This window comes from Bacillus tianshenii, assembly GCA_020524525.2.
Lineage (GTDB): Bacteria > Bacillota > Bacilli > Bacillales > Bacillaceae_N > Bacillus_AV.
Genome location: CP129018.1, coordinates 1,556,430 through 1,614,100 on the forward strand (window position 1 = coordinate 1,556,430; position 57,671 = coordinate 1,614,100).

Sequence of the window (57,671 nt, forward strand, 5' to 3'; positions counted from 1 at the left end):
GATTTAAATCGCCGATATAGGTTTTAATTGTTTTCCCTGTTAGTTCATTCCATTTTTGTGTACGTTCCTCGAGTGTTGCAATAGGTGTTAAAGAATTTGAACGTAATTCGTCGTCCCATTTACGTCGGATAATACTGTCAATGATTGCTACGTCATGTCCTTGATTGGATAGATAAAGTGCGGTCGGCCATCCACAGAAGCCGTCTCCGCCGGCAACGATAATCTTCATTTTCTCTCCTCCTATATAACTGCTTTTTTCACTCACACAGCATTAATTGTAACATGAAACATTCGTTTATCGAGGTGCTTTTTTAAAAACAAGATAATACCAGCCTCCCTCACGAATAATTGGACAGATCTTCTCTACTTTTAATCCATTATTCTGTGCAAATTCTTCAAGTGTCTTCAAGCTTGGCAAAGGATACAGATTATCATATGCTGTAAAGAAGCTATTAAATGCATTCGAAAATTTTTTTCCGTGCTTTGATTGATAGATTGGCGTGATCATAAAAATTCGCCCATTTGAAGTGAGCCAGCCTTCTAAACGTGAAAAAAAAGCTTCTCTTTCTGTTGGTTCAATATAATGCAACACATTATTCGCTAAGACTAAGTCAATCTTGTCAGTTGGTGTGAACGTCTGCAAATCTGCACACATAAACTTGATCTTCATCTCGTCATGTGTTCGAGCTCGAGCCGTTTCAATTACTTCTTCATTCAAGTCAACTCCTAGCATTGCCAGCTCAGGAAAAGCTACAGCCAAACGCTGTAAATACCCTCCCGTTCCACATCCGACATCAAGTACAGATGATAGGTTATGTTCTTTAACAAGTTTCTTCAATTTAAAAAAGACAAACTGTTCTAGTAATGCTGATGTTTCTGCTACCGTTGCACCATGCTTTTCATGATCAAAGGTAGCGCGGCTTCTATTTTTCATATATTCGGGATATTCTAGCAGGGTTGGAATGTGAAGCTCCATCATTTCTTTCAATAAAACTCCGACTGTTTTCGGATTATCTTGGCGCAATGTTTTCACTTTATGACTTGATGTCTTATACTTATTGTTACCTTTTTCTTTTAAATGCTTTAATGAAACCCCTACCTCAGCCCACCTTCTCAGTAAATCGCGTTGTATGCCATGACTGTGTGCCACTTCTTCGATCGTCGCGCCTTTCTTAAACGCAGCAAATAGATCAAGCTCATAACCTACATAAGCATGCCACGAATATAGAAAAGGACTGTTCTTTTTCATCCAATTACGGGCTTTGGATACTCTGATCAGCTCTTTAATCATCAAGTTCATCTCCTTCTAGTTTGAGCCATGGGTAATCGTCATCAGTTGAAAAGATATATGGTCGTTCGCTTACTTCTAATTCCCGGGCTGGCAGTAAACCTACTTGGATGAAGCGGTCATGAAGATGGTTTGGCCATAAGCCAAGCCCTGATATATTTAACATTTGTTTTAAATGAAGCTTCTTATCTTCTTCTGTTTTCTTAATACCTCGCAGGCGGACTCTTTGAAAAACACGAGATGGGAAGGAATACATAAGCGCAGATTGATGGCTAAGCTTACTTACATATTCAGCTCGAGGCTTACGGACATCTTCAAACCACTGTAAATAATGCTCATCTAGCTTGTTATTTTCATACATCCAGCAGAAAAGCTCCCCAAGCACATCAGCATCTTGGATCGCAAGGTTCATACCTTCACCTGCCATTGGATGGACTGTGTGAGCAGCATCTCCAATTAATACACAATTTCTTCTTACATAACGGTCAACATGGTAAGCAAATGGAATCATTCGCTGAATGTCCCGCCACTGTCTAATTTGCTGTACATAGCCATCTAATTCTGGCATAAGGTCAATGTATCGTTCATAAAACTCTTGCAGCATTTCTCTCTTATCTCGCCCTTTAAATTCTTGAGGTCTAATAAGGTAGACCGTACGCACCTCATTATTTTTAAGTGGAAACATGCCAAGAAACCGATCCTTTGTTGTAATCATTTCTCCTTCTTGCAAGTGCTCTGGACGAGGAAACGTAACAGTTAAAAAGTGATGGTTATATTTTGTATGGTGCATGGATACATTCATCGCATTTCGCATCGGTGATTGCCTTCCCTCTGCGCCAACATAGAAGCGGGCATCGATTTGCTGGACTTCATTTCCGATTCTCACTTTTGCCTTTGTTCCATCAAAACCTTGAAATCTGCCTGGACTGATATATTCAAATGTTTCATAGGTTTTTAGTTCATCAAAAATCATTTCTTTCAATCGTTCATGCGGAATCATAAGGGCATAGTTATAATTTGATGAAAGAATTTGATAGTTAAGTGATGATGTCCCAATTGTCCGCCAATGGCCCTCATGCTTTCGAAGCTCTTTCACGTTTACTTTGTAAAAAGACATCCCGTCTTCTTTAATTTGTTCAAGCAATCCAAGTAAATCAAAAATACTAAGACTTTTTGGTTGCAGAAGCTCTCCTTTGTACATCTTTGATGGTTTATCTTGTTGTTCAATGACAGTTACAGGAATATCACATTTTACAAGCTTTAAAGCAAGTGTCAGCCCAGCGATACCCCCACCTGAAATCAATACTTCTCTTTTCACCTTCATCACCTGCCTGTAACAAGGAGATTCCACAGAATAGTATAATTGAAACAAATGAATGTGCTCTAAAATAATTATGGTAAATGAAATTTTAACGAAATATATAAAAAAACCTTGGGCTCTGCCACAAGGTTTATAAATCTCGAATATGGTAAACTACGCCATTGTCACTAGCATTACTCATTAGCCATTTTAATGACTTTTCAGCTACCGCCTCTGGCTTTAATAGTTGATCGTTTTCCTTTAAACTACGAAAGTTCTCCACATCCTTAAAATCATCCTTATTTGTAGCGCGGATTTGTGACTGCATATTTGTATCAACCACACCGGGTGCAATAGCAATAATCTTTGTCGGATTCTCCTTTTCTCGTTCTTCTAATGCTGCAGATTCTGTAAAACGGTCCAGCGCTGCTTTTGTAGCACTATACACACTCCATCCATATACGCTTCGGTTTGCGGCACCTGAAGAAATGTTTAAAATGTATTTTTTCCCTTTGAATTCTTCTGTATGCTGCAAAAATTCACTTGTCAACGCCATTGGGGCTACTGTATTCACTTGAAAGCTTCTTTCAATTTCTGCGCTGTTGCATCGTTCAATCGGCTTCATCGGTTCCACAATTCCAGCATTATTAATTAACGTTATCGTATCTGCTTTCTCTAATGGGATTCTTCCAAACAACGAATTCATAAAAGCTGATAGACCTGAAATGTCGGATAAGTCATAGGAAAGCTGTTCAAGTATTCCGTTGCCTTGCGTATGTATCGTAGCCAGCTTTTCACTTTTAGAACGAGCAATGGCATATACGATGTTACCTTCTTTAAGTACTGTTTTCACAAATGCTTCTCCAAGACCTTTCGAACTGCCAGTAATGAGATAAATGTTCATCGTTTGCCTCCTACATGTTTCTCTTCAAATAATTGACACTGCTTCCCTGAAGCATGAAAAACGTAATCTGACGGCATTTGTTTCGTCTTAAACCCATATGCCTTGCAAGCTCTCGGAAATTGAGGATTCCATGTGGTTTGAAAATATTTGCATTTAAAGCAATTAATACGCTTGTTTTGATGATTAGTTCGTTTCATAACCTTATTTTACCGACTTCTTGCAATTTACTCAAATCATTGAATAAGAAAAAGCCCCCAAAGTGGGAGGCCTCTGAATATATGTTAAAGCCGCCGCAGTTGAATGACACTTCGCTTTCCGCACTTGCACAGGATGTGCTGGCGTCTGCGTTGCCACAGGACGTGGCGACTTTAGCAGAGGTTCCTTGTTCCTTATAGACCTCCTCGGGCACGCCTGTGGGGTCTCACTTAGTCACGGTTCCCGCAGGAGTCTACGTGTCATTCAACTGCTGGTATTGTTCTTTTTCTAATATGTTATAAATAATCCATTCATCACCTATATGAGGATGATTAAATCACTCTTATTTCATTTGTCCGATAAAGTTACCGAAGTCATACAGGTGTGATAGGCGATTAACCAATTATAGTCAGTAAACTTAATTGCATTTACAGACCTCTATTAAACCGTAGTTTTACCACTAATCGTTATTCTTCTTTGTTCGGTTTATTGTTTTTTGTTTCTTTGTTTGGTTTTTTTCCTGAAAATTGATTGCCAAAATCCGTGTTCGTTTTTTGAGGTCGGTTTGGTTTATTCGTCATATTATTACCCCCTTCATATTTACAGTTAGTTTATACAACATTTAATGAAATAAACCGCCATCAATGGACGGTTCATTCTCACACTTGAAATTTATGAATTTGTACATTTAACTGTTCACTCGAACGGTTTAGGTTCTCTGCTGAATCAACAATTGAATACAAGGCTTTCACTTGCTCATCAGCTGAGGCACTTACCTCTTCACATGATGCTGCTGTTTGCTGCAGCATTGCGGATATACTTTGAATAGCAGCGACAACTTCATTTTTATTCAAATTAATTTGGCCCATCTCAGATGAGATATGCTCGGTTGCATGAATCATTTTATGAATCATTTCTGCAATTCCTTTAAAGCCTTTTTCCGTTTCATGAACAACTTTTAATTGTTCAGAAGAGATCGCTTTCGTATGCTCCATTTCTGAAACAGCAAGATTCGCTTCTTCTTGTATGCCTGTAATGATATCTCGGACTGAATCAGTGGCCATTGCAGATTGTTCAGCTAGTTTGCGCACTTCCTCAGCAACAACTGCAAATCCTTTACCGTGTTCCCCAGCACGAGCCGCTTCAATTGAAGCATTCAATGCCAGCAAATTTGTTTGGGCAGAAATATCATTAATGGAGTTGATCACTTGACCAATCTCTTTAATCTTATCAGCCAGATGATGAATAACCTTTTCAACATTTGCCGTTACTTCGTCTGACTCATTCGATTTATCACGCAGTACATCCATTTGCCTAATACCTTCGTTTGTAATTCCCTCAGCGTTGTGTGAAAGCTTGTCCATTTCTGTTGTAAAATTATTCACATTCTCAATTTGTTCAGACAATTTCATCATAAGCTGATTGGTACTTTCAACATCTGCACTTGCTTCCTGTGTGCCATCTGCGATCTCGGCAACTGCTTTCGTTACTTCACTTGCAGATGTACTGGATTGTTCCGTAACTGTGCTAAAGCTTTCTGCAGAGGTACGCACTTGGTCGACTGACTGCTCAACTGTCATAATCAAGCTTCTCATCTGCTTGACCATTTCATTGAAATGCATTGTTAATTTCCCTATTTCATCTCGAGAATTCACATCAGCATGTGCAGTTAAATCCCCATTAGCGACACGGTTTACTTGCTCTTTCAAATGTACAAGTGGCTTAACTAAATATTTCGCAGCAAAATAAACAATAAAACAAGCAACAATAACCGAAATTGCTGAGATAATGAAAATTGTAAATTGAGCATTATTAGCTGTTTGATTTAAAACTTTCTTCGCAAAAACAGTTCCAACAATCCAATTCGTATGCTCAACTTGATCATAGACGAGAATGCGTTCTTCTCCATCCACTGTATATTCAGTACTTCCTTCTTTTGTATTAGATGCGTAAATCTCCTTAATAAATGAATAATCCGTTAAATTTTCTCCTACCTTATCTGGATGTATAAGTGCTGTACCTTCTTGGTCTAAAAGAATTGAATAACCATCGTAGCCTGTTTGCGAGTTATTAATAATGTTCGCCACGTTATCCAAATTCAAATCTAACCCAATCACACCAATAACCTTTCCATTTTCAATAATCGCTTTTGATCCTGTAATTGTTATTTCATTTGTCGCATCATCAATATAAGGCTTTGTCCAAATAACTTCACTCGGAGCACTTTTGGCTGATTGATACCACGGACGGGTAGTTGGATCGAAATCAGCGGAGAGTTGTTCCGAAATATCCGGCTCGAGCATAATCGTTTTGGCAGGTGTACCGATATAAATTAAATTTACGTTTTGATTTACCTCAATATAATTCTTCAAGCTATTTCTCATCATTGTATTTGTCATATTTGATTGTTCTGAAACGTTTGCGATATACTGCTTAACCGTTTCATCTGTTTCATAACGTAGCAGTGCTGTCGAATATTTCTCCAAGTACAAATCGATTGTCTTTCCCATATTACGAATATTTCCTTCAGCTTGCCGCAAAGCATCAGAGCCAATTTCTTTTTTTAGCTGGGTAGATGTGATTACTGAAACAGCAGTTAACGTAACAAAAATAAGTGCTGCGAACATAATGATTAATTTTGTATGTAAATGCTTCATTCGAAAGTATTAGCCCCTTTCCTCCTAAGTTTTAAACAAGTTAAGGTATTTTTTTAACTTTTTGTTACTTGATGAAAATGATGTAAAAATTATATCACAATAAACAACATAGCCATGTTATAAAAATTTTCAGAATTGTTTTCTTTAAATTGGGAATAAAATTTTGTCGCTTCTTGCGCTTTCCCGAGAAATAATTTCCTACTATGATTTATGGAATACATGCCAAACTAAAGATTAGGAGGGATAGATAATGGATAAAAAAGAACAACAATCTGTGCAACCTGAAATCCAGCATCCAACGATTCGCGAAATTGACCATCAAACACCACATCCTACTGTTGCAGACTCCACCTCACAAGAAACGAAACGTAGCAGCTTCTACCCAACCGCCTAGGTTCTTGCGATAAAAAAATGCTTGGTGTTTTTCACCAGGCATTTTTATTTGCTAGCCTTTTCGTATGCTTTGCTTAAATAATTGATGTGTCGTAATAGCCGCTCCTGCTGCGATAATTCCATTCGAAATTCCATTTACATCAAAACCAAGACGAAGTCCACTTGCAGCAACCCCACAGCCAAGTAGAATCCAAATAATCATCCAGTCTTTCACAAATGGTGTCATTTTTAACGCATAACCGATAATCATAAGCGCTGGTACGACAATCACAAGCTGCGGATGAATGGTTATTTCCTGAAACATCTGCTCTAGCATCCCTTTTTCACCTCCCTCTACGATAACTTATGTCAGAATTTGACGAATGGTAACGGTATTTATGCTTGTCGAACTGTTTATTTCGTAAATAAACACGAAATGGATGATTTTCCATCCTACAGTTGTTAGAATAGATGTAAGCGTTTTTATATTGAATATTCTAAAAACATAAGGGGGAGTCACATTTGCGTTGGGAACCAACTACTGAAGCAATGGAGCAAACACGTTTAGCTCAATGGATGAAAAAATTAGGTTATGACAATTATGAAGCCTTTCTTGAGTATTCAACTCGCGATACCGAACATTTCTGGGAGCAGGCTGAAAAGGAATTAGCAATTGAATGGTTTCAGCCTTATACAAATGTCCTTAATACAGAAAATGGTGTTAAGTGGCCAAAATGGTATGAAAATGGGCAATTAAACGCAGCACATGAATGTGTAGAAAAATGGGCTCAAAAAGAAGAAATGAAAGATGAAACGGCAATTATTTGGGAAAGCGATGATGGAGAAAAACGTATCTTCACGTTTACAGAGCTTAATGAAGCTGTAGCAAGAACAGCCAATGGCTTTAAGCAACATGGGTTAAAAAAGGGTGATGTGGCCACTATCTATATGCCGATGATTCCTGAAACCGTTATCTCAATGTTAGCTATTGCAAAGATCGGTGCCATCTCTGCCCCTGCATTTTCAGGCTATGGAGCTGATGCGCTGTCTGTTAGAATGAATGCTGCTGAAGCAACATTTTTAATTACTGCTGACGGCTTTAAACGTCGCGGAAAAACAGTCCACATGAAAGAAGAAGCTGATAAAGCTGCTGAAGTAACGGCTTCCTTAAAGCATATGGTCGTCGTCCGTCGTTTAGGTTCAGATATTCCATGGACAGATGAACGAGATATTGATTATAGTAAGCTTGCTAATGCAGAGCCTCTTCAACATACAGAAGCAATGAAATCAGATGACCCAGTGATGCTTATCTATACGTCTGGGACAACTGGCAAACCAAAAGGTGCAGTACATACACATGCAGGCTTTCCGATAAAATCAGCCTTTGATGCAGGGATTGCGATGGACGTGAAGCAAAAGGATTGTCTGTTCTGGTATACAGACATGGGCTGGATGATGGGACCTTTCTTAATGTTTGGAGGACTTGTCAATGGCGCTTCCATTCTTTTATTTGAAGGGACACCAGATTATCCTAACCCTGACCGTATATGGAAAATCGTTGAGGACCATCGTGTTACCCACCTTGGAATCTCGCCAACCCTTATTCGTTCCTTGATGCATTTGGGTGAAGAATGGATTGAACCGTATAGCTTAGAAAACTTACGTGTAATCGGCTCAACAGGAGAGCCTTGGAATGTGGAGCCATGGGAATGGTTATTTGATGTTGTCGGGAAGCAGCGTATTCCAATTTTCAACTACTCTGGCGGAACAGAAATTTCCGGCGGAATACTTGGCAACGTACTTCTTCGTCCGATTGAGCCGATCAGCTTTAATTCTCCGATTCCCGGCATGGCAGCTGATGTGTTCAACGACCAAGGTGAATCGGTATCAAACAGTGTTGGTGAATTGGTAATAACAAAACCATGGGTCGGGATGACAAATGGATTTTGGAAAGAACCAGAGCGCTATGAGAAAGCATATTGGGACCGTTGGGAAGATACATGGGTTCATGGAGATTGGGTTATTAAAGACGACCGCGGATTTTGGACAATCACAGGACGTTCTGACGATATTCTAAATGTAGCTGGAAAACGTCTTGGTCCAGCAGAAATGGAAACAGTTCTCGTTGACCATGAAGAAGTTGTAGAGGCAGGTACGATCGGTGTTCCCGATGATATTAAAGGGGAAAGTGCTGTATGTTTTGTTGTCCTGCGCAAATCAGCACAACCAAGTGATCAGCTTGCAGCAGAATTAATTACACTTGTAGGAGACCGTATGGGAAAAGCATTGAAGCCAAAAGCCATTCACTTTGTATCGGATTTACCGAAAACACGCAATGCAAAAGTAATGCGCAGAATCATGAAAGCTGCTTTCCTAGGAAAAGATACTGGTGACTTATCAGCGCTTGTAAACCCTGAAGTACTTGAAGAAATTCGTTCATTATCACCAACAACTGAAAAAGCATAAGCATGCGATGCAAACAAAACGGCGTTCTAATAGAACGCCGTTTTAATTATGCATAATCTCTACCTTTACCAGAATCACTAATTGCAATTAACTCTTTCGGATAGGGTTGAAAGAAGCTTTGCTGCATTAAATAATCATCATCAAAACGAATAATCCAAGACTTCAATACACCTGTTAAACTGCTTAAAGGAAGCTTCTTATTTCGATACTGTTCTAACATTTCAAGAAAATATGCCTTCTCTTCAATCCTTAAGCTCTTTGAGAAGTACCCCATAATATGCTCGCAAACATTAATATTTGATGTATATCGAGCCGCTCGCTTGAATAATTGATACAAACCTTCTTCATACGCCTTGGCGACTTCTTCAATTTGAAACTGCTTATGATTGGCTGTAATTCTCCCAAGCTCTTTCAGTTTCGTTTGGTTATATGCCATAAATAAATATTTATGTTTTGAATGAAAGGCAATGATCTTTTGGATAGTCGGTGCTTCTTTAATCTCTCGAAACTCAGCCAACGTAAACAATTTAATAAAGAAATGCTCCCGTATTGTAAAATTCCGCAAACGACCTTCTTCTTCAATTGCTTTTTCCGGGAAATAATTAGCAACTCGTCTAGCAAAGTGTCCGCTCGTTTTCCCATCCTTCATTGAACCTTTTTTTGTACTTTTATAAAGGGGAACATCCCTTACACCACAGCTCGGTGAACGACTTTTTAAAATAAACCCATCTATTTCTCCAAGATTTGAAAGGAAATTTCGAGAAAAACGTTCCATCCTTTCTGTTAAATCAATTTCATTTGATGGCTGCATTAAGCGCGGTTCTTCATTTCCACTTACAAGGCGAATTGTTTCCCGCGGGACCCCGAGCCCTATTTCCACTTCAGGACATACAGGAATAAATTCTACAAACGGCTCTAAGCTTTTTACCGTTTGGTCTGTTATAAGATCTCCACTGTAGCGGCATGCCTCAAATTCAAGACATTTACTGACCACCACACGTGGCTTTGAAAACTTATTCATCAGTTGAAACCTCCACAAGGCCAATTTACTGATAGTTTACCACTATTAAACATTTTTTAAAAAGATGTATGTTCCATATACCGCCACAACTTAACAACAGAGATGAAAATATGACTTTTTTACTCCTTAAAAAGTACTTTAGACTATAATTTTTGTCATTATGTGGTATAATATGAAGAGATGAGGGGGTAATTTGTATGAAGAACTTTGTACCGTTCCTTTTCGAAAAAATAGAAAAATGGTTTGATGAAAACAATATGAAAGTTATCTTTTTTCTTGGAGTTCTAACAATGTTACGTATGACGTTTGGATAAAATGCAGGAGGCCCTAACGCCTCTTGCATTATTTTTTTATAATAAAAATACCTCTCTGCTTCCAGAGAGGCATTTTGCTCTATTCAAGAACTTTTACTTTTACTTGCTTTCTACCATATTGAAGCGCTTCTTCTCTACTTGGGATAAAGACATCTATTTTGTTTCCTTGAATCGCTGAACCAATATCTCCAGCGACAGCAGTTCCATAGCCTTCAACCCATACCTTGGAACCTAAAGGAATAACGTCTGGATCAACTGCAACTACTTTTTTGTCAGGATTTTCTTTCAAGTTGATTCCCGTACGTGTAATGCCGCTGCATCCTTCACAATTTGCAGTATAAGCTGTACTTGTCATTGTATATTCTGCCTGCACTTTACTATCAGCGGCATCTAATGTTTGTGGAATAAAGATATTGACTGAGCGCTCATCACTATTCCACTGCACTTGCGCCCCAAATGTTTCGCTTACAAAGCGAAGTGGTACAAATACGCGTCCATTTTTAATTTTCGGATTATGCTTAATTTCAAATGGCTTGTCATTAATGAAGGCATCATTTACATCCACAAATAATTTTAGTTTCTTTCCATTTTCTTTAGCGAGTACATATCTTTCCTCACTATCCCAATGAACATCAGCATCCAATGTTTCAAACATATCACGAAGAGGTATGTATGTTACATCATTTGATATGTATGGCTGTGGTTGAATATTAACCGGATCACCGCCTACTTTCACGCTTACATCATTGCTTGCCTCTGCCGATTGCCCCATCACAGGTGAGAACGCAAGCATTAACCCTAATGCTGCTGATAAACGACGTTTCATCGTTCATCCTCCTTTCAAATTGAAAATTGCTATCTATTCGTATTCTTTTTTTCGCACATTTCAATTTTTCGTTTTGAACAACTGCATTTAGGGTATAATAAAAAACTCCGCAATAAAATGCGGAGTTTTACTCAAATATTTTCTTAAATTCTCCATATCCTTCTTTATCCAATTCTTCAACCGGGATAAACCTCAACGCTGCTGAATTGATACAATAACGGAGTCCTGCCGGGGCTGGTCCGTCTGGAAACACATGACCTAAATGAGAGTCTGCTGTTTTACTGCGTACTTCTGTGCGGCGCATTCCATGACTTAAGTCTAGTATTTCAGATACTTCTTTCTGCTCAATCGGTTTTGTAAAGCTCGGCCATCCACATCCAGCATCATATTGGTCCTTTGAAGAGAAAAGTGGTTTTCCTGACACGATATCAACATAGATGCCTTCTTGTTTGTTATTATAATATTCATTTTGAAATGGCGGTTCTGTACCGTTTTCTTGTGTCACTTTATATTGCATTTCCGTTAGCTTTTTTTTCAATTCTTCTTTCTTCATTTATGCATCTTCCCCCCATTTTGAATGAATGAAAGCTTCGCGTCCTGACCCTTTGCGGAAAGCTTTGTAATGAGCTGGATTTTTCTTATAGTAATTTTGATGATAGTCCTCTGCCGGATAGAATGTCTTTGCTGGTAGGATTTCCGTTACAACCGGGTCTTTAAACTTCCCACTCTGCGCAAGCTCTTGCTTTGACTTTTCAGCAAGCTGTTTTTGCTTCTCGTTATGATAGAAAATCGCTGTTTTATACGATTCACCTCTGTCTCCAAACTGTCCACCAGCGTCGGTCGGATCAATTTGCTGCCAGAAAACTTGAAGCAGTTTCTTATACGGAAAAACAGCAGGGTTGAAAGTAATTTCCACTGCCTCATAATGGCCTGTTGTATGTGTACACACTTGTTTATATGTTGGATTTTCAACATGTCCTCCTGTATAGCCTGACACGACTTCTTCAATCCCGTCATACTGATCGAACGGCTTGACCATACACCAGAAACAGCCCCCCGCAAATGTTGCCTTTTCAAATTGATTTTGTTCCCCAGTCATCTTCAGAACACACCTTTCCAGGAAAGAATATTTTGCTATTTTGTTTGCACGTATTATATCACGTATGCTTTTCAATTGGCTAAAATTATGCAATAACCTCTCTATCTCCCAAGTATTATTTCACTTCAATTCTTTATCGAAAGAAAGCTAAAATGTGTTAAACTATTCTTTATACATACTTACTTAATTTATTGTAAAGGGGTCGAAACAAATGAAAGCTATTTTCTTTGATTTAGATGATACGCTATTGTGGGATGCAAAAAGTGTAAAAACTGCTTTCGAAAAAACATGTAAAGTTGCGCAAGAAAAAAGCAATGTTGATGCTGAAAAGCTTGAAGAGGCTGTTCGGGAAGCAGCACGAGAGTTATATGCTTCTTATGAAACTTATGACTTTACTCAAATGATTGGGATTAATCCATTTGAGGGTTTATGGGGTAACTTCTTAGATGAAGATGAATACTTTAAGAAGTTAAGTGCCATTGTGCCTATCTATCGAAAAGATGCATGGACAAACGGGCTGAATAAGCTTGGAATTAATGACCCATCTCTTGGTGAGGAATTGGCCGAGACATTTCCAAAAATGCGACGTGAAAGCCCCTTTGTATATAAAGAAACGTTTGAAGTGCTTGATCAATTAAAAGGTAAAATACAGCTTCTCTTACTTACAAACGGTTCACCCGATTTGCAAAATGAAAAATTAAAAATCACGCCTGAAATTCCGCCTTATTTTGATCACATTATTATTTCTGGAGCATTTGGGCGCGGCAAACCTGACCCATCTATTTTCAAGCATGCACTTGAGCGCTTTAACATTGAACCAGAGGAAGCATTGATGGTTGGTGATAATTTAAATACAGATATTAAAGGTGCCAACGCTGCAGGCATTCCATCCGTATGGGTGAACCGTCATCATAAAACAAATGATACAGATGTAAAACCAAATTATGAGATTACAAGCTTACATGAATTATTACAGCTTGTATCACTCTAAGCAAACAACCCTGTTCCTTAAGGAACAGGGTTTATTTATGTTTCACATAAGCGAATGATTTGACATAGATATATAGAAAATAGCGAAATTAGGAGATTTACCATGCCTTTTTACGTAAATATTCACCAATTTAAAGTGAATAGTATGAGCAGCAATGCATCCATTAATATCGGGCCTGTTAACCACAATAGTCATTCTGCCCATACGAAATGGCTTGGTTCTAATATGTCTGCAGGTGACCACGCGCCTGTAGACGGGTTTATTATTAATCAATATGTGGATCCAGACACAGCAGACCAAAGCAGCATCGGAAATACAGAAAACCCGTATACAAACCAAGGATAAGGAGGTCCTCTCTATGCCATTTGGAATCAACATCCTTAATTTTAAAGTAAACGGCGTCACTCAAAATGCGAATGTTGATATCGGTCCAACCGTACAAAACTCACATACATCGAATTTAAAATCAAACGGCGCCTGCTTTACACAAGGCGATTTTTCATTTGCAAATTCAGTTATGTATAACGGCTTTATCGACCCTGATATTAGTGATCAAGACCAAATCGCAAACCCGTCTGCACCTGTAGCGGGCCAATTTTAATTCAATAACGCGAGATTACGCTGAACCACGTACAGTCGGTTCAGCGTTTTTGATAGCCTTGGACAAAATAAATAAGCTCTTCAAGCTCCTCTGTCGAAATCTCTCTGTTAAGTTTTCCTTCAAATGCTTTTATCATTTTTCTGCGGTCACCTTGATGTTCTTCACAAAGCTCAGCAAACATTTGCAACCGATTCATTTCCAAGACGAATTCTTCTCTAGCCTGTGCCTTCCAATGTCCATATACAAACCATTTGGCATCATACTGCAAAAGTTTCTTTGCAATGCGACTAGCTTCACCAACCGTGTAGTGCCATTTTTCTGCATACATTTTTTGCGCCGTACAATCCGCGATAAACAAAACTTTTTCTTCTGGAATATAAACAACGGAATGATCCTCAGCGTGATCACCACCGATATGCTCAATTACACAATGGATGCCGCCAAGGTCGATATCAAGCTTTTTTTCGAACGTCAGCGTTGGGAGCTTAATCGTAATGTCCCGGTTATGACCGAATTCTTTTCTTATATGTTCTGCACAAATTTCAATTTCTTCCCCGCTTTTTACCCGCTTATCAATGGCTTCATCTGTCCATGCTAGCTCTTTCATCCATTCTAGCTTCTTTTTCGTCTTAACATGAGCAATCGAAATTGTGTTAAAAGCATTTAGCCCAAATACATGGTCCCAATGCCAATGCGTCAGCACAGTCCAACGAATTGGGGCAACCTTCTTTCTTTCCAGCTCCCGTAACAACATGTTCGCATGAGCTTCTGAATTACCAGCATCAATAATTAATGTTGCTCTCTTGCCAGAAACAGCACCTAAGATGGGGCGGTCTGTTTCATGGTCTGGTGGTAAATAGAAAATACGCTCTGTTAGCTGCTGTAAACCTTCTTTCATCATTTGTGTCCCTCCTTCCTCATTCTGATCTTTTTATTATACCAAACAAAAAACATTGAATCAGACTTAGGCTTTGAGCGTTTTTTTCGTAGAGGGAGGTCGACTATATTTATTGATAAACCAAATTAATAACGGAACAAGAATCATTGTCGGCAAAAACCATAGCCATACATTTGTTGAGTCAATCTGAAGCAGTCGCGGTCCACCGAACACAGTAAATGCAGTTATCGTAGAAATCGAACAGCTCATCATCCCTGTTATATGTTCAACGATCCATTGACGATGATTTTTTATTGGGCGAAGCCAATAAGCCAATTGACCTATTCCTAAGAAAATACCGATAAGTGGGAAATATTGAATAAGTGGATCTTTCTCTACCCATCCGAACAATATGGCTCCAAGTGCACTTAATAAAAGAAGCAAACGCAAATAATAAATCTCCGATATTCCAATGAACGTTTTGTTTCTTCTTAAAGCGAAGAACCCGAATACCGTAATAAGCAGTTGAAGAACTTAGCACGCTAATAAAAATCAAAAAAATTGAAAAGGATATTCGCTCTACTGAAGCGTCTCCATCCAAAAAAACTCGATGCAACGCCATGTAAAACGCCGAGATTGAAACAATTCCCATCGCCCAAACATATATCCAGCCTATACGGTTGTGCCATTTTCCACCTTTCTTTGTGACAAGCGGAAGCCAAAATAATAATAACGCCGAAAAGCCAGCAGCAATATGGAGGACCAAAAATAATTCAAACACATTCCCCACTCCTTTTGTTATTTGTTTCATTATATGATACCGACCGTCGGTTTGTAAAGCATTTTACAAACCGTCGCGCGGTATTTTATAATGATAAAGAAAGGAGCATCTATCATGTCACATATTTATCAAAATGAGAGCTTTCAACGCATCCTAACAATTACCGAAAACCTTATCCAGGAAAAGGGCTGCCATAAAACAACGTTAAAAGATATTATTGAAAGCAGCGGGATGTCAAAAGGAGCAATCTATCATTACGTAAAAAGTAAAAATGAACTGCTTGGTCATGTGTTAAAAGCCCAGCTTGAAGCCGTTAACCAACAATTCCAGCAAAAAGTGCAACAACAAACATCACAAGAGCTTGGCGCCCCGCTTGAAGCTTCTGTTGACAGCTTTATCCTTGATAAAGACAGTGTTTCAAATAAGATTTTTATTTACTTATTAGGTTATCGAGATGATCCAAAGATTGCTCAGCTTCTTCAAGAATTACATGACACATTTTTAAATCAATCGATTGAATGGATTCAAACAGGAATTGATTATGGTGTTATCCCAAGCAACTTAGACGCAAAAGCGGTTTCTGAAAAATTTCTCACGCTCGGATATGGCTTACGCATCTACTCCTCAGCAAGTGGGGAACAACCACCTTTTTCAAAGGAAGATATCTATCAATTTATGTTTCAAATGCTGAAAAAATGACGAAAAAACCTCACCACAACGATGGTGAGGGATTATTATTTAATCTTCTCGTTTTGATTGAATTTGTGTTGGTTGATTGTTTTTATTCATCATTTCGAGGGCAGTGCCCAGATTACCGAGCATACCGTTCGATTCGTAAGGAACAAACACTTTATTATCGCCTTTCGCCATTTCAACTAGTGCTTCAATATGTTTAAGTGTCAGTACTCTCTCGTCTACTTCTGCTTCTTTTAATGCTTGCAGTACATATTTCAGTCGCTTCGCTTCTGCTTGAGCACGCATTTCAATTGCAGCAGCTTCCCCTTCAGCTGTGCGAATATGATATTCTTTTTCTGCTTCACCTTTAAGAATGCTGGACTCTTTTTCCGCTTCAGCATTCAAAATTGCTGAACGCTTCCGTCCTTCTGCTTCTGTAATAGAAGCTTCCTTTGCTCCTTGTGAACGTAAAATCTGCTCACGACGCTCGCGCTCTGCTTTCATTTGCTTTTCCATCGCCTCTCGAATATCATCCGGAGGAGTCATATCTTTTATTTCAACACGCTCAACTTTTACGCCCCACTCATCGGTTGATTCGTCAAGTGACACACTTAAATGTTTGTTAATTTCTTCCTTATTAGATAGAGCTTCTTCCATTTCCATTCTCGCAATCTGATTACGCAAAGTCGTTTGGATTAAATACGTCATTGCTTTTAAATAATCATTTACTTTGTATGTGGCCCGATGAGCATCTGTGACGTGAAAATAAACGACAGCATCAATCGTCATCGTGACGTTATCCTTTGTAATGACACTTTGCTTATCTGTATCAAGCGTTTGGGTTCGCATATCGATTTTATTAACAATCCGCTCTGTGAACTTAATCCAATTTAACCCTGCTGTTATTAAACGATCAAATTTCCCTAGCTTTTCAATCACATACACATGTGTAGACGGCACAATACGTAACATATAAGTCTCCTTTCTCCTGCTTGCTTTATCCTTTTCTTACTATTATTTACGGTTTAATAGATAAAAAAGTTTCAAAGGTTTCGTTAATTATTTGGTAAGTGAAAATTCATAACAGCAACAAAAAAACCGCCGTTCACTCAAATCGTTGTTCTGATTAAAGTGAGCGACGCAACTGACAAACAGCTGATTTTGCTTCTGCTGCAAAAGAGAAAGGTTCATCTATTTGAAGCAAACGGCGCAGCACAGCTACCGCTTCCTGTGGAAGCTTTAACTCTTCTTCCCACGGCTTTTCTTTTTTTGTCGTTGGCTTATAAGAAGAATACAGTAAAAACAAGGTTGTATGACCTAGAGCATATAAATCACTTTGCGGAACCCGCTTCCTCATATAATACTTTTCAAGTGGAATATGTTTCGACAATTCGCCTTCTTCATCTGTTTCATTTAGTTCACTCGCTAAACCAAAATCAATCACTTTTAGTCCTCGTTCGGTTACTATGATATTCGGAAGCCGCAAATCCCGATGAACAATCTGATGTTCATGTATCTGCTCGACGACGGTTAATAATTCTGAAAGCACGGCAAAAGCTTCCGCATTACTGTATTTCTTACCTTCTTCAAAGACAAGTGTTTCGAAGGTCTTTCCAACGATATAGTCCTCAGCAAGAAAAAAGTGGCCACTCTCGACAAAAGATGCTCTTACAATAGGAAAGTATGGTAAAGCTTCTAATCGCGTTAAATATTTCATTTCATCATCAAACGGGTTAGCCTGTCCTTTTTTATAACGGCTCGGTCTTGCCTGCTTTACGACACAGGTGTCTTGTTTCATCAGGTCATTTGCTTCATAAACAAGACCGTAGCCCCCTTTTCCGATAAGTCGTACGAGTTCAAACCGACCGCCAAGCAAAGTACCTGCTGGCAGCTGTCGGTCAAATAGAATCCGTTTGATTGTTTTCAAACCTATCATTCTAAGGGCACCTTAGCTGCTGTAAAAACTTGAAAAGAAGCTGCTTTTTCCTTTGCGCTTATAATGGTGGTGACCATATTTATTAGGATGGGATTTTCTTGGCCGGCGACGGAAATCACTGCTTGAATACGAACGATAGTGACGTTTATGAGATGAACCGAGTAGCTTTTTAATGATCTTTTCAATCATGAGCTCCACTCCTTAAATCGTGTATTTTATTTTTATTTACGAATCTTCTTATAAAAAGGTTTCAAAAAAGAAAACCGCCAAATGATTGACGGCTATGCTTTACTATATGATTCGTTTCAAAAATTATTTTCTAATCGTGAATCGTTTTATAATAATAATAAGACGCAAATGTGATAAGGAGTGTTCCACCGATAATGACCCCTAAGGATGTAGGGTAAATATAGCTTTGTGGAATGAATACCATTCCAATAAGCACGATACCGATGAACATAAATACCTTACCAGCAAACCGATGCGTTCGATACCATACTTTTTCATTAGCCAATGTCCAAGGTGTTTTAACCCCAACAAAATAATTATGTTTTACCTTTGGCATATAGTTTCCTAAAATTAAGAAAAGAATGCCCGTTCCAATCGGAAAAACGGTATTTAAATGAAGATTATAGCCAAGAGCATACATAAGTACAATAACGTGAATCGCTGCTAAAAACCAAATAATCACAGAAACGATGAGGACATATGAGCCTTGAAAACGTGTATAGTTTTCTTTCCGAGGGTCAACTTTCGGCAGGAAAACCATTAACACAAATAATCCAAGTGTTGTTAAAGGGACTAAGAATGGTCCCAACGGTTTCCCCATATAATTGTCTGGCTCTCCATTTGCAGAAAAATGGATTGGAATTTGTTCAGGCAAGCTTCCATACACGACAATTGAAACAAGGAAGGAAACAACAACTGGAATGAATGCTGGTAAATACTTTTTCATCATGACCACCTCACTCTTTTCTCTCCGCAAAATTCATAAACCATGTCATCATATCTTGCACAACCGTAGTATTTAACGAGTAAAGTACATGCTGCCCTTGCTTTTCACTTGATACTAGGTCAGCTTGTTTTAACACATTCAAATGATGAGAAATACTTGGTTTTTTCATGTCAAAATGCTCGGCAATTTCTCCAGCTGTTAACTCTGAGCTTTTCAATAGCTGAATGATTTTTCGTCTTGTCGGGTCAGAAAGTGCCTTAAATGCATCATTCATTGGCATAGACCTCAACTCCATTTGTAATTAGATATTTAGATAAGTTTCTAAATATCTAATTAAAGTATACACCTCTTCCTAAATTTTGTATAGCCTTTTTTAAGAAGAAGGTGCTTTAATAAATTGGACGATTTCATTTGCTGTTTCTTCTGCCCGCTCCTCTGGCACAAGATGACCTGTTTCGGTAAAAATTTTTAAAGCGGCATTTGATAAGTCACTCAACAAACGTTTTCCTGTTTTAAGCGGAATGATTCGATCTTCATTCCCCCAAATAAGCAGCACAGGGTGCGGGATTTCTGCCAACTGTTCTGTTGTTAAATCATCTTCACGATGACGCAGAAACCTTGTCAACGCTTCAAACATCCCTTTTTGATAAAATGGCTGCTCGTATCCGTTAATCATTTCATGGTCGATGCTCCCATGATGATAGACAACATTCCGTAAGTTATGGTGTACACCTTGCTTTTCAAGCTTTCGGCGGAGAAACAAATGAAAGAATGGGATAAATGTTGCGGCAGACACCTTTTTTGGAAACCGTTGCATATAAGCAGAGCATGAAATTAACACAAGCTTATCGACTTTGTTTGGGGCGAGCTTTGCCATTTTCAAAGCAACTTGACCGCCCATAGAATGACCAATAACGGTAACTGACTTTAATTTCATTGCTTCTAACATGGAAAGAATAGCGTTTGCAATATTATCAGTTCGATATACAAACTTACGGGACTTTTCACTAAAACCAAACGGCGGCCAATCAATTGCTAAAATAGAAAATTGTTCTTCTAATAAAGGAATGAGCTTTCGAAAACTAAATAATGAACTTAAAAACCCATGCAACAGCACGAGCACGGGTTTGGAATTATCAGGATGTTGTAAATAATGATAATGAATATTAATATTTTCACAGCTGAAAAATTCACCGTGTTTTAAAAAATTAGTCATACTTCCACCTCTTGCCTCATTCTATCTTTAATATAACGCAAGAAATGGATTTTTACACGAGATAAACATTGAGGATAGTATGGAGGGATTAAATCATCACAGTCTTTTCTTGCCATTTTTTTAATTGAAAGGCACCTCTTCCGCTTTGGAGCTGTTCCTCTGCATAAGCAATTCCGGCTTCAATTGACGGCTCAAGACCAAGCAAATAATAGCGGACACCAGCGTTCCAGATTACTTGTGCACGCCCGTACTCGATATCTGTACTATTCTCACTTTGGAGTATTCTTTGAATCCAGTCGATCTGTTGCTGTAGTGTGATTTTCTTACTGAACGACTCTTCTGACTGTTCTAACCCATAATCTTTCGGGCTCACAATAAAAGAATTAGAGACTCCATTACTTACTTGAAAAATAAAGCTATTACGGTGCACAGGTAAATCTTCAGAGCCTTCAATACCTTGGACGATAAACGCTTTAGAAAAAGAGAGCTGTGAAAGCATCGGTAATATTTTATTAATCGCTGTCCGATGGAACGCACCAAACATGATCGTTTTTGCGCCTGAGATATTTAACAGCTTTTCAATGGTGTTAAAAAAAGTACGGACACCGATTTCTTCCCGAACTTGCCGGATCTGAGCAAGCGGTTTACAGTATTGATCAGTCCATGCATAAGCGAGCCGCTTCTCTTGTAAGCTTTGGCTTAATTCTTCATTTGTACCTTCGGTGGTAATACCTAAGCCGCTTAACACTTCTTTAAGAGATGTACCGTACTTAGGTGGTAGTGATTTGCTGCTATGAAGAAAGGCTGGTACGCCTCGTTCTGCTAGCAAAATACTTACAGGGATCGTCGCAAAAAATGAATGTCGACCGTTGTATGGGCTCGCAAAATCGACTACCTGTTGTTTTAATGCATCGGTTAAGTTGAGTTTTTCCGTGTAGCTTGAAAACACTTCTGCAAAGGCCCGTAGTTCTTCAGGTGTCTCTTCTTTCATCCGGTTCGCAGTAAGAAATGATCCAAGCTGGGCATCCGTTGCATTTCCTTTGGCAATGGTTTGTATCGCTTCTACCGCTTCTTCATAATTTAAATCCTTTGAGCCTCTTCGTCCCCTTGCAATTTCTTTAATCCATTGTTTCATCATTTAACACCCTCTTGTATCGTTTCTTTAATTCGATCGATTAAGACATCCTCTATAAATGGATGACCTCCCAATGTATCGCATAACGGGATCTCCTTTACTGTTCCTTGCAGCTGACGAATTAAGGTGCCTGAAAATAGCAAGTAAGGCATCACGACCTTGTAAGCTTCACTTCTAGCACGTAGTTGCTGCAGCCCTTCTTCAACAGTTGGTCTTGCAGCTGTGATAAAACAAACATCCACACTCTCATATCCAAACCTTTGTTGCAGCAGGGAACCAATTGATTTTATATCAGCCGTTTGGCTCTCATCACTGCTTCCTCTCCCGATGAGAAGAACTGCTGTATCTTGTGGCTTTCTTTTTATGAGCTCTTGAATGCGTTCATGAATGAGTGCAATCATTTTCTCATGCACACCGATTGGTTTACCGTAAGAAATAGTAAGATGGGGATACTTTTGATGGGCAAGTCTCACTGCTTGCGGAATATCAACTTTTGCATGTGCTGCTTCTAACAGTAATAATGGAACAACAGCAACTTTTGTTGCACCGCGCTTAACACAGCTCGTGATTCCTGCTTCTATAAGCGGTTCTCGCAATTCTAAGAAACAAACTTCTTGAATTGGAACATCAACCTTATTTATGACTCGCTCAATTAGCTCAATCGCTTGTTGATTGCTTTTTTCAACTCGACTGCCGTGAGCGACATAAAGAATAGCTTGCATGTAACCCCCTCCTTACTTAAAATGCTTCCTTGGCTAATGGTATGTTTTGTTTTTCAAACCATTGCAATTCACTTCGCAGCTTTACAACGTCACCAATAATCACCATCGAAGGGTTTTTCAATTGTTCTTTCTTTGTGATTTCAGCAATTGTCTCCAACGTGCCTGTCACTGTTTTTTGTTGTGCGGTTGTGCCCCAATGAATCACGGCTGCCGGTGTTTCTCTATCACGTCCATATGTGATTAATTGTTTGCAGATCTGTGCAAGCTTTGAAACACCCATATAAATCGCAATTGTTTCAATATTTGAAGCAAGCGCCCGCCATTCCTTTTCTGTCTGCTCGTCACAACGGTGGCCAGTTATCATTGCAAATGAACCACTTATATTGCGATGTGTAACAGGAATTCCTGCATAAGCTGCGGCGGCCGTGCTCGCTGTTATTCCTGGGACAACTTCAAAATCAATTTTATTTTTCACAAGTGCCAGCGCTTCTTCTCCACCGCGACCAAAGACAAAGGGGTCCCCGCCTTTTAAACGTACAACCACTTTTCCACTTCGTGCGTATTTAACTAAGAATGAATTAATCGTTTCTTGTTTCATCGTATGATAGTTTGGCAGCTTTCCACAATAAATTAAGTCAGCACCTTGTTTTGTATACGCTAGTAATTCTTTATTCACTAACCGGTCATAGAGGACAACATCTGCTTGTTGAAGATATTTCAACCCTTTTACTGTCAGTAATTCCGGGTCTCCTGGTCCAGCGCCAACTAAATAAACCTTCCCCATCTCTCACACTCCCTTATAGTAGTAGAAGGCAGGTGGAAGACCTGCCTCTTATTCTTGCTTGCCTAATACAAACGCATTGCCATTTCGTATTTTTTTCAATTCGTAGAGGACAATATCATTAATAACTGGCAGTTTTAAAAAATGTTTCTCAATTTCTATTTCTGCCACCTCAAACGCTGTTTCTTCATCAGGAGCTGCCGCAATGATATCAAGCTCACCTTCTGACGTATTTGCTTGTAAACGATACAGATTCATGATTATTCCACCTACTTCTTCTAATAACGATTACCTAAGCAAGGATTGCATCTAGGTCTGATTGCAGAACATCGATTCCAACACGATGCACATAATCATAGAAATGCTCGCCCTCTTGCTTACTTTCTTTAAACTTCTCAATAAATTTCACCGTTACATCCGGGAGATGCTCGCCGTCGATTTTCCCTTTGAGCTTTTTGTTGTATTCACCGCCATTTAGAAGTGTTCCGCCAACATACAGCTCAAATGCTTCAATCATCCCTTTTTCTTTTGATTTCATCTTCACGCCTTGAAAGCCGATATCCGCAATCTGGCGTTGACCACAAGAGTTCGGACAGCCGACCATATGAAGACGAACTGGCACATCAAGCTCGACTTTTGTATCTAAGTATTCCGCAAGACGGCGCATTCTTTCTTTCGTTTCTGTAAGAGCAAGATTGCAATATTCGGTTCCTGTGCATGATACAGAATAAGCCATAATCTTATTTGGTTCCGTTGTAATCCGCTCAAATACTTTTTCAGCTAGCAAGTCATCTACATGCTCATCCGATACATTTGAAATAATTAAATTTTGCGAATTACACGTCCGAACTTCTCCGTTCCCATATTTTTCAGCGATACGGGCAATCTCAAACACTTCATCAGCATCAAGACGGCCAACTGGAACGTTAAAGCCGATATAATTAAGCCCTGGCTGTCTTTGTTTGGACGTGCCGTAGAAATAACCACCATTCCAGCCGTGCGTTTCTTCGGTTCCTTGCTCTGGTAATCCTTTTACATATTCTCTTAATTTTTCAGTGAACGTTTCTGGACCCCAATCGGCCACAAGAAATTTCAAGCGGGCACGATGACGTTTGTCTCTGTAACCGTAGTCACGGAAAATTGTTGCAACTGCAATTGCTACCTCTTTGACTCGTTCTGGTTCAAGAAAGACATTTAACGTTTGGGCTAAATATGGCTTAGAAGATAATCCTCCGCCCACTTTTACATGGAAACCGATTTTTTCCTCACCATCAATGACTTTCTTAGCAGGTACAAATGCAACACAATTGATTTCAGCATTTGCAGCATTGTACGTATTTGTATTAATTGACATCTTGAACTTACGCGGTAAGTTCGAAAATTCCGGGTTATTTTGGAAGTATTGATAAATATCTTCAACAATTTCACGTGTATCATATAATTCATCCGGGTCGATGCCAGCTAACGGGTTGCCGGTAATATTTCTCGTAATATCCCCGCAAGCTCCCACTGAAGACAGCCCAACTGCTTCAAGGCGTCTAAAGATTTCGGGGATTTCTTCAATTTCCAACCAATGAAATTGAATGGCCTGTCTTGTTGTAATATCAAACACATTTCGTCCAAAGTCCTTACTAATTCCAGCAAGTGTCTTCAGCTGTTCATTGTTTAAAATACCCGACGGCACATTGACACGCATCATAAAATAACCGTCTTCTTTCGGTTTTTGTAAGTAAAGGCCTGCCCATTTAAAGAAATCCCATTGATCCTTTGGAATGGAGGAAAAGCCTTTTTCGGCGTACCCAGGAATATCATTTAAGATTTCTAATCCATCTTTTTCAAGCTTTGCCTTTTCATTTTTGTTTAACTTTTCATTATTTGCCCAAATTTTTTCGTAAGCCAACGTTTTCGCTCCTTTCGACTACAACCATCCTCGTTTTTGTAAGTTTTCAAGAATGAGTGCGACAGACTCATCAATTGTGTTGTGCTCTGTATCGACAATAATTTCCGGGTTTACTGGCTCCTCATAAGGAGAACTGATTCCAGTGAATTCTGGAATTTCACCACTTCTGGCTTTCTTATAGAGCCCTTTCGGATCACGTTCTTCACATTGCTCAAGTCCGCATTTTACGAAAACTTCTACAAATTCATCCTCTTCTAATAGCTCACGTACTTGTTGACGCTCCGCTTGATACGGTGAAATAAACGCCGTGAGAACAAAAACACCGCTGTCAACAAACAATTTAGCTGTTTCTCCGATTCTACGGATATTTTCTTTACGGTCCTTTTCGCTAAATCCTAAATCAGAGTTTAAGCCGTGACGTACATTATCCCCGTCTAAAATATACGAGTTGATGTGTTCCTCAAATAATTTCTGCTCTAAAGCATTAGCAAGTGTAGACTTTCCTGAGCCTGATAAACCTGTAAACCAAAGCACTGCGCTATGATGATTTTTCTGTTTACGCCGGTCAGTTTTTGTAAGCTTCGTTTCATGCCAAACAATATTTTTCGTCATCTTTCCACCCCCTTTTAAACAGTTTGTTTCATGCTTTCAACAAGCACTTCAACTACTTCAGGTCTGCTGAAATATTTTGACGGACGTTCGCCATTTCGAAGCATTTCACGGACCTTTGTTCCTGATAGAATAACGTGATGCTCCGCGTCATGTGGGCATGTTTTTGCTGATGCCATGTTTTCACATTTTGTGCAATAGAAGCTATGTTCGAAAAACAGCGGTGTAATACCGAGCTCTTCAGCTTTAAAATTGCTGAATATTTTTTGTGCATCATATGTGCCATAATAATCACCTACACCTGCATGGTCACGTCCAACGATAAAGTGTGTGCAACCGAAATTTTTTCGAACGAGGGCATGAAAGATTGCTTCTCTCGGTCCAGCATAGCGCATGGCTGCTGAAAAAACCGATAAGAATACACGGTTTTCAGGGTAATAGTGTTTAAGAATGGTTTCATAGCAATCCATACGCACTTCACTCGGAATATCATCTTTCTTTGTTTCCCCGACAAGCGGATTTAAGAACAAGCCATCTACAATCTCAAGAGCAGACTTTTGAATGTATTCATGCGCTCGGTGCACAGGGTTACGTGTTTGAAAACCAACAACAGTTTCCCAGCCTTTCTGTGCAAAGTTTTCTCTCGTTTCGGCTGGTGTTAAATAGTAATCGCTAAATTTTGAACGCACAACCTTTTTTACTTGAGTGACATCTCCTGCGACATAAACATCCCCTCGATCATAGACTTTCTTTACACCTGGATGCTTTTCATCTGTCGTTTGGTAGACATTTTTCGCTTCGGTTTCTTTATTTGGGCGAAATAGCTCAGAGATTTCAATAAAACCATACGTTTCTTGCTTGTAAACAAGTTTCGCTAATACGCCAGGTTTCAGTTCGGATGCTATTTCTTCTGTAACAGGCAGCGTAATTGGAAGACTCCATGGCAGCCCATTAGAGAGGCGCATTTGTTCCACGACTGTTTGATAATCTTCTTGACCAAGGAACCCTGTTAACGGACTATACGCGCCATTTGCAATTAACTCTAAGTCTGATAGAGCTGTTTCATCAAGCTGAATCTCTGCTTCAATAGCTGTTACATCTGTTTGTGTATCAACACGATTGATTAACTTTCCTCCGTGTGGAATGCTTGTTGTCATCCTTAAAACTCCTTTTCTCATAAAAATAGTCAGTTTAAAGCACTAAATTCCTCCACCATGTTCATGAATTGATTGCTTTTCTTTTTTGATAGAGACAATTAAGCTCATTGTACCAATTGTTGCAATCATAACACTTAGTAAAATGAAAAGCGTATAGACATCCTGCTGAAATAACCCTATCATCAGCGCATACGCCAATACTAAAGAAAAAACAGGTGACACAATCCAAACCTTAATAATTCGACTAATAATGCTTTTTTGCCATATTTTCATTCCTGTTTTTGCGCAATCCACGCCGACAATGGAGGTTGTCGTCACTTGTGTAAGCGGGATAGGAATACCAAATAGTGACGCGGATACAACGAGAATTCCTGAAGTACCTGAAATAACAATCCCTTCAGTAAGTGACATTTTTGTAATGTTGTTCGCATTTGTTTCAACTACTTTTCCTCCAAATAGAAACGCACCGAGTGCAACACAAATTCCGCCACTCACAACAGCATTGTCAACGGAAAGCAGCCCTGCGCCAACAAGCGGACCAACAGCATTGGCGACATTGTTCATCCCTGCTGAAAAGCTTTCCAAGAACCCTGTCCCAATGAGTAAGATAATAAACAAGCGTTTCTTTTTGTCGCTATGCTGCTTTTTCTTCATACGCATAAACAACTTTCGAACTGTAAATGAAAGCAAAAAACCAACTACTGGAACAACAATCCAAAAAGCCATAATTATAAACAAGGTTTCTAAATTTAAAGATTGTAAGCTTATCCCCACTCCAACTACTGCCCCGACTGCCACTTCACTTGTTGAAAGCGGGATGCCTAGCAAGTTGGCAATAAATAAGGAAAGCGCAGCTGATGCCAAAATAACAATTACAATTTCTACAGTCAGAACTTTTTCAGAAACAATCCCTTTTCCAACTGTTTCGACTACTTCTCCTCCACCGAGTATAGCGCCTAAACAAATTCCAAGAGAACATACTGCCAATGCGATTCTTTTTGAAGAGATTGCCCCTGTCCCATGTGCAACAGAAATCGCTGCTGCGGCCCCACTTGCTCCAATATTCAATGCAAAAAAATAGGCAACTACAAATGCGATGATGACAAATGTCATACTTCATCTATCCTTTAGGTTGATTCAGATGCAAACCACATTCTGTCTTACTGCTATTGCTCCATCGTCCGCTCCGCATATCTTCTCCCTCATGTACTTTGTGCGTACAAGGAGCGCAGCCAATACTCGGATATTGTTGGTCGTGAAGCGGGTTATATGGTAAGTCATGCTTCTTAATGAAAGCCCAAACCTCTTCCCATGTCCAGTGAATGAGCGGGCAAATCTTAATTGATTCAAATCGTTCGTCCTTGTTAACAAACTGAACATGCTGACGTGTTTCTGACTGCTCACGCCGTAAACCCGAAATCCAAGCACTATATTTTGCTAGCTCTGTTTCTAACGGTTTTATCTTTCGGTAATAGCAGCATTGATTTGGCTTCCTTTCCCAAAGCTTATCTCCAAATTTCTCTGCCTGCTTTGCAACAGTAAGTTCTGGCTGAACAAGGTGGATTTGCAGCTCAGGAAAGCGAGCTTTCACTGCATCAATTGTGTCATACGTTTGTTGAAAATGAAGACCTGTATCCAAAAAGCTGACATGTGCTGTCGGATTTACTTCAGCAATTAATTTTAACAATACAATTGCTTCTGCTCCAAAGCTGCACGCATATACAATGTCTTGTCCGTAGTGCTCATACGCCCACTGTAAAACGGTATAAGCACCTTTAAATCCATCTTCTTGATTAAATGAAATCGATGGTGCTTGCCATGTATGGTATTGAAGATTCACTCCCCTACTCACTCCTCCCTTTCCAATTATTTCTTTCATGTTGAGTATTCCAATCAGAATTAACTGGTTGCGTATGAGCATAAAATAAATTAGCTAAAATTGCAATAGCTTTTTATAACTTTCATTTTTTTCAAAATTATCTTACAAGTTTGAAGAAGGTATCTCTAAAATTCAGAAAACCGTAACCTGCATCCGTATATAATATAGAAGAAACTAGAAAAACCTCTTTCCGTACGGGAAGAGGTTTTCACTGAAGACGATGAATATATTGCTTTAAACGTGTGTGGAAATCTTGAATACTGAATGGTTTACTAAGATAATCATCTGCACCTAGTCGTAATGCTTTTGCAATACATTCTTTGTTTTGGTCATCAATCAGCATAACGATTGTATACTGTTCAAGTAGATTTTCTTTGCTCATCATTCTTAATGCTTCATATCCATCAAAATGAGGCATATCTGCATCTATAATAAGAAGATGGGGGTGATAATCTTCTTTTATCTGAGATAGAAATTGCTTTGCACACTTGAAGGTATGGACGTGTAAATCAACATACTCGTCGGCAAAATGTTTTTTCACATAGCTTTTTAAGATCGAAGAAACGAGATCATCATTTTCTACAATCGTCATATGTACTTTCGGCCTATTGGAGCTTAAGTTATTGTGCTCGTTTTTCACTACTACTTGGTTCCGGCCATTCCTTTTGCCTTCATAAAGGGCATCATCCGCTAATGATAACCAGTAACGCCAAGGCTTCACGGGGTTTGTTACTTCAACAAGGCCGGCAGAAAAAGTGACATGAAAGCGCTCTCTTTCAAAAGTGAATATTTCTTTTGAAAATGTTTCAAGCAGACGATTTACAACTACTTCAGCCTGAGAAAGAGTCGTTTTCGGAAGCATCATAATAAACTCTTCTCCTCCATAACGGACGAGCACATCGCCATGCCGACAGTTTTCACTTATAAACTTTGTAAACTCTTTTAATACGACATCGCCAGTTACATGGCCATATGTATCATTGATCTTCTTGAAATGATCTAAATCAAGCAACGCAAATGAAAAAGGCGTCGTATATCGTTCGAGCTCCTGAATGCTTCTCTCAAATGCTTCCACTAAATATTTGCGATTATAAATGCCTGTCATTTCATCAATTAAGAGCATATGTTTCACTTGCTCGCGGCGTTTTAACTTCTGTTCAACCCGTAATAGAAATTCTTCAAGATGAAATGGCTTTATGATAAAGTCATCTGCCCCAAATTTAAAGCACATTTTTCTAAATCCTTCTTCGTCACTTGAACTCATTACGATTGTTGGGATAAATGCTTCGGTTATTTTCTTCTGGATAAGATGGAACATTGATTTATTTGCTCCAAGTGCCATATTTATATCCGTTATAAAGCAATCAGGCTCCATCTTATAGAAAGCTTCAAGTGCTTTATGTGGATTGACAGTCGCGATTACCATCCATCCTTGCTTTTCCATTTCTGATTTCAAATAGGCAAGTAATGTTACATCTTCATCAACGAGAACAATTAGAGGCTCTTCCCCCGTTCTCAAGTGAGCAATCGGCTCCGTATGTTCCTCAGAAATATTTGTACAGGCTTCTAGAGGAGATAGCAATAGAGAAGCTGTTTTAGATGATAAGCTCGTCGTTTTTATCTTTTCTAGTTTCACGAGTAAGTCTTTAGCACATTGAGAAATACCTATTAGTCCAACAATCCTTCCTGTTAACTTCACAGATGATAAAAAGTGATTGATAGCTGTAATTGAAATCATTTGGTCTGTCGTTTGTTGCCATGACTGTAACTGTCTTTCAATATTTATGATTAACTTCTTTTGATGACTATACATCTGTGTTCCCCCTACGTTTAAGTACAACAACCATTATGCTTGTTTTTAAACCATCATTCCAACCATGTTAATAGTCCTGTATTAATACCCTTTATTACAAAATAACAAACACGTTATCAAAACTTTTTTATCAACAGAAATAAAAAAGACCCGCTTTTTAACGCAGGTCTTTCTCACTAACTATTTAATGTTCATATATCATCTTTCTAGTCATTCCGCCATCAACAATAATATTTTCACCATTTACAAAATCATTTTTTGGGTCAGTAAGATAGCAGCATGCACGCCAAATGTCTGATGGTTTGCCGACCCTTTTGCTAGGGTGCTGTTCATGGTCGATATCACGTAAGCTTTCATAATCTCCGGTTTCAATCCAGCCTGGACTAATTGCATTTACACGGATGTCATATTCACTTAAGGATAACGCCATGGCATGGGTTAATGCAGTGATGCCACCTTTTGATGCAGCATATGCTTCTGAATCAGGTTCTGACATAAGGGCTCTGGTAGAGGCAATATTCACAATGGAGCCGCCTTTTTGCTCTTTCATTACCTTCGCTGCTTCCCTTGCACAAATAAAGTACCCACGCAAATTAACGGAAAGTATGTCGTCCCACTCTTCGGTTTTCATTTCAAACATATTTTGAAAGCGAGAAACACCTGCATTGTTAATGAGTATGTCAATTCCACCACATACTTCCTTCGTTTGTTCCATTAAGTGAATAATATCCTGCTCTGATCGAACATCCGTCTGAATAAAGATCGCGCGATTGATGTCTATTATTTTGTTAAGCTCTGCTTCTGCTAGTGAACCTTTGTCTCGATCGCAATCCGCAATGACTACATGTGCACCTTCTTGTACATAACCTTTTGCCACACCGAACCCAATTCCGCTTGCTCCACCTGTAACGATAACCGTTTTACTTTTAAACAAGCAAAGTCCTCCTTTATAATGTGGTGTATAGTTCTTTCCAACATTGAAAAAGATGATTAAAAAACTCGAAAAGGGAGCCATCATTCATGATTCACACGTTTGCGGTAACAACAGATGATGAAGTGCTTGAAAATATCCCACTTGAAGAATTAGAAAGTGAACATGTGAAATGGTATTGGGTTGACTTTGCAGAGCCAAATGAAGATGAAACCACCTACCTAGCAACCTTTTTTGACTTTCATCCATTGGCAATTGAAGATTGTTACCACGTTCTGCAACGTCCTAAGCTTGATTACTATCAAAAAGCTACTTTCTTTGTAACCCATGCCGTTGATCAAAAAACGTATGAACCTAGTGAGATTGATTTTTTCTTAAGTGAGCGTTTCATCGTCTCTTACCACCAAGAACCACGAAAGGAAATTAATAAAATTCGCCGTCGACTGACAGTTTCAAAAGATGTCCGGCAAAAAGGACCACTTCATATCCTTTATTTGATGATGGATACGATGGTCGATGAATACTTTCCGATCCTCTATAAAATTGAAGACCATTTAGATGAAATTGAAAATAACACTAGGTCACAATCTGTTCAGAAGCTCATGGAGCAACTCTTTGACTTACGAGGTGACCTGTTAACACTCCGACGTTCCATTATGCCGATGCGTGACTTAGTATACCGAATGCTTCACTCTCACCACTTAGATCAGATGAGACCGTTTCAAGAATACTTCGGTGATATCTACGACCACCTCTTACGGCTGATGGAAAAGGTCGAATCAGACAGAGAGATGACCGCAGATATTAGAGATAACTACTTATCCATGAACTCTCATCGGATGAACCGCATTATGATGGTGCTAACAGTTATTACAGTTATCTTTATGCCGCTTACGTTTATCGCTGGACTTTATGGGATGAACTTTGTCTATATGCCAGAGCTTCAATACCATTACGGCTACTTTATCGTCCTCGGTGTAATGGGAATAATTACCGCTGTTTTATTTCTATGGTTCAAGCATAAAGGCTGGTTTAGTGATTCCATGTGATTAACCTTTAAAGAGCTTACGAATAATTTTCAAACCATTTTTACTGGATGGGTAGCGAAAGGCAAAATCAAATGCAGTCGTTTGGGTCAGTACACTTTTTCGGTGTGAAAATGTTTCAAAACTGTATTTACCATGATAGCTACCCATCCCGCTTTCTCCAACACCGCCAAATGGCAAATATGGTGTTGCAATGTGGAAGATCGTATCATTCATTGCCCCGCCACCAAACGAGAGCTTTTCGACAATTTTATCTTGTTGTTTCTTTGATTCTGTAAATAAATAGAGCGCGAGTGGCTTCTCCCTGCTTCGAACTCCTTCAATGACGTCTTCAATTTTTTCAAATGGAAATACCGGAAGAATCGGTCCAAATATTTCATCTTTCATCACAGGTGCATCGAGAGCAGTATGTTCAAGAATCGTCGGAGCAATTGCAAGACTTTCCATCTCGTACGTTCCACCATACGAAATCGTCCCGTCATTTAAATAACCGACAAGACGCTTGAAATGTTTTTCATTTACGATATGGCCGTATTTCTCACTTTTGAGCGGATTTTCTCCATAAAATTCAACAATATACTTTTTAATAGAGGCAAGTAACTTGTCTTTTACCTTCTCATGAACATATAAATAATCCGGTGCAATACAAGTTTGACCCGCATTTAAAAATTTCCCCCAAGCAATTCGTTTAGCTGCTAAATCGATTTTTGCATCTTTGTCAACGATAACAGGACTTTTGCCGCCAAGCTCTAATGTTACAGGTGTTAAATTCTTTGCACATGCTTCCATCACAATTTTTCCGACTGCTACACTACCTGTAAAAAAGACATAATCCAGCTTTTCAGATAGTAAGGCCTGACTTGTAGATACACCGCCTTCAATTACGGCTACGAAATCCTCTGAATAGGTTTCACGCAGCAGCGACGCAATAACGGTTGATACATGAGGGGTTAATTCAGATGGTTTGACAATCGCACAATTCCCTGCAGCAATAGCACCAATTAACGGAGCGATTGCTAGCTGAAATGGATAGTTCCACGGCGCAATAATACCAACCACACCATATGGTTCAAAGTGAATTTCACTTTTGGAACCAAAGTGTGTAAGCGGTGTTTTCACTTTTTCAGGCTTTACCCAATCTTTTAAATGGTCTTCAATAAATTTTATTTCTTCATATAAAATCCCAATCTCTGTCGTATAGGCTTCCATTTCTGATTTATGCAAATCCATCCATAGAGCATCAATAATCTTTTTTTCAAATTTTTTAATGTTTTTGCGAAGCTTTTTTAATTGTTTTATTCTCCAAGCAGCGCTGTTTGTATGCCCTTCATAAAAATAAGTGCGCTGCTTGTCAATAAGCGTTTTTACGACCATCCGTACTCCCCTTCCTCTTCCTTTCATCTCAATGAACAATTCCCGAAATGAAGATTACTTAAAACAACTCAATGATCGAGAAAAGGCAGAGATTGCCCCTGCCTTTTCTAACTAGGATGTACGCTTAAAATGAATTTTTTATAACGACATCTTCTAATGGGAAACGTCCTGTTCCATGTGCTTGTTGTGCTGCCTTACCAATTGGAAGAAGCATGACAGGAACATAGCGTTCTGGTACATTAAATGCTTCTACAAACTTCTTACGGTCAAAACCACCCATTGGAACAGTATCATACCCTTTTGCTTTTGCGGCTAGCATTAATTGAGACGCAGCTAGTGACGCATTTAAGAACGCCTCATCACGGGCGAATTGTTTATTTTCATAAGCACCTTGAATTTGCTTTACAAGCGTTGCTTTAACGCCTTCATCCATAAAGCCTTTCTCAACTGCTTCACGATAAACCTCATCTGCCACTTTGTCTGCCTCTAAATCACCTAAAATTGCAATTGTCGCTGAACTGTCTACAATTTGTTGTTGATTGTAAGCGATTGGTAGTAATGTTTCCTTTTGTTTCTCATCATCAATAATAAGAAAACGCCAATGCTGGAGATTCCAAGAGGAAGGTGCTTCAATTGTCGCCTCAAGAATTTCATTGAAGGTTTCTTCTGGAATCACATGACCTTTTTCATATTTTCTGACAGAATGTCGTTCCTTCATAGCTTTGATTGCATCCATTGTTGTCACTCCTTCTGCAAATTGTACTATTTTTTTGCCCATCTTCCATTAAAACGAGAATGAAGAAAGAATGCAACTAATGTGCTTTTACGAAACACATTCCATTGTTTGCTCGATGCAACATACTTGAACAAGACTCAGAAAGCTACCTTATGCAAATATTGTTTCTATAGACCCACTCAACTTTTATTTGCTAAAATATTTTTACCATTTGTAAAGAGGGTAATCAATGAAACAAAAATTAACTGCTGAAACTGGAGCTTATATAAGCATTTTTGCTTACCTTGTGTTATCTGCTGTCAAGCTTTTTATCGCTATTTCTGCTTCCTCTGATGCGTTAAAAGCAGATGGCTTGAACAACGTCACAGATATTCTCGCCTCTGTGGCGGTCTTAATTGGCATTAAAATTTCAAAGAAGCCACGTGATGATGACCATCCATACGGCCATTCTCGGGCTGAAAACATCTCTTCGTTACTTGCATCATTTATTATGTTTTCTATCGGGATTGAGGTGTTAATTGATGCCTTTCAAAGTCTCTTTCATGAGCGCCAACATGCACCAAACCTACTAGCAGCCTGGACGGCACTCGGCTCAGCAGCTGCAATGTATGGGGTGTATGCCTTTAACCTCCGCTTAGCGAATAATGTGAAAAGCAGTGCCTTAAAGGCGGCTGCTAAGGATAATTTGTCCGATGCTCTCGTTAGTATCGGAACAGCTGTTGGTATTCTTGCTTCTCAATTCCAGATGGCGTGGATTGATCCACTAGCTGCATTTGTTGTCGGTCTCGTTATTTTAAAAACAGCCATTGAGATTTTCAGAGAAACAACACATATGCTGACAGATGGATTTGATGAAAAGAAAATGAAAGAGTATGAACAGACGATAAGCGAAATAGACGGAGTTATGAAGGTTGAAGATGTAAAAGCAAGAATGCAGGGAAATGATGTGATTCTTGATGCAACGATTAAAGTGGATCCAAGTTTGAATGTGATTGAAAGCCATGAAATTGCAGATGATATTGAACAAACGTTGAAAGAGGAACATCATATCGAACATTCACATATTCATATCGAACCTGATGAATGCCGATCATAATAACCCCCTCCCACAAAACACAATGTTTAAGGGAGGGGTTTTTCGTTTAATATTATTTACAAACGTGAAAGCCTATGTGGGAAGCAGTTTTTACTTGTATAGTTTTGGTACCTCAAACATACTTTGTAAAGGATTCATTGCTTTAAAGTTAATTTGTAAAGATGTACCTTTATATTTTGAAACCATTCCCCCCAGAAATTTGTATACAATAACCGAAAGATATTCAAGATCATGCTTTTTTGGTCAAAATCATACCAACAATTTCCTACTTGACCGCATAAAAATTTTGCGTATGATAGAGTATATGCTTTTAAATCTTTAAGTCTACAAGGCTCTGATTACAAAAATATCACACTGATTTTAAATTTAGGTGAAACTTTCACTACACAGATTTCGTCTTTATAAACGTCAGCAAAAAATTAGGTACTATTTTACATTTTAAAGATACTTAAAGTTTCTAATACGCACAAATAAATATAGGAGGTTACATGGTTATGAAGGTGAAGAATTATTTTCGACGGGTCTTCACAGCATTTAAAACAGATCGCACTTTAATGCTAACCGTTTTACTGCTATGGCTAAAATCATACTTAGTCATGCGATTATATTTTGATTTACCACTCGATAATATATTGCAAGAAATTATTCTCTTTATTAGCCCGTTAAGTCCAGTGCTGTTGTTAGCATTGTTAACGGTCTCTGTCTTTAAAACAAAAAGAAAAATGGGTTTGTTAATCTTATATTCATTTGCTACCGTTTTACTGTTTGCAAATGTCGTTTACTATCGGTTCTTTGAAGATTTCATCACAATTCCAATCCTATTTCAATTCAAAAACTTTGGTGATTTAGGTGGAAGTGCTAAAGGACTTATGAAGCCGTACGATATTTTAATGTTTATCGATGTAGCCGTTTACTATTTCCTCGTGAAGAAATATCAAATGCCTGCTTTTGATAAGAAGAACAGAAAGATTCTTGCAACCTTTGCAGCACTAACGCTTCTTTTAAATGTTGGACTTGCCGAAACAGAGCGTCCACAACTATTGACGCGTACTTTTGACCGTGAAATGCTTGTTAAATTGCTAGGAGTTTACAATTACCACCTGTATGACTTTGCTGTTCACTCCAAAACATCAGCACAGCGGACATTTGCTGAAAGCAGTGATTTGACAGAGGTTGAAAACTACGTTCAACGTGATATGAGAATCCCAAGCGAAATGTTTGGGGCTGCTGAAGGTAAAAACGTCATTATGATTTCAATGGAGTCACTGCAAAACTTTGCAATTAACTATAAAGTGGACGGACAAGAAGTTACACCGTTTTTAAATGATTTAATTGAAGACAGTTACTATTTTAATAATTTTTATCATCAGACAGGCCAAGGAAAAACGTCGGACTCTGAGTTTTTAATTGACAATTCAATGTACCCGTTGCCACGAGGCGCAGTCTTTACTACAAACGCACAAAATGAATACAATGCAATGCCAGAAATTTTACAACAAAATGGGTATACAACATCATCATTCCACGGAAACAATAAGAGTTTCTGGAACCGTGATATTATGTACGAATCACTTGGTTATGACCATTATTTTTCTGAGCGCTATTACGATGTAAAACCAGAGAATAGCATCAATTATGGCTTGAAGGATAAGCCTTTCTTTGAGCAATCGATTCCAATGATGAAAGAAATGAAGCAACCATTCCATGCAAAATTTATTACGTTGACGAATCACTATCCATACGTACTAGATGAAGAAGACGAAATGATTCCACCTCTTGAGACTGGCGATGGTACGGTTGACCGTTATTTCCAAACAGTTCGTTATATGGATTCCGCGATTGAGGATTTCTTTAAGCAATTGAAAGCTAACGGACTGTATGAAGATTCAATCTTCGTCCTTTACGGCGACCATTATGGTATATCTCAGAACCATAATCGCGCAATGTCAGAGGTAATGGGCAAGGAGATTACACCATTTGAACATGTAAACCTTCAGAAAGTGCCATTGATTATCCATATCCCTGGTAAAGAAGGAAAAACGATTGAATCTGTTTCAGGTCAAATTGATTTGAAACCGACTATTCTCCATTTACTTGGAATTCAAGAACAGAAAGATATTCAATTTGGTTCAGACCTTTTCGCTAAGAACCGTAATGATTTCGTCGTCCTCCGTGATGGAAGCTTTGTAACAGATAAGTATGTATACACGCGTGAAACTTGTTACGACAAAGAAACAGCTCAACCAATTGAAGATGGTGCGGCATGTGAGCCGTACAAAGAAAAAGCACAGCTTGAATTAAATTTATCTGACAAAGTTGTCCAGGGTGACCTACTTCGTTTCCTAGATGGCGAGAAAAAAAATAAAGATAAATAAACATGACAACGCCCTGAACCAATAAATGGTCAGGGCGTTTTTATAACTAAAATAATTGTTCAAGAGTTGTTGTCGAGGTTGACAGTTTATCTAGAAGGTGCTGGAGTTGTTCGAGTGACGCATTCACTTCCTCTACCATCGACAATAATTCTTCACTATTGGCAGCATTAGCTTCAATTTTCTCATTTAATTCTGCGAATACTTCATTTTCTTGGTTTCCATAAACAAATAATTGATTCACTGCTTGATTAAGTGTCGTGATTTCATGACTTGATTGCTTTGTCACTTTAATTAGTTGCTCAAATACTTGTTTTGCTTGGTCCATTTCTTTGCGGCTCATTTTAATAACTTCTAACTGATGATCATTGCTTCCCTTTGAGGCTTCGATTTCTGCTTTCAAATCATGAAGAATACTGCTAATTTCATCTGTTGCACGTCCGCTTTCTTCAGCTAAGTTCCGTACTTCATTTGCTACTACGGCAAAGCCTTTCCCTTGTTCTCCTGCTCGTGCCGCTTCGATGGATGCATTTAACGAAAGTAGATTTGTCTGCTCAGCAATGCCTTGAATTAATTCGATAATGCCGCTAATCTGTGTTGAGCGTACTAATAAATCGTTCACACGCTTTACATTCTCTTCAACTTCTTCACTCATATTTTCAATTCCTTGGGCCACCCGCTCAATCTCAGCTATACTCTCTTCTGCAATATGACTCGACTTGTTAGAAAGCTGCTGCAAATCATTTGTTTGCCCTGATACATCTTTTAACGTACTTGCCATTGTTGTCACAATATCCTCTGCATCTCTTACCCGCTCAGCCTGGTGCTGGTGATTTTCGGCACTGTCATTAACTGCTTTTGATAAGTCACGAAGTGTTTCAACTGTGACAGCCATTTCTTTTTCATATTGCTGTTGTGCACCTTTTACAGCGATAGTGCTGCCATACACACTGTCTAAAATAACTTTATAATCTTCGACTACTTCATCAACTGCTTGTTGAATTTCCTCTAACTCTTTCTCTTTCACTCGAATTGTTGGGCCTGCATTTTTTTCATGGGTATGCAAACGATGCAAGCGAGCCGCAAAGGTCTTTAATGGTTTCAAAATTTGATTTAACACTAAGATAATAAGGCCTAGGAGAATTACCGAAATGATGAGGTTAGAAATGATTATTTTCCAAATTGCTGTATCGATTACACCCCCTATTTTCACAAATGCATCCTTTGCTATTTGACTTTGTGCGAAATAAGGTTTCGGGTCAATTGTTAAATACATCACATATTTAACCGCATCATTTTCAATTACTGGAGCATAGATTTCAGCCATTTCCTTTGTTAGCTCCACAATCGGTTCTTTCTTTTCAAAAACACTCTGAACTTCCGCGCTTTCGATGATTTCTCCTTTTTTGAAGGAAGAGGCGTTTTCTAATTTCACGTTTTCCGTTAAGACAAGTGAGGTGTTATCGATTAAATATAAACCTTGAACCCCGGCTCCTCCATTTATATATTTTTCCATCGCTTCTTCAAATTTACCTGCTTCTAATGCTGATTCAATGATTCCTTTTCCATCAGCTCGTGGAATAGCTGTGAATTTAAAAATCTCTCCCGTTTCTTCTTTAATTTTTAGTGTTGAAGGAAGAACATCTGCCTGGCCATTCATAAGCATTTTATATCCATCCCATATTTCATACAGACTTAAACCGATTGCTGCATCCTCCGTTGAGTATGTAAACACGCCATCAGGGTTCGTTAAATATAGATCGGTCATTCCAACTTCCTTTGCTAAGGAAGCCAATTGCTGATTATCTAATGCTGTACGCTGGTCCCTTTCTCGAACCGTATAGGCTGCGTTTAACATAGCTAAATCTACTTCTCGCTCAAGTAAAACGATTTCTTCTGAAATGGTAGTTGTCAGGTCCATCATTTCTCGTTTCACTTGTTCATTCGAACGTTTTTCAAGTTCTGTCGTAACTTCTTCTGTGTCGCTTAACAAAGCGTTCTTTTCTACCCAAAGCAATAAAACATTACTTATTATTATTGCAGCTGCCAATCCAACGACTAAAACCGAGACTTTTACCTTAATTGACACTCCCCTTCCCCCTTTTCGATAATATCCCTAATATATAAATTTTACTATTAAATACATCTTTTACCACATTATTTTATTAAAATTTTTTGAATAATAGGACAATTGTATAGCTTTCCTTCTAAAATCGAATGATATCCGAAAAGGAGGTGTATAAAATGGCAAGAAAACAACCAAATAGTCCAGAACAAAAAGCAAAGCTTGGTGGAAAAAAACACGAAGTTGAGTTAGGTCAAGAATTTCCTCAAGGAGAACACAAGCGCGCTCAAGGTGCCAAAGCACGCAAAAATAAGTAGAGTAGCGAACCCGAAAAAAACCGCCTTTAAGCTAGGCGGTTTTTCAAATATGTATTCTTTTCCACTCTGATAATGGAATTGCCGTCTCTCGCATTGATGTTATGGGTGGTTCTGGTAGCTTAGCAATTAGTTCAAGTAAATTTCCATCAGGGTCTTCAAAATAAACAGATGCACATGCAAGCCATGGGAACACAACAGGCTCTTCTTCCGGGCATCCAAACTTACTTACAATTTTTATCTTGCGTTCTAGAAGTTCTGGGACCATATTTTGTATATGTTTTCCACAAACACGAAATGCAAAATGCCTATTTTGAATGTAGTCACTCTCCCATAAACCGAGCATCGATTGCTCATCACCTTGAATAAGATAAAAAACAACTCGTCTGTCTGCTTCAATTCTCCCGAGTTTCAACCCCAAGGTATCTCCGTAAAACTGCTTGGCTCTCTCTAAGCTGCTAACCTGGAGATGTGTTTCAAATATCCCCCTAATTATCTCCATTACTACACCCCTTATTTTCCATATAATTGCAACTATTACCAACTATTTAACCATATTAGGGGGGGTACATCAATTGCTTTCTATTATTATCTTAATTTTATATACAACAAATGGCCGCAACAATCAAGGTGTCGCAGCCATTCAAATGCTACTTCTTATTGATCATATCAGAAATGCTGGAAAAATCGAGCGGCATGTTGTTCTTAAGGATCGCTTGAACAATTTTATCTTCTTTCTCTTTCGGTACAGGGCGGTTAGCAATCTGTGATACTTGTTGAATCACTTGACGAACCGTCTGCTCATCTTGAAAGTTTGCATGTTGAAGTGAATCTGCAAGCTTGAAGATATCATTCATGTTGACGCCGGTCTTTTTTTCAATGTTATGAAATAACGGGTTTTTATGCATGCACAAGTCCCTCCTAAAATTGCGTTCACAACATCATATGTAATGAGCTATCCTTTCGTGAATGAAAACAAAAAAACAACGGCTGGTTTTATCTCAGCCGTTGTTTTTGTTTAACATTTATACGCCTCGCTTATTCCCCCACAACAACGCATGTAGCTGTGGTAGAACGCGCACATCGTTCATCTCTTTTGTTTCAATTGTTTTATTAACGAGCCATTCATATCGCTTCAGCAGATGAAGAGCGAGCTCACCGTCCTGTTCACATTGTAAGTCATCATTTCCAACTTGGAGGAAGAACGGAATAGTCTGATACCGCTGATGAATGTCTACTGCATATTGAAAGTCCTCATCATTAAATACAACAACCTTCAAACTCACATGATGCGGCACACGCTCGGCTTCGGTTAATTTCTCCACAATCTCCTCAAGCATCGTGTAATCTGTCTCCATGTTCGAGCTTGGCGGCTTTGGGGAAATGGTTAGGTCATCAATTGAAGTAAACCATGGCTGCCATTTGCTTCCTTGTGTTTCAAGCGCTGTTTGGATACCACGTTCGTTAAGCTTTGTAACAAGCTCACCAATTGATTCTAGTAAGGCTGGATTTCCACCTGAAATTGTCACGTGATCAAAGCAATCCCCGCCAATTTCAAACACTCTTTCAACTATTGTATCCGCGCTCATCGGAACGATTTCATCTTTGGCTGACCCATCCCATGTAAAAGCTGAATCACACCAGCTACAGCGGTAGTCACAGCCAGCAGTACGTACAAACATCGTCTTTCGCCCAGCTGCCATGCCTTCACCTTGAATGGTTGGCCCGAATATCTCTAAGACTGGAATACTCATTTGAAATCCCCCTCTTTCGGGCGATAGATACAGTAGCTTGTCGGGGTTTCACGTACAATCACTTGCATGCATTTTGGCTTGTTTGCAAGCTCATCTAAGTGTTGCTGAATATTTTCCCAAATGGTGCGAGCTACGACTTCAGTTGTTGGAAAATAGTCGGAATCTTCATTATTAAAATCGTTATGCTCGTTCATTAATGAATGGTCATAACGACCATGCACCAGCTTCTTTAATGTCTGAAAGTTTACGAGAAAGCCTGACTCATTTAAGGCATCTCCAGCAATTGTCACATTCACAAAGTAAGTGTGACCATGGATATTTTGACATTTCCCTGCAGCCTCATGAGGTACGAAATGTGCAGCCGCAAACTGCATATCTTTATTTAACTCATATCTAAATGGATGTTGAACTTGCGGATAAAACTGTTGGATCATTTTGTGCCACCAGCTTTTTGCGCTAAATATTGCTCTAGTCCACGCTTTCTTAATTCACACGATGGACAATGCCCACACCCATCACCTTTTATTCCGTTATAACAAGTAAGGGTTTTTTCTCGTACATAATCCAACGAATCTAACTGATCAGCAAGTTCCCATGTCTCCGCTTTATTTAAGTGCATCAATGGCGTATGAATATAAAACTCATCGTCCATTGAAAGATTTAACGTTACATTTAATGATTTAACAAACACATCTCGACAATCTGGGTAGCCGCTGAAATCTGTTTCACAGACACCAGTTATAATGTGCTTCGCCCCTATTTGCTTTGCCATCACTGCAGCAAATGAAAGAAACATTAAGTTTCGACCTGGAACAAATGTGTTTGGTAATTCACCATCTTTTCCTGCTTCTACTTCAATGTCCTCTCTAGTCAATGCGTTTGGTGTCAGTTGATTTAACAGCGACATATCTAGCACTGTATTTTTCACTCCGAGTTCTTCGGCAATTTCTATGGCACAATCAATTTCTTCACGATGACGCTGATTATAATTAAACGTGACCGTCTCCACTTCATCAAAACGCTCTAACGCCCAAAAAAGGCATGTTGTACTATCTTGGCCACCGCTAAATACAACGACGGCTTTATCAAACTTCTTCATTTGTTACGCTCCTTTAAATCCTAGTTTTTTTCGGAGGGTTCCCTAGCACCTCCAGCGTTAAACAACGCTACTTAGTAACTATATCACAATACTTCTAGGTATTGATAACATTTTTTCTTACTAAAAATATGATAATATATAAGAAATAAACGGTTCAAATGTCGAAAAATATACATACTATTAAATGCATTTTATTTGATAATCTACTATGATGATAAGAGGATATAGCATGAACTTCTCTAGATTAGGGGGTTAAAATAATGAGTCTATTTACAGCACTTGCTTTTAGTGGCGTATTTATGCTTGCTTTTGGTTTATTCTTTAAGTTTATTCAAATTCAGGGTCGTAAAAAACACGAAAATTCTGATTAAGCCCAGTTCATAATAAAACCGATGCCTGCGCATCGGTTTTTGTTTTAAGGTTTTCGAATGATAAACTCCTCTAGCAGTAAGTTGGAAGCCGAATTAAATTGTAGACCTAACTTCCAGCCTCCAATTCCTGCAAGCTGATATTCACGTAGCAATTCAGCTTTAGCGAGGAATGAACGTGCATCTTCAAACCATACTTCATGGACGAAGCCATTATTATCTGTATATCTGAAATAAGGTTGCGCTGTTTCTGAATCATAGTGGATCTCACTTTGATAATACCTAGCTTTCTCTAGTGCTTTTTGCTGGGAGTACGCCGTTGCCTTTTTATTTGGGCCTGTAAGTGTCCAATCATACGCATACATCGGAATACCAAGAATAATCTTATGCTTTGGAATACTCTGTGTTGCATATTTTACGGTTTGTTCTACTTTATTAATTGGAGCTATCGGTCCGCTTGGTCCTCCAGCCCAATGCCAATCATATGTCATAAGAAAGATATAATCCGCATGCTTTCCAAGTGTTTTATAGTCGTATGCCGCATGATACCCTGGATAATAATCACCTTGAAGCGGAGGAACTGCTAGCGCCACTTTCATACCAGAAGGATGAAGCTTACTTGCTAAGGCTTTAATAAAAAGATTATATGCTTTTCGATCTTTTGGATCTAGCCCTTCAAAATCAATCACAATCCCTTCTAGATCATGCGCCTTTAACTGCCAGAAAATTTGATTAACAAGATTATTTCGAGCAGCAGGATTGGTCATGACACGATGAGCAAGGCTTGGATCGAACCCTTTTGCCGTTAAGTTCGTAACGGTGGCATATGGATACATTCTTTTCTTCCATGCATAAGGAATGTTTTCCGTTCCTGGAAGCTTACTTAAATTACCTGAGGCATCTGGGTGAAACTCAAAAAAAGCGATATTACTTAGCTGATTTTCATACTGTTCGATTATCCGTTCAGCTTTATCTGTTTGATAACTAGGGACAAAGAAGGCGCCTGTCATAATCGGTCTTTTATAACGTTTTGGTATTTGCAGAGTTTGAGCCGGCATAATTAAGCTCGAATCCAGCTGATTATGCTTCATTAATTGTGTGATTGAAAGCGAATGGTTGCTAGCTATTTCGTATAACGATTCATTCTGTCTTACAATATACCGTTGTCCGGGAATAAGGAGAACTTGACCTGGCACAAGTGTTTCTTCTTTATCTAATTGATTAAGCTCTATGACTGTTTGAAGCGGAATATCATATACTTTTGCAATCTTCCACAAACTATCTCCTTGCCGTACCTCATAAATGACACTTGCTTTTGAATCTAACGGGTTACATAGCAAGATTATGGTTAATAAGAATAAACTGCATACTACTTTATTCAAAAGTTCCATCCTCCTAAACATTTTGCTTATTTTATCTTTTGGTATAAATAAGGAAACTATTCAGAGATATGGAAAAAGTGAAACTTTCTGCTGCAAGCATTCGTTATAAAATGCAAAAAACCCAGACCATTTAGTCTGGGTTTTCTGTATTAACACGCGCCTCCTGGGGCGTTGCGCATTACAAGGCCTTTTCCATTTGGTGTGTCACGAACATCTAATGTCACATGTTCAACGAATTGAACGACAATTGGTTCTATTGCAAGGTTAATGCCATTAACTACACGTACATCATCTTTACTTTTGGGCTCCTCCAGAGCCAAGCTCAATTGTGGGCCTCCTCAGCCCATACCTGCAAAGAAAATGCGAAGCGTACTTTGGTTATGTTCAGCAAGTGCCTCTTGTATTATGGCTTTTGCCTCATTTGTAATCTCCATTTTCTCACCCCATTTATTTTTCTCTTAGTTGTTATCATACTATAGGGGCTATATGAAGTTCAATTCTAAAACCCTGTAAAACCGCCAAAGAAGTTATTTGTCATATAAGACGCAACTTTTGTCATCCAGTCAAAGTACAAAACAACCCCCATCAAAATCATCAAATATCCGCCAATTTGCATTAACTTTTGGTTATGACGTTTAATCCATTTCATCTTTCCAATAAAGAACGCCATTAGGAAAAACGGAATCGAAAAGCCGAGAATATAGGCAAACATATAAAACATGCTCTGTTCAGGGTTGGTTATGCCAAGTGCAATAATCGCAGCAAGAATCGGCCCTGTACAAGGCGTCCAGCCAGCTGCAAATCCAATTCCAATTAAACTTGATCCTAAATAACCAGATGGCCGGTTTTTAATTTGCAGCTTTTTATCCTGCATCAGAAATTTCGGTTTGAAAATACCGACAATCACAAAACCGAAGAAAATAATAAAAATTGCACCAACCTGACGAATTAAATCACTAAAACGAACAAAAAGTTCACCAATCAATGTCGTCGATAAGCCAAGGGCAATAAAGATAATTGAAAAGCCGAGCAAAAAGAAAAGCGTATGTAAAATCGCTCTTTTCTGCATAAATCCATTATCTTCTTTCAATTCATTTACCGATACACCTGTTATATAGGAAATAAACGCTGGGTACAACGGTAAACAGCATGGCGAAATAAACGATAAAAACCCTGCCCCAAATGCGAGGATAATATTTACTTCATTCAATATTGATCACCTAAACCTTTCCACTTTTATGGAATTATGATATCTGTAGCATAAAACAAATATATCAAGAATTTGTGCATCAAAAAAACTTCCGAAACAACGAAGTGCTTCGGAAGTTTTTGTAGAGTTATCGAATTTGTCCGTTCCCTTTCATCATATACTTTACAGTTGTAAGAGCTGGTAACCCCATTGGTCCGCGTGCATGAAGCTTTTGGGTAGAAATCCCGATTTCTGCGCCAAAACCGAGTGCACTTCCATCTGTAAAGCGTGTGCTTGCGTTATGGTAAAGAGCTGCAGCATCGACAAGCGTTAGGAATCGTTTTGCAGTTTCTTCATTTTCTGTAATGATTGCTTCTGAATGCTTTGTACCATATGTTTCAATATGATCAATTGCTTCATCCACATTTGCAACTGACTTAATAGCAATGTTTAAGCTTAAATACTCATTTGCCCAGTCGCTTTCTTCAGCAAGCTTTGCACCTGGAATTGCTGAGACAACCGCTTCATCACCGTGCACGCCGATGCCGGCTTCATTTAAAGCGTCGATTAATGCATCTTTGTTTGCTTCAAGCCACTTTTCATGCACGACAAGTGTTTCCGCTGCATTACAAACTGCAGGACGATCTGTTTTTGCATTGATTAGAATAGAGATTGCTTTATCTACATCTGCTTGGTCATCGATATAAAGGTGACAATTCCCTACTCCTGTTTCAAGTACAGGTACTGTTGCATTTTCCACTACAGCATTGATAAGTGAGCCGCCACCACGCGGGATAAGCACATCAATATGCTGCTTCATTGTAAACAGTTCTTTTGTTGCAGAGCGGTCTGTGCTATCGATAAACTGAATCGCTTCTACTGGAATCTTTGTATCTGCTAACGCTTCATGCATAACCGCCACAATTGCTTTATTGGAAGTAATCGCAGAAGAACCGCCTTTTAACACGATTGCATTTCCAGATTTTAAGGCAAGACCTGTTGCATCAACTGTCACATTTGGACGAGCTTCATAAATCATGCCGATAACACCAAGTGGCACTCGAACTGTTTCAACTTTTAGCCCATTATCCAATGTCCAGCTCGATTCTACGACTCCTGAAGGGTCAGTGTGACCTGCCACTTCACGAAGTCCGCTTGCAAAGTCCGAAATCCGTTCCTTTGATAAGGCAAGGCGGTCCATAAATGCCTCATCGAAACCTTTTTCGCGCCCCTTCTCAAGGTCTTCTTCATTTGCTTGTAAAATGGTTTCATAGCTTGCTTCTAATTTATCTGCAATGATATGAAGTGCTTCATTTTTTTCTTCTGTTGTTAGTAGACTTAATGCTTTTGCTGCTTTCTTTGCTTCAATCGCTTGCTCTTCAACCTTCGAAATGTTTTCTTTTACTAGTGTCACCAAATTCCTCCTTGAAGTTTTCTTACTTTCATCAAACCAGTTTGAGCTTTTATACACCCATAGGTATTGAGACGTCTAAATGACAGACAAGATGCTCACGTTTCACTGCAATGTCTTTACTTTGTGAATACTGTTCATTCTCTGCGTAGGATTTTAAGTCGTCAGATGTAAAGTTCACAACACCTAAGCCTACTTCATCTCCTTCTATATGCTGAATGCGCACGACATCACCAGCAGTAAAGGTTCCTTGTACATGGTAAATGTCTTTAAGCAGAATCGGTTCTTCTTTATCAATAACGTATTTCTTCGCTCTATGGTTAAGCACCACGTCACCTTTTGGTCCTGAATTAAATGCAATCCATTGTTTCTTTTGATTCAGGTTTTCCATATCATTTGGCGCTTCAAAATATGTGCCAGTTGCTTCGTACTCTACCGCATCCTTTAAAATATTCGGTACACCAGCTTTCCCTAAGAAGGCAGGAATACCTGATGCCATTGCAATCTTAAAGGCATCAATTTTTGAACGCATACCACCTGTGCCAACACTGCTTCCTGGCTCACCGGCCATGTCTTCGATATCATCTGTAATTTCTTCCACACGGTCGAGTAATTTTGCGTTTGGATTTTTGCGTGGGTCATCATTATATAACCCGTCAATATCTGAAAGAATGATTAACATATCTGCACTCACTAATCCTGCTACTTTAGCAGATAAAGTATCATTATCACCGAACTTCAAACGGTCGATTGTAACCGTATCATTTTCATTGACGATTGGGATAATGCCACGCTCTAGTAAGACATTAATCGTATTACGCGCGTTATTGTACCGTTTCTCATCGGAAAAATCACTGCGTGTGATTAAAATTTGTGAACCGACATATCCGTGCGATAGTAAAAGGTCCGAATATGCTTCAATTAATAAACCTTGACCAATAGATGCTGCTGCCTGCTTTTCAGGTAATGATTCTGGACGAGAGAGGCAGCCAAGCTTTCGATATCCTGCTGCTACTGCACCAGAGGATACGAGTAAGACTTCGTGTCCCGCCTCTTTTACTTGTACAATTTCATCTACTAGGTTTTCTAATTTTCGACGGCTCATCTCTCCATGTTGGCTTGTTAATGAGCTGCTTCCAATTTTGATAACGACTCGTTTCTGTTTATTGTCCTGGGACACTCTATCACTCCTGTTTTATAGTTCGAATCCGTTTTTCTCATTTCTTTCCGTTCAATTTAGACGGTTGCGTATTTTCGTTCTAGCTGTTCACTTAATTCTTTTGAACGTTTCGCTGCACCTTTAATCGCTTCTCCAATTGCTTCTCCACCGCCATGTTTAGCTAATGCATCAAGACCAGCTGCTGTCGTACCGTTTGGAGATGTGACATTTTCACGCAGCTGTGATGGCGTTTCTTCACGTTCAATCATCATTTTTGCAGCACCTAAAATCGTTTGCGCACCAATTTCTCTCGCTTGTTCTGGTTCTAGACCAGCTTCCATTCCAGTACGTTCAATATGCTCCATTAAATGATAGAAATATGCTGGGCCGCTTCCAGCAATCCCTGTAAAGATATCCATTTTCTCTTCATCCATAATATAGACTTGACCAATTGCCTGTAGTAATTCCTTTGCCATCATCACTTTGTCCATTCCTACATGACGCCCTGGTGAAATAGCAGTTGCAGATTCACCAATCATGCTTGAAGTGTTTGGCATAACCCGAATAACCTGCTGGCCATATTTCAAGTTCTCTTCCATAAATGGTGTTGAAATACCAGCCAGTACAGAAAGAACGGTTTGGTCTGGACGAATATCATCTTTAATAGAAGCTAATGCTTTTTCAGCATCTTTCGGCTTCATTGCTAATATAAACATATCTATTTCTTCAAAGAAAAGTTCTTCTTTCTTCATTGCCCGAATTCCATATTTATTTCTCATTTCTTGTAGTCGCTCTTCATTACTTCTATTTGTAACAATCACTTGTTCACGTGGTAACTTTTCTGATTCAACAATTCCTGCAATCATGGCTTCTGCCATAGAACCTGCCCCTAAAAATGCGACAGTTTGATTTTTAAGCATGTGGGTATGTCCCTCCGATTTGTTCGTGTTTTTGTTCGTACAAATTAACAACAGTAACGATCATAACAAACTATTATCTCTATTCAAGGTACTTTTTATAATTAATCCGTATTAATGCGAGAAAGTCGGTGAAAGCGTCACCATTAATAGAAAATCCCGTCTAATCCCACTTTTTGCGCATAGGGGTTACGAGAGAGTACGAAACGAGTAATGAATGAAGACTCAGTTCATGAAAAAAACGACGCACAGTGGATTGCTCGCCGTTTTTTCCCTAAATCGATATTAGGTTTTTGATGATAAAAGATGACCAATTTTCCGCCAATTATGTACCAATACAAGCTGAACAATTGTTATTAGCAAAGAAAAGAAGAACCAGAATGTATTACTAATCATTCTCTATTTTAAGTTTCATATATAAAAAGCGTCACTAATAGAAAAAAATACAAAAAAAATCTTACTTTCGTTTGAATTCTATAAAAAAAAGGAATTAAATAAGTAAACTTTTACGTTTCTTTATGTCTATCCTCTTGCTTTTTTAATATAATTTTCCTCTCCCCAATGCTATTACACCGTTGTGAATTTTTATCATTTTATTTTGTATATTGCGGATTTTATAATTTATGTTTAAAATGTTCTTTGGGCTTTACCATGCTAAATCAAACATGAAATATTCAAAAAAGTAGCATCCTTTCAACAATTACATTTTAAAATCAGAGGTGAAACAACAATGAAATTATCGACTAAGATTATTATTGGCCTTGTATTAGGGGCAATTACAGGTATTGTACTTAACTTAGCATCTCCAGATCTTTTCGATGGATTGGACAAGTACTTACTTGGCCCAGTAGGTACAATTTTCTTGAATCTAATTAAAATGCTCGTTGTTCCAATTGTATTCTTTTCAATCACTCTCGGAACAGCTGGACTGGGCGATCCGAAAAAATTAGGTCGCATCGGACTGAAGACGATTACATTCTTTCTTATCACAACTGCAATCGCTATCACAATTGCAATGTCGCTAGCTTATGTGGTGGAACCAGGTGCTGCAGGGTCTTTTGATACGTCAAATGCTGAGTTTAAAGAAGAAGAAGCACCACCTATTATGGACACGCTTATTAACATCATCCCTACCAACCCTATTAAAGCAATGGTAGATGGTGAAATGCTACAAATCATTTCTTTCTCTGTATTAGTTGGACTCGGAATCACAATGCTAGGAAGAAAAGCAAAAGGACTATACGACATTATCGATCAAGGTAATGAATTGATGATGTACCTTGTAAACCTCATTATGTACACGGCTCCATATGGTGCATTTGCCTTGATTGCATCCGCAGTCGGAAGCCAAGGTTTTGATGCGTTGAAGGCAATGGGATTATATATGATTGTCGTTGCCACTGCATTAATTATTCATGGTATTGTTACGTATGGTTTAGCCGTTATGCTGATTGCCAAAAAGAGCCCGCTATGGTTCTTTAAAGAATTTGCTCCAGCAATGAGTGTAGCGTTCAGTACATCAAGCAGTAGTGCAACATTGCCAGTATCTATGCAGACAGCTCAAAAACGACTTAATGTACCTGAGCCAATCAGCAGCTTCGTTCAACCGTTGGGTGCTACAATCAACATGGATGGAACCGCTATCATGCAAGGTGTTGCAACAATATTCATTGCCCAAGTATATGATGTACAGCTTACATTCGTTCAATTAATTATGGTTATTTTAACTGCTGTATTAGCAAGTATCGGAACAGCCGGTGTCCCAGGTGTTGGTCTTATCATGCTTGCGATGGTTCTTAAGCAAGTTGGCCTTCCGGTTGAAGGTATTGCCTTAATTATCGGGGTTGACCGTCTTCTTGATATGACAAGAACAGCGATTAACATTGCTGGTGATGCAACTTGTGCATTAGTTGTTTCAGAGACAGAACAAAGACGTGAACAAAAAGCGAAAGCATAAAGACAATAAACCCTCTAGCATGTTGGCTAGAGGGTTTATTGTTTAAATTCAAAACGAATACTTGTATTGTCATTACTCCACGTTAAATAAGCATCAAATGTTTTTTCTCCTTTTTTGAACCCTTTAATAAGGTTTGTTTTGCCATCTTGTAGAAGCTTTTTCACATTAGTTTGTGAAACAGTTTTTCCTAAAATCTTCTTAGAAATTGTAAAATCACAATTCGTCTTCGCATAGTTTGAACAACCATAGAAGCTCCCTTTATCAATCATTTTTCCACCACATTTTTTACATTTACCAACGACAGTGCCGCTTGAATATTTCTTTTTTCGCGTATCTTGAATCGACTCTACATCGATACCGTCAAAGCTCCAAGCCGAGCTTTGCTGCTTAGCATCTTCAATTAACTTGACCGAAAGCTTCTTTGCTTGCTCCATAAACCCTTGTGGAGACGCTTGATTTTGACCGATCTCTCGCAGCCGTTGTTCCCATTTCGCCGTCATTTCTGGTGATGCTAAGATGCTCTCTCCGATTGCTTCAATTAGTAGCTTCCCTTTATCTGTTGCATATACTTGATTTTTCTTCACATCGATATACTTTCGGTCTTTCAATACACCAATAATACCTGCACGTGTCGCCTCTGTTCCTAAGCCCTCTGTTTGTGTTAACACTTTGATAAGGTCTTTATCTTCAAGGTGCTTACCCGCTGTTTTCATTAAGGTAATTAATTGACCTTCCGTATAACGCTTTGGTGGTTGTGTTTTACCTGCCTTTACATGTACTGTTTTAACCTCTCCACGTTCTCCTTGCTCAATGCTCGGCAGCATTTGCTCCTCATCATCTTTCTTTTCTGGCTTCTTCTGTCCGTAGATTACTACCCGCCAGCCTTCTTCTACCTGTTCTTTTCCTTTTGAAAGAAAGGTTGCACGACCATCTACGATTGTATAAATCGTAGTATAATCAAAAATTGCTTTCTCATAGTGCGCCGCAATCAAACGACGGATAATTAAGTCATAGATTTTTTGTTCATCGGCTGATAGTTTTTTCGGATCAGTGACTTGTTCAGTCGGAATAATTGCATAGTGATCCGTCACTTTCTTTGCATTTACATAACGCTTATTATTCGTAATGGAGGAAAGAGGTGCAGGCAAAAGTCCTTTATAATCACTTAGGCTGCTAAGTTTGCTTAAAATATCTGGAAACCCCGCTGCTTCTTCACTTGTTACAAAGCTGGAGTCAGACCTCGGGTAAGAAATAATCCCCTTTACATACAGCTTTTGTGCAATGTCGAGTGTTTTTTTAGGTGAAAATTTATACGCTTTGTTTGCAGTGGCCTGTAGAGCAGAAAGGTTAAACAAATATGGCGGTTGAAATTCTTTTCTTTCTTTTTCAACCTGTTGTACCTCGGCAGGTTTTTGACGACAAAATTGCTCAATTGCTTTTGCCATCTTCTCGTCTTTAATACGGGTTTCGCCATCCTTATGCCACTTGCCTTCATACGTCTTTCCTTCCACATTAAAATTAGCAACCACTTCCCAAAACGGTTCTGACTTAAAGTTTTCAATTTCTTTTTCCCGCTGAACAATTAAGGCAAGGGTTGGAGTTTGAACACGCCCAGTTGAAAACACATCAGAAATACCTTTTTGCTGAAGAAGCAGCGTGTATACACGGGAGGCGTTCATCCCTACAAGCCAATCTGCACAAGCTCTGCTTAATGCTTCATAGTAGACAGGTCTTGTATCTTCTTCTTTTAATAAATTCGCAAAGCCATTTTTCACTGCATTCGGTGTTAACGATGAAATCCACAGCCTTTGAATTGGTTTTTGATTTTGACATAATGATAGAATTATCCGAACAATCGCTTCCCCTTCCCGTCCTGCATCACTTCCGACAATGACATTGGTTACTTCTTTAGATCGCAGCAACTTCTTAATAATGTTAAATTGCTTGCTTTTTCCCCGGGTTACACGGTGCTGAAACCGTTCGGGAATAATCGGCATTGTGTTAAGCGACCATTTCTTCCAGCTTGGGTTGTATTCCTCTGGCGGAACAAGTTCACATAGATGACCGATCGCCCATGTCAGATAAGCTCCTTTAGGGAAATATTCGTTCGGAGCAATTTCAAGATAACCCTCTCTTTTTTCATATGAAAATGGTGCTGCAAGCTTCGTTCCTTGATCAGGTTTTTCAGCAATGATTAATTTCATTTCATTTATCTCCTTAACTCTTCAACAGTTTCCATCGAATGAATAAATGATATCATAAATTGAGTGCTACATACCCATTCAAGATACTCCCATACCGAAGTTCAGCAGGTAAAGTTCGCAATTAATCTATCATAGAGAAGCTGAGGTTTGAATTAATTTAGAAATGTATAAACAAAAAAGCCAACAGTTTGAGGAGAACCCCTCTGTTGGCTTAATCTCTTATTGATTTTTTAATAACTGTTCTTCAGGTACGTTTCTAATTTTTTTTGCAGGCGTTCCAACTACTAGAGTTTCTTGTTTTACATCTTTTGTAACGACGCTTCCTGCTGCAACGGTACCGTCCTCTTCAATAACCTTACCTGGAAGAATAGTCGCATTTGCCCCTACTCTTCCACCATTTTGAATCGATACCCCTTTAAACTTATCAAATCGCTCTTTCGTTCTTGCCATATAATTATCATTTGTAGTAACAACACAAGGTGCAATAAACACATGGTCGCCTAATTCGGAATAAGCAGTGATGTAGCAATTCGTTTCTAATTTACATTTTTTACCAATAGAGCAGTCATTCTCAACCGCTACACCTCTTCCAACGATCGTGCCCTCTCCAATACTTACTCTCTCACGAATTGTCGCAAGGTCAGCAACAAAAACATCATTATCAATCCTTGCATATGCATAAATAATGGACGAGGTACCAATTGTAACACCAGACCCGATCACTGCTGGGGGGAAGATGTTTCACCTCTGGCAAGATGGAGCTTTTCGCTCTCGTTGGCTGCTTACCGATCACAACATGATCTTGAATGATGACATTATCGCCAATGACGGTTCCTTCATAAATAATGACATGATTGCCAACCACCACATTTTTACCAAACTGGACATTCTTTTGAATTACACAATACTCTCCAATTGAAGCAGGTTTCATTAGATCACCGTCTCTAGTTTTTTAGTTATTCACCTTATAATTTAAATTTCTAACTAAGGGCCGGCCAACTGAATAATAATCGACTGCATGCTTTCTAACATCCTCTAAATCATAACAGTTTCTTCCATCAAAAATCACAGCAGTTTTCATCAGTTTTGGATACGTTTCTAACGGTACTGCTTTAACTTCATTCCATTCCGTTACAATAAATACAGCATCAGCGCCTTTAAGTGCTTCTTCAATTGTCGTGGAATATTGAATCCCTTGAGGTAAAAGTTTCTTCGCATTTTCAACAGCAATCGGATCATAAGCAACGATATTGGCGTTAAGATTGAAAAGTTGCTTGATGATTACTTGAGAAGCTGCTTCGCGCATATCGTCTGTATTTGGCTTAAAGGCTAAGCCAAGCACTGCTATACGTTTGTTTTTTAAGCTTCCTAAGTGTTCAAGGGCTTTCAACACTAAACTTTCTTGCTGGCGATTATTTACTTCAATTACAGCCTCAAGAAGAGAAAATTGGTGTTCAATATTTCCTGCAATTTGCACAAGCGCATTCGTGTCCTTCGGAAAACATGAACCACCATACCCGATCCCTGCATTTAGAAATTGTCTTCCAATGCGATTATCCATTCCCATACCTAATGCCACATCTTCAATATTTGCTCCTAACTTTTCACAGATCGAAGCAATCTCATTAATAAAACTGATTTTAGTAGCCAAAAATGCATTGGAAGCGTATTTAATCATCTCTGCACTTTTTACCCCCGTATGAACGATGGGTATTCCAAATGGCTCGTTAATTGCCTTCATAGTTAAAAAGGTTTTTTCACAATCCGTCCCAATTACAATTCGATCACCACTAAATGTATCACCGATAGCTGACCCTTCGCGTAGAAACTCCGGGTTTGAGACGATATTTACTTTATAGTTACCTACTTTATTTTCATCTATTAGCTCTTTAATCCAGTCATTTGTTCCAACAGGTACTGTACTCTTTGTAACAACAATCGTATCCCGCTGAATATTCTTTGCAATGTTAATAGCTGCCTGTTCGATGTAAGTCAAATCAGCAGAGCCATTTTCACTTTGTGGCGTACCGACTGCAATATAAATCACTTCTGCATCTTTAAAGCCCTCTTCATGAGTTGTAGTAAACATCAAGCGATTCTGTTTCATTGTTTTTAAAATTAAGTCTTCTAAACCTGGTTCAAAGATCGGGGATTTACCTTCCTTTAACATCTTCACTTTATTTTCATCGACATCAATACATGTTACAAAATGGCCAACTTCCGCTAAACAAACCCCTGTTACTAGACCGACATACCCTGTACCGATAACTGAAATATGTTTTATCATTTTGATCACCTAAGCTTTTTTCTTATTTGCAAATGAATTGTTTCATAAATGAATGATTCTTAGGTTAGTCAATATTTGCATTGGGTAAAATTAAAATTTTCATTGATTAATAATTATACTTTTTAATTAAATTTTTGATTAAGTCAATAATAAGGTTTTGTTCATCTCTTTCCAAATTCGATCCTGACGGCAAACATACCCCATAGTTAAAGAGGTCGCTTGATACATCTTGCCCACTATGGTTATAATATTTACACCCCTTAAACAAAGGTTGAAGATGAAGTGGCTTCCAAACGGGACGTGTCTCAATATTAGCCCTTTCTAGTTCTTCAATAATCATATCTCTTGTGATATTCACTCTTTCAGGATCTACTGTTAAAGCTGTTAACCAACGAGTTGAATAGTATCCTTCCGGCTCAGGCATAAATGTTATCCCATCTATATAGGATAATTCTGATTTATACTGCTGATACACTCTTCGTCGAGCTGCCACTCTATCATTTAAAACTTGAAGCTGTCCTCTTCCAATACCTGCTAAAATGTTACTCATACGATAATTGTAACCTTTTATATGATGTTGATAATGAGGAGCGGGGTCTCGAGCTTGTGTAGCAAGAAACCGTACTCTATCTAATGCGCCTTTATCATTTGAGATAAGTGCCCCTCCACCAGAAGTTGTGATAATTTTATTTCCATTAAATGAAAAGATACCAAACTTACCAAAGGTACCACTAGCTTTCCCTTTATAGAAAGCACCTAAAGATTCAGCCGCGTCTTCTATAACTGGAATATCACCGTATTCCTTTGCCAAACGTAATATCTCATCCATATCTGCGCTTTGTCCATATAAATTTACGACAATAATTGCTTTAGGCATGTCTTCTTCTTTCGAAGCTTGCTCTAATGCTTCTTGCAATGCAGAAGGTGACATATTCCATGTATTAGGCTCTGAATCAATTAATATTGGTATAGCCTTCTGGTACAAGATTGGATTTGCGCTAGCTACAAAAGTTAGAGAGGAGCAAATCACTTTATCTCCTTCTCCAACATTCAATATCTCTAAAGCAAGGTGAATCGCTGCTGTGCCAGAGCTTAACGCTGCAGCTCCGTAAGCACCTGTATATTGTGCTAATTCATTTTCAAATTGGTCAACATTTGGACCCAGCGGAGCAATCCAATTCGAATCAAACGCTTCATGTATAAACCTTTGCTCCAATCCACTCATATGGGGAGATGAAAGAAAAATTCGTTTTTTTTGCATAGTCAAAACACAACCTCAAAAATATTATAATAAATCTAAACTACTTACCAAGACTTATACAAAACATGGTATCCTGCACTTTTTATATATTCATCAATTACAAGTTGTTTCATCTTTTCATTTTTCCACCAAGCATCTAATTTGAATGTATCTATCGTTGAGGAACTAGGCTTCCACTCTACGTCATAATCCATGTCTTTTTCCACTTCATTACTTACCCAAAGTGATCGCTTCATATGATAAGGGGATGTTACCAAAATGACTGAGGAAAGTTTTTCT

59 protein-coding genes and 2 pseudogenes (2 of these 61 cut by a window edge) are annotated in these 57,671 nt (G+C 38.7%); 12 read left to right on the top strand and 49 right to left on the bottom strand.

The window, feature by feature from the left end; translation table 11 throughout:
- The 5 genes from LC040_07850 to LC040_07870 all read right to left on the bottom strand — a co-directional run.
- Positions 1-229, bottom strand: the beginning of a protein-coding gene (locus tag LC040_07850; protein ID WLR52796.1) for an NAD-dependent epimerase/dehydratase family protein. It extends 920 nt beyond the left edge of the window; 229 of the gene's 1,149 nt are visible here — the first part of the coding sequence; its start codon is at positions 227-229; its stop codon lies beyond the left edge, outside the window.
- 66 nt (positions 230-295) lie between these two features.
- Positions 296-1,291: a class I SAM-dependent methyltransferase gene (locus tag LC040_07855; GenBank protein ID WLR52797.1), complete on the bottom strand. Its 996-nt coding sequence runs from the start codon at positions 1,289-1,291 to the stop codon at positions 296-298.
- Positions 1,284-2,612, bottom strand: a complete 1,329-nt coding sequence (locus tag LC040_07860) for an NAD(P)/FAD-dependent oxidoreductase (GenBank protein ID WLR52798.1) — start codon at positions 2,610-2,612, stop codon at positions 1,284-1,286. The genes LC040_07855 and LC040_07860 overlap by 8 nt, the downstream gene beginning before the upstream one ends.
- A gap of 127 nt (positions 2,613-2,739) precedes the next feature.
- Positions 2,740-3,492 carry a (S)-benzoin forming benzil reductase gene (locus tag LC040_07865; GenBank protein WLR52799.1) on the bottom strand — a complete coding sequence of 251 codons (753 nt, stop codon included), beginning with the start codon at positions 3,490-3,492 and terminating at the stop codon, positions 2,740-2,742.
- A complete protein-coding gene (locus LC040_07870) occupies positions 3,489-3,689 on the bottom strand; it encodes a uracil-DNA glycosylase (protein ID WLR52800.1) in 201 nt (66 codons plus the stop codon). Before LC040_07870 ends, LC040_07865 begins: the two co-directional genes overlap by 4 nt.
- Between LC040_07870 and LC040_07875 the strand changes: the two genes are divergently transcribed.
- Entirely contained in the window at positions 3,630-3,887 is a 258-nt protein-coding gene (locus LC040_07875; GenBank protein ID WLR53359.1) for a hypothetical protein, read from the top strand. The genes LC040_07870 and LC040_07875 overlap by 60 nt on opposite strands.
- Positions 3,888-4,346: 459 nt before the next feature.
- Here LC040_07875 and LC040_07880 read toward each other — a convergent pair whose 3' ends face one another.
- Positions 4,347-6,344 carry a methyl-accepting chemotaxis protein gene (locus tag LC040_07880; protein ID WLR52801.1) on the bottom strand — a complete coding sequence of 666 codons (1,998 nt, stop codon included), beginning with the start codon at positions 6,342-6,344 and terminating at the stop codon, positions 4,347-4,349.
- 250 nt (positions 6,345-6,594) lie between these two features.
- On the opposite strand from LC040_07880, the gene LC040_07885 reads away from it, so the two are divergent.
- Positions 6,595-6,738 (top strand): hypothetical protein, encoded by a 144-nt coding sequence (locus tag LC040_07885; GenBank protein WLR52802.1) that lies wholly within the window; start codon positions 6,595-6,597, stop codon positions 6,736-6,738.
- 51 nt (positions 6,739-6,789) lie between these two features.
- Here the strand turns inward: LC040_07885 and LC040_07890 are convergent, their stop codons facing one another.
- Positions 6,790-7,053, bottom strand: a complete 264-nt coding sequence (locus LC040_07890; GenBank protein ID WLR52803.1) for a phage holin family protein — start codon at positions 7,051-7,053, stop codon at positions 6,790-6,792.
- A gap of 212 nt (positions 7,054-7,265) precedes the next feature.
- Here LC040_07890 and LC040_07895 point away from each other — a divergent pair, with 212 nt between their 5' ends.
- The gene (locus tag LC040_07895; GenBank protein ID WLR53227.1) at positions 7,266-9,182 is read left to right on the top strand and encodes an AMP-binding protein; all 1,917 of its coding nucleotides are present in this window, start codon (positions 7,266-7,268) and stop codon (positions 9,180-9,182) included.
- Between the two features lie 46 nt (positions 9,183-9,228).
- On the opposite strand, the gene LC040_07900 is transcribed toward LC040_07895, so the two are convergent.
- The 4 genes from LC040_07900 to msrA all read right to left on the bottom strand — a co-directional run bounded on the left by LC040_07900 (position 9,229) and on the right by msrA (position 12,442).
- Complete coding sequence (locus LC040_07900) at positions 9,229-10,203, bottom strand: DUF523 and DUF1722 domain-containing protein (protein ID WLR52804.1); 975 nt, start codon at positions 10,201-10,203, stop codon at positions 9,229-9,231.
- Positions 10,204-10,596: 393 nt separating this feature from the next.
- A complete protein-coding gene (locus LC040_07905) occupies positions 10,597-11,343 on the bottom strand; it encodes a stalk domain-containing protein (protein ID WLR52805.1) in 747 nt (248 codons plus the stop codon).
- Between the two features lie 127 nt (positions 11,344-11,470).
- On the bottom strand, positions 11,471-11,896 hold the full coding sequence (gene msrB, locus LC040_07910) for a peptide-methionine (R)-S-oxide reductase MsrB (GenBank protein WLR52806.1): 426 nt from the start codon (positions 11,894-11,896) through the stop codon (positions 11,471-11,473).
- The gene (gene msrA / locus LC040_07915; GenBank protein ID WLR52807.1) at positions 11,897-12,442 is read right to left on the bottom strand and encodes a peptide-methionine (S)-S-oxide reductase MsrA; all 546 of its coding nucleotides are present in this window, start codon (positions 12,440-12,442) and stop codon (positions 11,897-11,899) included.
- A 211-nt stretch (positions 12,443-12,653) separates the two neighbouring features.
- Between msrA and LC040_07920 the strand changes: the two genes are divergently transcribed.
- From LC040_07920 to LC040_07930, 3 genes are all read left to right on the top strand, one after another.
- On the top strand, positions 12,654-13,433 hold the full coding sequence (locus LC040_07920; protein WLR52808.1) for an HAD family hydrolase: 780 nt from the start codon (positions 12,654-12,656) through the stop codon (positions 13,431-13,433).
- Positions 13,434-13,535: 102 nt separating this feature from the next.
- Positions 13,536-13,778, top strand: coding sequence for a spore germination protein (locus tag LC040_07925; GenBank protein WLR52809.1), 243 nt, complete (start codon positions 13,536-13,538; stop codon positions 13,776-13,778).
- A 13-nt stretch (positions 13,779-13,791) separates the two neighbouring features.
- Positions 13,792-14,034 (top strand): spore germination protein, encoded by a 243-nt coding sequence (locus LC040_07930; GenBank protein ID WLR52810.1) that lies wholly within the window; start codon positions 13,792-13,794, stop codon positions 14,032-14,034.
- Between the two features lie 40 nt (positions 14,035-14,074).
- Here LC040_07930 and LC040_07935 read toward each other — a convergent pair whose 3' ends face one another.
- Positions 14,075-14,935, bottom strand: coding sequence for an MBL fold metallo-hydrolase (locus LC040_07935; GenBank protein ID WLR52811.1), 861 nt, complete (start codon positions 14,933-14,935; stop codon positions 14,075-14,077).
- 63 nt (positions 14,936-14,998) lie between these two features.
- Positions 14,999-15,722: pseudogene (locus LC040_07940) on the bottom strand (DUF2306 domain-containing protein).
- A gap of 84 nt (positions 15,723-15,806) precedes the next feature.
- On the opposite strand from LC040_07940, the gene LC040_07945 reads away from it, so the two are divergent.
- Complete coding sequence (locus LC040_07945; GenBank protein ID WLR52812.1) at positions 15,807-16,391, top strand: TetR/AcrR family transcriptional regulator; 585 nt, start codon at positions 15,807-15,809, stop codon at positions 16,389-16,391.
- A 39-nt stretch (positions 16,392-16,430) separates the two neighbouring features.
- On the opposite strand, the gene LC040_07950 is transcribed toward LC040_07945, so the two are convergent.
- From LC040_07950 to LC040_08030, 17 genes are all read right to left on the bottom strand, one after another.
- Positions 16,431-17,339: an SPFH domain-containing protein gene (locus LC040_07950; protein ID WLR52813.1), complete on the bottom strand. Its 909-nt coding sequence runs from the start codon at positions 17,337-17,339 to the stop codon at positions 16,431-16,433.
- Between the two features lie 154 nt (positions 17,340-17,493).
- Positions 17,494-18,303, bottom strand: coding sequence for a protein kinase (locus LC040_07955; GenBank protein WLR52814.1), 810 nt, complete (start codon positions 18,301-18,303; stop codon positions 17,494-17,496).
- A 12-nt stretch (positions 18,304-18,315) separates the two neighbouring features.
- Positions 18,316-18,492 carry a hypothetical protein gene (locus tag LC040_07960; protein ID WLR52815.1) on the bottom strand — a complete coding sequence of 59 codons (177 nt, stop codon included), beginning with the start codon at positions 18,490-18,492 and terminating at the stop codon, positions 18,316-18,318.
- A gap of 130 nt (positions 18,493-18,622) precedes the next feature.
- A complete protein-coding gene (locus tag LC040_07965; protein ID WLR52816.1) occupies positions 18,623-19,261 on the bottom strand; it encodes an SdpI family protein in 639 nt (212 codons plus the stop codon).
- Between the two features lie 7 nt (positions 19,262-19,268).
- A complete protein-coding gene (locus LC040_07970) occupies positions 19,269-19,538 on the bottom strand; it encodes an autorepressor SdpR family transcription factor (protein WLR52817.1) in 270 nt (89 codons plus the stop codon).
- Positions 19,539-19,631: 93 nt separating this feature from the next.
- On the bottom strand, positions 19,632-20,474 hold the full coding sequence (locus LC040_07975; protein WLR52818.1) for an alpha/beta hydrolase: 843 nt from the start codon (positions 20,472-20,474) through the stop codon (positions 19,632-19,634).
- An 88-nt stretch (positions 20,475-20,562) separates the two neighbouring features.
- Positions 20,563-21,612, bottom strand: coding sequence for an anthranilate phosphoribosyltransferase (locus LC040_07980; GenBank protein WLR52819.1), 1,050 nt, complete (start codon positions 21,610-21,612; stop codon positions 20,563-20,565).
- A complete protein-coding gene (locus tag LC040_07985; protein WLR52820.1) occupies positions 21,609-22,331 on the bottom strand; it encodes a sirohydrochlorin chelatase in 723 nt (240 codons plus the stop codon). Before LC040_07985 ends, LC040_07980 begins: the two co-directional genes overlap by 4 nt.
- Before the next feature lie 16 nt (positions 22,332-22,347).
- On the bottom strand, positions 22,348-23,115 hold the full coding sequence (gene cobA / locus LC040_07990) for a uroporphyrinogen-III C-methyltransferase (GenBank protein ID WLR52821.1): 768 nt from the start codon (positions 23,113-23,115) through the stop codon (positions 22,348-22,350).
- A 48-nt stretch (positions 23,116-23,163) separates the two neighbouring features.
- A complete protein-coding gene (locus tag LC040_07995) occupies positions 23,164-23,370 on the bottom strand; it encodes a DUF3906 family protein (GenBank protein WLR52822.1) in 207 nt (68 codons plus the stop codon).
- Between the two features lie 34 nt (positions 23,371-23,404).
- Positions 23,405-25,012 carry a nitrite/sulfite reductase gene (locus LC040_08000; GenBank protein WLR52823.1) on the bottom strand — a complete coding sequence of 536 codons (1,608 nt, stop codon included), beginning with the start codon at positions 25,010-25,012 and terminating at the stop codon, positions 23,405-23,407.
- 18 nt (positions 25,013-25,030) lie between these two features.
- Positions 25,031-25,624, bottom strand: coding sequence for an adenylyl-sulfate kinase (cysC, locus tag LC040_08005; protein WLR52824.1), 594 nt, complete (start codon positions 25,622-25,624; stop codon positions 25,031-25,033).
- Between the two features lie 14 nt (positions 25,625-25,638).
- The gene (gene sat, locus LC040_08010; protein WLR52825.1) at positions 25,639-26,778 is read right to left on the bottom strand and encodes a sulfate adenylyltransferase; all 1,140 of its coding nucleotides are present in this window, start codon (positions 26,776-26,778) and stop codon (positions 25,639-25,641) included.
- 42 nt (positions 26,779-26,820) lie between these two features.
- Positions 26,821-27,891: an inorganic phosphate transporter gene (locus tag LC040_08015; protein ID WLR52826.1), complete on the bottom strand. Its 1,071-nt coding sequence runs from the start codon at positions 27,889-27,891 to the stop codon at positions 26,821-26,823.
- A 7-nt stretch (positions 27,892-27,898) separates the two neighbouring features.
- A complete protein-coding gene (locus tag LC040_08020) occupies positions 27,899-28,618 on the bottom strand; it encodes a phosphoadenylyl-sulfate reductase (GenBank protein ID WLR52827.1) in 720 nt (239 codons plus the stop codon).
- Positions 28,619-28,865: 247 nt separating this feature from the next.
- Positions 28,866-30,470, bottom strand: coding sequence for a diguanylate cyclase (locus LC040_08025; GenBank protein ID WLR52828.1), 1,605 nt, complete (start codon positions 30,468-30,470; stop codon positions 28,866-28,868).
- Positions 30,471-30,654: 184 nt separating this feature from the next.
- Positions 30,655-31,404: a glucose 1-dehydrogenase gene (locus tag LC040_08030; protein WLR52829.1), complete on the bottom strand. Its 750-nt coding sequence runs from the start codon at positions 31,402-31,404 to the stop codon at positions 30,655-30,657.
- A gap of 86 nt (positions 31,405-31,490) precedes the next feature.
- On the opposite strand from LC040_08030, the gene corA reads away from it, so the two are divergent.
- Positions 31,491-32,450 (top strand): magnesium/cobalt transporter CorA, encoded by a 960-nt coding sequence (gene corA, locus LC040_08035; GenBank protein ID WLR52830.1) that lies wholly within the window; start codon positions 31,491-31,493, stop codon positions 32,448-32,450.
- Here the strand turns inward: corA and LC040_08040 are convergent, their stop codons facing one another.
- Complete coding sequence (locus LC040_08040) at positions 32,451-33,821, bottom strand: aldehyde dehydrogenase (GenBank protein ID WLR52831.1); 1,371 nt, start codon at positions 33,819-33,821, stop codon at positions 32,451-32,453. It lies immediately after the preceding gene.
- A gap of 124 nt (positions 33,822-33,945) precedes the next feature.
- Positions 33,946-34,557, bottom strand: a complete 612-nt coding sequence (locus LC040_08045) for a nitroreductase family protein (protein ID WLR52832.1) — start codon at positions 34,555-34,557, stop codon at positions 33,946-33,948.
- Positions 34,558-34,786: 229 nt separating this feature from the next.
- On the opposite strand from LC040_08045, the gene LC040_08050 reads away from it, so the two are divergent.
- Both LC040_08050 and LC040_08055 read left to right on the top strand, forming a co-directional pair.
- Complete coding sequence (locus LC040_08050; GenBank protein WLR52833.1) at positions 34,787-35,653, top strand: cation diffusion facilitator family transporter; 867 nt, start codon at positions 34,787-34,789, stop codon at positions 35,651-35,653.
- Positions 35,654-36,147: 494 nt separating this feature from the next.
- A complete protein-coding gene (locus LC040_08055) occupies positions 36,148-38,028 on the top strand; it encodes an LTA synthase family protein (GenBank protein WLR52834.1) in 1,881 nt (626 codons plus the stop codon).
- Between the two features lie 46 nt (positions 38,029-38,074).
- Here LC040_08055 and LC040_08060 read toward each other — a convergent pair whose 3' ends face one another.
- Positions 38,075-40,114: a methyl-accepting chemotaxis protein gene (locus tag LC040_08060; protein WLR52835.1), complete on the bottom strand. Its 2,040-nt coding sequence runs from the start codon at positions 40,112-40,114 to the stop codon at positions 38,075-38,077.
- A 155-nt stretch (positions 40,115-40,269) separates the two neighbouring features.
- Between LC040_08060 and LC040_08065 the strand changes: the two genes are divergently transcribed.
- Positions 40,270-40,407 carry a hypothetical protein gene (locus LC040_08065; GenBank protein ID WLR52836.1) on the top strand — a complete coding sequence of 46 codons (138 nt, stop codon included), beginning with the start codon at positions 40,270-40,272 and terminating at the stop codon, positions 40,405-40,407.
- Positions 40,408-40,450: 43 nt separating this feature from the next.
- Here LC040_08065 and LC040_08070 read toward each other — a convergent pair whose 3' ends face one another.
- From LC040_08070 to proC, 11 genes are all read right to left on the bottom strand, one after another.
- Complete coding sequence (locus tag LC040_08070) at positions 40,451-40,906, bottom strand: VOC family protein (GenBank protein ID WLR52837.1); 456 nt, start codon at positions 40,904-40,906, stop codon at positions 40,451-40,453.
- 148 nt (positions 40,907-41,054) lie between these two features.
- On the bottom strand, positions 41,055-41,312 hold the full coding sequence (locus LC040_08075; GenBank protein WLR52838.1) for a stage VI sporulation protein F: 258 nt from the start codon (positions 41,310-41,312) through the stop codon (positions 41,055-41,057).
- A gap of 117 nt (positions 41,313-41,429) precedes the next feature.
- Entirely contained in the window at positions 41,430-42,158 is a 729-nt protein-coding gene (gene queE / locus LC040_08080; GenBank protein ID WLR52839.1) for a 7-carboxy-7-deazaguanine synthase QueE, read from the bottom strand.
- A complete protein-coding gene (queD, locus tag LC040_08085; GenBank protein WLR52840.1) occupies positions 42,155-42,592 on the bottom strand; it encodes a 6-carboxytetrahydropterin synthase QueD in 438 nt (145 codons plus the stop codon). Before queD ends, queE begins: the two co-directional genes overlap by 4 nt.
- Positions 42,589-43,257, bottom strand: coding sequence for a 7-cyano-7-deazaguanine synthase QueC (gene queC, locus LC040_08090; GenBank protein WLR52841.1), 669 nt, complete (start codon positions 43,255-43,257; stop codon positions 42,589-42,591). Before queC ends, queD begins: the two co-directional genes overlap by 4 nt.
- A gap of 415 nt (positions 43,258-43,672) precedes the next feature.
- Positions 43,673-45,007: a glycosyl hydrolase family 18 protein gene (locus LC040_08095; GenBank protein WLR52842.1), complete on the bottom strand. Its 1,335-nt coding sequence runs from the start codon at positions 45,005-45,007 to the stop codon at positions 43,673-43,675.
- A 149-nt stretch (positions 45,008-45,156) separates the two neighbouring features.
- Positions 45,157-45,333: a hypothetical protein gene (locus LC040_08100; GenBank protein ID WLR52843.1), complete on the bottom strand. Its 177-nt coding sequence runs from the start codon at positions 45,331-45,333 to the stop codon at positions 45,157-45,159.
- 173 nt (positions 45,334-45,506) lie between these two features.
- On the bottom strand, positions 45,507-46,217 hold the full coding sequence (locus LC040_08105) for a cytochrome c biogenesis protein CcdA (protein WLR52844.1): 711 nt from the start codon (positions 46,215-46,217) through the stop codon (positions 45,507-45,509).
- A 127-nt stretch (positions 46,218-46,344) separates the two neighbouring features.
- On the bottom strand, positions 46,345-47,610 hold the full coding sequence (locus LC040_08110; protein ID WLR52845.1) for a glutamate-5-semialdehyde dehydrogenase: 1,266 nt from the start codon (positions 47,608-47,610) through the stop codon (positions 46,345-46,347).
- 49 nt (positions 47,611-47,659) lie between these two features.
- Positions 47,660-48,787 carry a glutamate 5-kinase gene (proB, locus tag LC040_08115; GenBank protein WLR52846.1) on the bottom strand — a complete coding sequence of 376 codons (1,128 nt, stop codon included), beginning with the start codon at positions 48,785-48,787 and terminating at the stop codon, positions 47,660-47,662.
- Between the two features lie 56 nt (positions 48,788-48,843).
- A complete protein-coding gene (gene proC, locus LC040_08120) occupies positions 48,844-49,686 on the bottom strand; it encodes a pyrroline-5-carboxylate reductase (protein WLR52847.1) in 843 nt (280 codons plus the stop codon).
- 727 nt (positions 49,687-50,413) lie between these two features.
- On the opposite strand from proC, the gene LC040_08125 reads away from it, so the two are divergent.
- Complete coding sequence (locus LC040_08125; protein WLR52848.1) at positions 50,414-51,640, top strand: dicarboxylate/amino acid:cation symporter; 1,227 nt, start codon at positions 50,414-50,416, stop codon at positions 51,638-51,640.
- Positions 51,641-51,675: 35 nt separating this feature from the next.
- Here LC040_08125 and LC040_08130 read toward each other — a convergent pair whose 3' ends face one another.
- The 5 genes and pseudogenes from LC040_08130 to LC040_08150 form a co-directional block, all read right to left on the bottom strand.
- Positions 51,676-53,844, bottom strand: coding sequence for a DNA topoisomerase III (locus LC040_08130; protein WLR52849.1), 2,169 nt, complete (start codon positions 53,842-53,844; stop codon positions 51,676-51,678).
- Positions 53,845-54,063: 219 nt separating this feature from the next.
- Positions 54,064-54,775: pseudogene (locus LC040_08135) on the bottom strand (DapH/DapD/GlmU-related protein).
- A gap of 21 nt (positions 54,776-54,796) precedes the next feature.
- Complete coding sequence (locus tag LC040_08140) at positions 54,797-56,131, bottom strand: UDP-glucose/GDP-mannose dehydrogenase family protein (protein ID WLR52850.1); 1,335 nt, start codon at positions 56,129-56,131, stop codon at positions 54,797-54,799.
- Between the two features lie 106 nt (positions 56,132-56,237).
- Positions 56,238-57,392 carry an aminotransferase class I/II-fold pyridoxal phosphate-dependent enzyme gene (locus LC040_08145; protein WLR52851.1) on the bottom strand — a complete coding sequence of 385 codons (1,155 nt, stop codon included), beginning with the start codon at positions 57,390-57,392 and terminating at the stop codon, positions 56,238-56,240.
- A gap of 44 nt (positions 57,393-57,436) precedes the next feature.
- Positions 57,437-57,671 carry the final stretch of a YdcF family protein gene (locus tag LC040_08150; protein ID WLR52852.1) on the bottom strand. 446 nt of this gene lie beyond the right edge of the window, so 235 of the gene's 681 nt are visible here — the last part of the coding sequence; its start codon lies beyond the right edge, outside the window; the stop codon is at positions 57,437-57,439.

Excerpts from the sequence above, each read along its gene's own strand:
- LC040_07955 (WLR52814.1), bottom strand. The coding sequence starts at position 18,303 with ATGATAGGTTTGAAAACAATCAAACGGATTCTATTTGACCGACAGCTG.
- queC (WLR52841.1), bottom strand. The coding sequence starts at position 43,257 with ATGAAGAAGTTTGATAAAGCCGTCGTTGTATTTAGCGGTGGCCAAGAT.
- LC040_08145 (WLR52851.1), bottom strand. The coding sequence starts at position 57,392 with ATGCAAAAAAAACGAATTTTTCTTTCATCTCCCCATATGAGTGGATTG.
- queE (WLR52839.1), bottom strand. The coding sequence starts at position 42,158 with ATGAGTATTCCAGTCTTAGAGATATTCGGGCCAACCATTCAAGGTGAA.
- LC040_07925 (WLR52809.1), top strand. The coding sequence starts at position 13,536 with ATGCCTTTTTACGTAAATATTCACCAATTTAAAGTGAATAGTATGAGC.
- LC040_07935 (WLR52811.1), bottom strand. The coding sequence starts at position 14,935 with ATGATGAAAGAAGGTTTACAGCAGCTAACAGAGCGTATTTTCTATTTA.
- LC040_07975 (WLR52818.1), bottom strand. The coding sequence starts at position 20,474 with ATGACTAATTTTTTAAAACACGGTGAATTTTTCAGCTGTGAAAATATT.
- LC040_07880 (WLR52801.1), bottom strand. The coding sequence starts at position 6,344 with ATGAAGCATTTACATACAAAATTAATCATTATGTTCGCAGCACTTATT.
- LC040_07950 (WLR52813.1), bottom strand. The coding sequence starts at position 17,339 with ATGTTACGTATTGTGCCGTCTACACATGTGTATGTGATTGAAAAGCTA.
- LC040_08075 (WLR52838.1), bottom strand. The coding sequence starts at position 41,312 with ATGCATAAAAACCCGTTATTTCATAACATTGAAAAAAAGACCGGCGTC.
- LC040_07900 (WLR52804.1), bottom strand. The coding sequence starts at position 10,203 with ATGAATAAGTTTTCAAAGCCACGTGTGGTGGTCAGTAAATGTCTTGAA.
- LC040_08055 (WLR52834.1), top strand. The coding sequence starts at position 36,148 with ATGAAGGTGAAGAATTATTTTCGACGGGTCTTCACAGCATTTAAAACA.
- LC040_07860 (WLR52798.1), bottom strand. The coding sequence starts at position 2,612 with ATGAAGGTGAAAAGAGAAGTATTGATTTCAGGTGGGGGTATCGCTGGG.
- LC040_08065 (WLR52836.1), top strand. The coding sequence starts at position 40,270 with ATGGCAAGAAAACAACCAAATAGTCCAGAACAAAAAGCAAAGCTTGGT.
- cysC (WLR52824.1), bottom strand. The coding sequence starts at position 25,624 with ATGACGAAAAATATTGTTTGGCATGAAACGAAGCTTACAAAAACTGAC.
- cobA (WLR52821.1), bottom strand. The coding sequence starts at position 23,115 with ATGGGGAAGGTTTATTTAGTTGGCGCTGGACCAGGAGACCCGGAATTA.
- LC040_07930 (WLR52810.1), top strand. The coding sequence starts at position 13,792 with ATGCCATTTGGAATCAACATCCTTAATTTTAAAGTAAACGGCGTCACT.
- LC040_08125 (WLR52848.1), top strand. The coding sequence starts at position 50,414 with ATGAAATTATCGACTAAGATTATTATTGGCCTTGTATTAGGGGCAATT.
- LC040_07920 (WLR52808.1), top strand. The coding sequence starts at position 12,654 with ATGAAAGCTATTTTCTTTGATTTAGATGATACGCTATTGTGGGATGCA.
- queD (WLR52840.1), bottom strand. The coding sequence starts at position 42,592 with ATGATCCAACAGTTTTATCCGCAAGTTCAACATCCATTTAGATATGAG.
- LC040_07945 (WLR52812.1), top strand. The coding sequence starts at position 15,807 with ATGTCACATATTTATCAAAATGAGAGCTTTCAACGCATCCTAACAATT.
- sat (WLR52825.1), bottom strand. The coding sequence starts at position 26,778 with ATGACAACAAGCATTCCACACGGAGGAAAGTTAATCAATCGTGTTGAT.
- LC040_08050 (WLR52833.1), top strand. The coding sequence starts at position 34,787 with ATGAAACAAAAATTAACTGCTGAAACTGGAGCTTATATAAGCATTTTT.
- LC040_07885 (WLR52802.1), top strand. The coding sequence starts at position 6,595 with ATGGATAAAAAAGAACAACAATCTGTGCAACCTGAAATCCAGCATCCA.
- LC040_08025 (WLR52828.1), bottom strand. The coding sequence starts at position 30,470 with ATGTATAGTCATCAAAAGAAGTTAATCATAAATATTGAAAGACAGTTA.
- LC040_08070 (WLR52837.1), bottom strand. The coding sequence starts at position 40,906 with ATGGAGATAATTAGGGGGATATTTGAAACACATCTCCAGGTTAGCAGC.
- LC040_07905 (WLR52805.1), bottom strand. The coding sequence starts at position 11,343 with ATGAAACGTCGTTTATCAGCAGCATTAGGGTTAATGCTTGCGTTCTCA.
- LC040_08140 (WLR52850.1), bottom strand. The coding sequence starts at position 56,131 with ATGATAAAACATATTTCAGTTATCGGTACAGGGTATGTCGGTCTAGTA.
- LC040_07985 (WLR52820.1), bottom strand. The coding sequence starts at position 22,331 with ATGCAAGCTATTCTTTATGTCGCTCACGGCAGTCGAGTTGAAAAAAGC.
- msrA (WLR52807.1), bottom strand. The coding sequence starts at position 12,442 with ATGACTGGGGAACAAAATCAATTTGAAAAGGCAACATTTGCGGGGGGC.
- LC040_07895 (WLR53227.1), top strand. The coding sequence starts at position 7,266 with ATGGAGCAAACACGTTTAGCTCAATGGATGAAAAAATTAGGTTATGAC.
- LC040_07865 (WLR52799.1), bottom strand. The coding sequence starts at position 3,492 with ATGAACATTTATCTCATTACTGGCAGTTCGAAAGGTCTTGGAGAAGCA.
- LC040_07855 (WLR52797.1), bottom strand. The coding sequence starts at position 1,291 with ATGATTAAAGAGCTGATCAGAGTATCCAAAGCCCGTAATTGGATGAAA.
- LC040_07980 (WLR52819.1), bottom strand. The coding sequence starts at position 21,612 with ATGATGAAACAATGGATTAAAGAAATTGCAAGGGGACGAAGAGGCTCA.
- LC040_07960 (WLR52815.1), bottom strand. The coding sequence starts at position 18,492 with ATGATTGAAAAGATCATTAAAAAGCTACTCGGTTCATCTCATAAACGT.
- LC040_07965 (WLR52816.1), bottom strand. The coding sequence starts at position 19,261 with ATGATGAAAAAGTATTTACCAGCATTCATTCCAGTTGTTGTTTCCTTC.
- LC040_07995 (WLR52822.1), bottom strand. The coding sequence starts at position 23,370 with ATGAATCTGTATCGTTTACAAGCAAATACGTCAGAAGGTGAGCTTGAT.
- corA (WLR52830.1), top strand. The coding sequence starts at position 31,491 with ATGATTCACACGTTTGCGGTAACAACAGATGATGAAGTGCTTGAAAAT.
- LC040_08040 (WLR52831.1), bottom strand. The coding sequence starts at position 33,821 with ATGGTCGTAAAAACGCTTATTGACAAGCAGCGCACTTATTTTTATGAA.
- LC040_08045 (WLR52832.1), bottom strand. The coding sequence starts at position 34,557 with ATGGATGCAATCAAAGCTATGAAGGAACGACATTCTGTCAGAAAATAT.
- LC040_07970 (WLR52817.1), bottom strand. The coding sequence starts at position 19,538 with ATGCCAATGAATGATGCATTTAAGGCACTTTCTGACCCGACAAGACGA.
- proC (WLR52847.1), bottom strand. The coding sequence starts at position 49,686 with ATGCTTAAAAATCAAACTGTCGCATTTTTAGGGGCAGGTTCTATGGCA.
- LC040_07890 (WLR52803.1), bottom strand. The coding sequence starts at position 7,053 with ATGCTAGAGCAGATGTTTCAGGAAATAACCATTCATCCGCAGCTTGTG.
- LC040_08130 (WLR52849.1), bottom strand. The coding sequence starts at position 53,844 with ATGAAATTAATCATTGCTGAAAAACCTGATCAAGGAACGAAGCTTGCA.
- LC040_07870 (WLR52800.1), bottom strand. The coding sequence starts at position 3,689 with ATGAAACGAACTAATCATCAAAACAAGCGTATTAATTGCTTTAAATGC.
- msrB (WLR52806.1), bottom strand. The coding sequence starts at position 11,896 with ATGAAGAAAGAAGAATTGAAAAAAAAGCTAACGGAAATGCAATATAAA.
- LC040_08015 (WLR52826.1), bottom strand. The coding sequence starts at position 27,891 with ATGACATTTGTCATCATCGCATTTGTAGTTGCCTATTTTTTTGCATTG.